The organism is Streptosporangium sp. NPDC023825 (assembly GCF_040639575.1).
Classification (GTDB): Bacteria; Actinomycetota; Actinomycetes; order Streptosporangiales; family Streptosporangiaceae; genus Streptosporangium.
The window spans coordinates 1-57,110 of the sequence record NZ_JBFAAE010000043.1 but is presented as its reverse complement, the minus strand read 5'-3'; the positions used below and the strand labels follow the sequence as shown (position 1 = coordinate 57,110).

Below are 57,110 nucleotides of genomic sequence, written 5' to 3'. Positions count from 1 at the left end.
CTACATCTTCGTCGACGACGTGGTGGACGGCTTCGCCCGCGCCTGCGGCACCGAGGGCGGCGGCGGCCGTTTCAACCTGGGCACCGGCGTCCAGACCACCGACCGGAGGCTGCACTCCCTGATAGCGGAGGCGGCCGGGGTCGCCGACGAGCCGGGCGAGGCTCCCACCCGCCTGGGCGACCTCCCCGCGATGGCCGTCGACCCTGCCCCCGCGTTCGAGGGGATCGGCTGGCGTCCCCAGACGGATCTGGCCGTCGGGCTGAAGAGCACCGTCGACTGGGCGAGGGCCAGGCTCGCGAGCCTGTGAGGCCGCAGGGTCCCTGACCTGTGAGGCCGCGGGTCACGAGCCTGTGAGATCGCAGGTCCACGAGCCTGTGAGGCCGCAGACCTTCGAGGCGATCCCAAGCGACCTGGAGCGGTCCCGGATATCAATGGCGGCCGGTGATTGCTTGATTACGCTTTGCTTGCGATTGGTCGTCTCGCTCTCCTGATCAGGTTCGCTTCGATAGCCTGGGTGCGAAATCGACGTGGAGGCAGCGCATGTTAAAGGAAACGGTCACCCCGGTCTTTCCTGGGATTTCCTGGACCTGAGCACGCGCCCTTTAGGAACACTAGGGTGGCCGCTTTGCGTGGACTGCCATGGTTCGCCAAGGTCTATTTGATCCTTGTCATCGGAGCCGCGTTCGCGCTGCTCGGATACAACGTGGCCGAGGACGGCCGGCTGGATCTGCTCGACTGGTCCAACCTCATGGTGCTGGCCCTGCTGTTCCTGGTGTGCGAGTCGGTGCCCACCCTGCTGCACGTCCGGCAGGCCGCGGTGTCGGTCAGCTTCTCCGCCGTGCTCGCCGCGGTGGTGCTGCTCGGCCCCGAGGGGGCGGCGCTGGTCGGCATGACGGCCATGTTCAGCGTGCGGCCCGGCCTGCCGCTGGTGAAGCGGCTGTTCAACAGCGCCCAGTTCGCCATCTGCGGCTACGTCGCGGGCCGGGCCTACGTGTGGCTCGGCGGCATGTCCGGGGTGCCGACCATCGCCGGGTTCGACGACATCATCGTGCCGTTCGCGGGCGCGGCGGCCGTCTTCGTGCCCCTCAACTTCGTCCTGATCGCGATCGTGCTGAAGCTCACCGGCCAGGCCGACCAGGTGCCGCTGCGGGGCGTGGCGCAGTTCATGGTCTCCTACTTCGGCTACGCCACCTTCGGGTTGCTGATCGCCGGGCTGTGGGCCACGGTCAGCTCGATCTCCGCGGTGCTCGTGCTGCTTCCGCTCTTCGTGGCCCGCTGGGCCTTCGGCCAGTATCTCGCGCAGCAGCGCTCCTACGACGCGACGATCGCCGCGCTCTGCCAGGCCGTGGAGACCAAGGACTACTACACGCGCGGCCACTGCACCCGCGTCTCCCTGGCCGCCGGAATGATCGCCGAGGAGATCGGCATGGGGTCCGAGCGGCTGCGCGCGATTCGCTACGCCGGGATGCTGCACGACGTCGGCAAGCTGGGCGTGCCGACCAAGGTGCTGCAGAAGGACGGTCCGCTCAGCGAGGAGGAGTTCGCGGCCATCCAGCTCCATCCGATGCGCGGGCTGGAGATCGTGCGCGGCATCGACTTCCTGGACGAGGCGTTCGCCGGGATCATGCACCATCACGAGCGGCAGGACGGCAAGGGTTACCCGATGGGGCTGGCGGGCGACGAGATCCCGGAGTTCGCCAGGATCATCGCGGTGGCCGACGCCTTCGACTCGATGACCTCCGACCGCTCCTACCGCAACGCCCGCTCGCGCGAGGTGGCGATGGCCGAGCTGCGCAAGGGCGCCGGCACCCAGTTCGACCCGGTGATGGTGGTCGCGTTCGTCAAGGCCGTCGACCGTGACGGCTGGGAGCCGCCGCGCACGGTCGTCACACCCCCGGTCGACGTGTCGGAGACCACGGCGAAGGACCACGACGACCCGACCATGCCCATCCAGGTGGTGTCCGAGCGATGAACGGCTCCGGCGCCAACCGGGTTTTCCAGACGCTCGACTCGGGCCAGCTCCTGCTGATCTGCGCGGCGGGTCTCCTGGCGGTGGCCGGGGTGGCCCACACGGCCGCGACCGGCCTGCTCGACCCCCAGATCGCCGTCGCCTTCGGCGCGCTGATCGCGATCGGGGAGCTGGCCAGGCTCACCATGCCCGGCAACAGGGAGGTGGCGCCGATCGGCGCGGCGGCCGCGCTCGGTTACACGCTCCTGCTGGACATCGGCGGCGTTCCCGCGCGGCACTCGGCGCTGCAGGTCGTCGCGGTGCTGGCGGCCGGCATGGTCGCGGGGGCTCTGCCGCACCTCGCGGTGGGCCGCCCGCCCCAGCTGGACGGGATGGCGCGCAGGCTCTTCACCGGCGCCCTGCTCGCGCTGGCCTACCGGCCCCTGGCCGGGCCGTTGTACGACCTGGCCAGGGGCGGGGAGAGCGGCTGGTGGCCCGCGCTCGGGGTGATGGCCCTGTTCATCCTGCTCATGGTGGTGGTCGACGTGCTGCTGGCCGCCGTGCTGCGGGCCGAGCAGGTGCGTGCCGCCCTCAAGGTGGCCGTCCACGACGAGCTGTGGATGGCCGCGCCGCTGGGAGCCGCCGTCGCCGCCTCGGGCATCCTGCTCGCGCTCGCCTCGCACAGCATGGGCATGACCGCGCTGCTGGTCTTCGCCGCGCCGCTGCTGGTCACCCAGGTCGCCTTCCGCAAGTACGCCGGGATCAGGGCGACCTACCTGCAGACCGTACGGGCGCTCGCGCGGGTCACCGAGGTGGGCGGATACGTCGAGCCGGGGCACTCCCGCCGGGTGAGCCGCCTGTCGGTGGCGGTCGGGCGGGAGCTCGGCACGGCGGAGCCCGAGCTGCTGGAGCTGGAGTACGCCGCGCTCATGCACGACATCGGCCAGCTGTCGTTGCGCGATCCCATTCCCGGCGGCGCCACGGTCCTCACCGACCCCGAGCAGGCGCGGCGCATCGCCGAGCTGGGCGCGGAGGTGATCAAGCAGACCGGGGTGCTGGACCGGGTGGCCGAGATCGTCCGCCGCCAGTGCGACACCTGCGCGGAGCAGCCTCCGATGGCCAGCCGCATCATCAAGGCGGCCAACGCCTACGACGATCTCGTCGGTGGTTCCAGCGACCGCGACCGGGCGGGTGCTGCCCTCGAACGGCTCCGGCTCGGCGTGGGGCGGGAGTACGACCCGACGGTCGTGGAGGCGATGGCCCGGGTGATCGACAGACTGGCCCCGATCCACCGTCTCTAGGTCTCACGCGGGCCACGAGGGGAAGTCCAAGTGGTTCCCCCGTTCCACGCCGGGTCGCCTGAGCGGCCGGGGTTCGCCGGAGGAAACCGCGACACGGAACTGGCGGCCCGTATACGGACGTGATCGGCTCCGTCTGGCACAGTTGAGGAACGTTGAACGATGGGAGTTTCCGGTGACCGAGATCCGCGCCGAGATGGTGGCGAACGTCTGGAAGATCCTCGTGGCCGAGGGGGACCCCGTCGAGGAAGGCGACCCCGTGGTCATCCTCGAGTCGATGAAGATGGAGATCCCGGTTCTCGCCGAGGACGGCGGCGTGATCACCAAGCTGCAGGTCGCCGAGGGCGACGTCATTCAGGAGGGCGACCTGATCGCCGTCATCGGGTAGTCCCGCCGTCGCGGGCGAGCCGGGCGAGGAAGCGCTCGCGGTCGACGACCACGCGCTCGATCGTTCCCGAGGCGACGACGGCCTTGCGGTCGCGGGCGGTGAAGCCGAAGACCAGGCGGCGCCCGTCGACCTCGGTGAGCTCGACGGCGATCTCGACGTGCGTGCCGATCGGGCTGGCCTCCAGGTGCTCCAGGGAGACCCGGGTGCCCACGGAGGTCTGGCCCGGGGCCAGGGCGCCCGAGATCGCCTGGACGGTGGCCCGCTCGGCGAAGGCGAGCAGACGGGGAGTGGCCAGCACCGGCACGTCGCCACTGCCGACCTTCGTCGCGGTGTCCTCCCTTTCCACCATGATGAGAAGCCGTGCCTGCAGACCGGGAGCGAGCGTCATGCGCGTCAGCATAGGGTCTGGTCCCGTGACCCCGTACTGCGACCACTGCGGGCGCCCGGAGGGCGAGGCCGACCACGCCGGGTGCCTGGCGGCCCGTGCGATGGAGCCGCCCCGTTACTGTTCCCGCTGCCGTCGCCGGATGGTGGTGCAGGTGACCCCCGGCGGCTGGTCCGCGCGCTGCGCCGAGCACGGCACGACGAGCGGTTGACACCGGCCGGTTTCACCCCGGCTTAGGTGTTTTTTGCGTACCCTTGTAGGGTTTTACGGAGTTCGCCGCGGATATCTCGGGGTGACGCCGTGGCACCCGGGTTGACTGTTTCCTGCGTTACTCCTGAGCGGCCCTGGACGCAAGGGCCTGCAAGGTGCACAAGTACGCCCAAAAGTGCCAGGTTTTGTGCGATGCTACGGCACGCGTCTCGTTTGTGAGCCATCCGGCATGCAGGGTTTCGTTACAGCGCTGTGACGGTGCCGCGATACGGGTGCGCTTTGTTGAGAGCTCTGAGGTAGGAGTGGAGAGGGTTACGGGGGAGTCATGGTGGCCCAAGGCACGACGCTGGCGGGGCGGTATCGCCTGAGCACCCGCATCGGCGCCGGCGGTATGGGCGAGGTGTGGAAGGGCGAGGACATCGTCCTGGCCCGCACTGTCGCCGTAAAGGTGCTGCTCCCGGGCCGTACGGACGATCCGGGATTCCTGGTTCGCTTCCAGGGTGAGGCCCGGGCGATGGCGACGATCAACCACCCCGGGGTCGTCGACGTGTACGACTACGGGGTTCACGAGGTGCCCGGCGCGGGGGCGACGGCATACCTGGTGATGAAGTTCGTCGACGGCGAGCCGCTCGACCGCCTGCTCGGGCGGCTGCGACGGGTCGCCCCCGGGGCCGCGATGGACCTCATCGCCCAAGCGGCCTCGGCACTGCAGGCGGTCCACGACCAGGGCATCGTCCACCGGGACATCAAGCCGGGCAACCTGCTGGTGCGCTCGGACGGCACGCTCGTGCTCACCGACTTCGGCATCGCCAGGTCCGACACCGCCAGCCGGCTGACGGACGCGGGCATGGTGCTCGGCACCGCCGCCTACTGCGCGCCCGAGCAGGCCGAGGGCGCGCCCGTCACGCCCGCCGTGGACATCTACGCGCTGGGCGTGGTGGCGTACGAGTGCCTGGCCGGGCAGCGCCCGTTCGACGGCGACACGCCCGTCACCATCGCGCTCAAGCACATCCGCGAGACGCCGCCGCCGCTGCCGCCGGACGTCCCGCCCGCGGTTCGCGCGCTTGTGGAGCGCTCCCTCGCCAAGGATCCGGCCCGTCGCTTCCCCAGCGCCGCGGCCATGAGCGCCGCCGCCAGGCAGGCGGCCTTCGGCGCGGAGGGCGGCGACACGCTGTCGGCGTCCGCGCAGCAGGCCGAGCCGCCGGGGACCGGATGGCAGGCGCAGCTCCCCCAGCCGGGCCCGCAGGGGCAGACCGGCTGGCAGCAGGGCCAGGGGTCGGCCACGCCGCAGACGGGCTGGCAGGGCGCTCAGGCCCCCACCGGCAGCTGGCAGGACGCCCAGGCGCCGACGGGAAACTGGCAGGGATCGCAGGCGCCGACCGGCAACTGGCAGGGGGGCTCGCAGCACTCCACCGCGCCGACGGCGGGAGCCGGGGCGGCCGCCGAGGCGGGCGCGCAGGGCCGTGGTCGCCGTGCCGCGCAGAAGCCGCGGAGCAAGAGCGGGCTGGTCGTGGCGTCGGCGGTCGCGGCCGTGGTGTGCGCGGGCCTCGTGGCGGTGGCGATCAACGGGATGGCGGCCACCGGGCAGACGTCGAACACCGATCCCATGAGGTACCCGGCGGCCACGCCCAGCGCCGGCAAGCCGTCGAAGGTGTCCGGGACGAAGCCGCCCCGCAAGACGCCGACGGCCACTCCGAGAGTGTCGCGCCCGTCACAGAACCGGCCCACCCCGAAGCCCACTCCGGACGAGGGGTCACCGACCCCCACCCCGACGGCGGCGACGAAGACGCCGAAACCGACTCCCACCCCCACGCCGACCCCGACTCCGAAGCCGAAGCCGAAGAAGAGTGTCCCGAACACCATCGGCATGAAGCCGGAGACGGCGAGCGCGACGCTCAAGCAGGCGGGTTTCAAGGTGACGGTCTCCTACAGCGCCGACGTCAAGCCGGAGGACTGCACCCAGATCGTCGAGTCCAACCCGGGCGGAGGCACGATGTGGGATCCGTCCAAGCCGGTGGAGATCATCGCCGCCATCGCCGACTGCCCGCCGACGCCCACCCCGACGCCGACCGGCAAGCCCTGAGTCCCACAAGGTGAGGACCGGCGAGCTCCGGTCCCGCGAGGTGACGACCGGCTCGCGCCGCGGACCTTCCGGTCCCCGTGCGCGAGCCCGGTGGCGCTCTCCTAGATGCCCGTGGTGTGCCGGGGGTAGGCCACCGAGGGGTCGGTGGCGATGTTGACCATGTAGGGGATGCCGGAGTCGAACGCGCGGCGCAGGGCCGGGCCGATCTCCGACGGGTCGGTGACGAGCTCGCCGCCGCCGCCGAGGGCGGTCACCACCTGGTCGTAGCGGCACTGCGGCTGCAGCTCGGCGGCCACGTCGTAGCCGTAGAGCATCTGCATGGGGTGCTTCTCCAGGCCCCACATGCCGTTGTTGCCGCAGATCATCACGACGGGCAGGCGGTGTCGCACGAGCGTGTCGACGTCCATCAGCGAGAAGCCGGCCGCGCCGTCGCCGAGCAACAGCACCACCTGCGAGGAGGGACGGGCGATCCTGGCGGCGATGGCGTACCCCAGGCCGGTGCCCAGGCAGCCGTACGGGCCCGGGTCGAGCCAGTTGCCCGGCTGCCGCGGCTCGACGTACTTGCCCGCGTACGAGACGAAGTCGCCGCCGTCGCCGATCACCACGGCGTCGTCGGCGAGGATCCTGCTCAGCTCCCCGTAGATCCGCATCGGGTGGATCGGGTCGGACGCGGACTCCAGCAGGGCGGTGTCGGCGGCGATGGCGGCCGAGGCGGCCTCGGACAGCTGCGTCACCCAGGGCGCGTAGTTCTTGGGGGAGACGCCCGCGTTGGCGCAGGCCGCGCCGAGGCTCCAGAAGAGCAGCGAGAGGTCGCCGGCGGCGACGGCCGCGGGGTCCATGTGCGTGGTCAGCTGCGACGGCGCGTCGGCCAGGTGCACGACCTTGGCGAGCGGGGCGCCGTCCTTGCCGCCGAACCAGCCGTAGCCGAGGCGGAAGTCGATCGGGGTGCCCGCCACGATCACCAGGTCGGCCTGTGAGAACGCCATCCCCCTGGCCCGGGTGACCAGCAGCTCGTGACCGGCGGGCAGGATGCCGCGGCCCTGGCCGTTGGGGATGACCGGCAGGCGGTACTCCTCGACGAAGCTCCTGGCGACCTCCTCGGCACGATCCATCCACACGTCCGAGCCGAGCACCAGCACCGGGTGCTGGGCCTCGGCGATCAGCTGGGCGATCGCGGCCAGCGCGTCGGGGTCGGGCTCCAGCGGCGACGGGGTCAGCGTCTCGGGGGCCTCCTCGAGCGCGGGCGCGGCCGAGAAGAGGTGGTCCATGTGGAAGTCGAGGAAGACGGGGCCGCGGTGCGGGGCGAGGGCCGTGCGGAAGGCCATCTCCACGTCCTGCGCGACGGAGTCGGCGCCGGAGCCGGTGAAGGCCAGCTTGGTGATGGGCGCGAACAGCGGCGGATGGTCGATCTCCTGCAGCGCGCCCGAGCCCCAGCGCGACTGCGGGGCACGGCCTCCCATGACCACCACGGGGGATCCGTTGAAGTGCGCGGTGGCCACCCCGCTGACGCCGTTGGTGATGCCGGGGCCCGCGGTGAGCACGGCAAGCCCGGGTTTGCGTGTCAGCCGCGCGGTCGCCTCGGCGGCGAAGACGGCACTCTGCTCGTGGCGGACGTCCAGGATGGGCATGCCCTCGTGGACCGCACCGTCGTAGAGCGGGAAGACGTGCCCGCCGGACAGGGTGAACATGGTCTCGATGCCGTATGCCTTGGAGACGGCGACCGCTATGTCACCTGCGTGCTTGGGAGACTCCATATCGCGCAACCTACCAGTCAGTCACTTAGCCGGACAGGGATTGTTCTCCCTGCCCAGATCCCTTCGCCTAATGCGGCCGTCGCATATCGCGTCTATCCGGAAATAGGCCGCGCAACACCTGGTGGCGAGCCCGCGCGGACCGTACGGGACCGGCGGGGGGTCGGGTACGGGCCGGAGCTCGGGCCCGCCGGGACGACCGCCGGCCCGCGAGCCTCCTCGCGTCTCACGAGGAGCCTCGCGCGGGGCTCAGAGGGTGTCGGAGAGCGCCTTGATGGGCATCTTGAGGTCTGCCAGCAGGCCGAGGTCGGCCTCGGCCGTACGGCCCAGGGTGGTCAGGTAGTTGCCCACGATGATCGCGTTGATGCCGCCGAGCATGCCGTCGCGGGTGCCCAGGTCGCCCAGGGTCAGCTCGCGGCCACCCGCGTAGCGCAGGATCGTGCGGGGCAGCGCGAGCCTGAAGGTGGCGATCGTCCGCAGCGCCTCCGGCCCCTCCAGCAGCGGGAAGGACGCGAAGGGGGTGCCGGGACGCGGGTTGAGGAAGTTCAGCGGGACCTCGTCGGGCGCCAGCTCGCCGAGCTGCCCGGCGAACTCGGCGCGCTGCTCCCGCGTCTCGCCCATGCCCACGATGCCGCCGCAGCACAGTTCCATCCCGGCCTCGCGCACCATCAGGCAGGTGTCCCAGCGCTCCTCCCAGGTGTGGGTGGTGACGACCTGCCCGAAGTGCGACCTCGCGGTCTCCAGGTTGTGGTTGTAGCGGTGCACGCCCATCTCGGCCAGCTCGTCCACCTGCTCCCGGGTGAGCATGCCCAGCGAGCACGCGACGTTGATGTCGACCGCCTCGCGGATCGCCTTCACACCCTGGCGGACCTGGTCCATCAGCCGCCGGTCGGGGCCCCGTACGGCGGCCACGATGCAGAACTCGGTGGCTCCCGTCGCCGCGGTCTCCCTGGCGGCCTCGACCAGCGAGGGGATGTCCAGCCAGACGGCGCGGACCGGGGAGGAGAACTGCCCCGACTGCGAGCAGAAGTGGCAGTCCTCCGGGCAGCCGCCGGTCTTGAGGGAGACGATCCCCTCGACCTCCACCTCCGGGCCGCACCACTTCATCCGCACCTCGTGGGCGAGGGCCAGCAGCTCGGCCAGGCGGTCGCCGGGCAGCTCCAGGCAGCGCAGCGCCTGCGCCGCGTCGAGGCCGCGTCCCTCCTCCAGCACCTGGGCCCGGGCGATCTCGAGGATGTCGCTCATCAAATACCTCCAGCGTGGAGAAGGAAGAACTCCGCGGCTCCGGCTACGGGGAAAGCCTAAGGGTGGCGCGGAAGGAAGCGGGGTCGAAGCCGCCACCCAGCGCCGAGCCCAGTCCCGCGCGGGCCGCGCGGACGAAGGCGTCGCGCTCCAGCGACCCGGCCCCCTCCTGGACGGCGCCCGCCAGCGGCCGGGCGGCCAGCATCTCCAGGTCCGCCACGTTGCTCCGCTCGGCGAGGCCGGGCTCGGCCGGCCAGGAGCCGATCACCACTCCGGCGGGCTCCAGCCCCCGGTGGGCCATCGCCTCCAGCGTCAGCGCGGTGTGGTTGAGCGTGCCCAGCCCGGCCCTGGTCACCACGAGCACCTGGGCCGAGAGCGCCCGGGCGAGGTCGGCGAGGGTCGCGCCCTCCTCGTCGAAGCGGACGAGCAGCCCGCCCGCCCCCTCGACGATCACCAGCCGGTGCGAGTCGGCCAGCTCCTCGATCCGGGCCGCCGCCCGCGTGACGGAGACCGGCGGCAGGCCGGACAGGCGAGCCGCCGCGGCCGGGGACAGCGCGGCGGGGTACCTGGCCAGCTCGAAGGTCGTGCGTACCCCGGACAGCCGGATGACGTCGTCCACGTCGCCAGGCTCGACACCGGACACCCCGGTCTGCGCGGGCTTCACCACCGCGACCGAGGAGCCCCGCTCCCTGGCGAGCGCGGCCACCGCCGCGGTGACGACCGTCTTCCCAACCCCGGTGTCGGTCCCGGTGACCACGAGAATGCTCACCCGTCTCACCTTAGGCGGCCGGGCCCGCGCGGGCCCGGCGCCGTCGTGGGTGTCAGGGCCGGGTCAGGGGCGGCGCAGGCGGGTGACGAACTTGTAGCGGTCTCCCCGGTACAGGGACTGGGCCCACTCGACCGGGTTGCCGTCCGCGTCGAAGGCGTGCCGGGTGAGCAGGAGCATCGGCAGGCCGACGTCGACGCCGAGCACCTGCGCGTCGTACGGGGTGGCCAGCACGGTCTCTATGATCTCCTCGGCGTCGGTCAGCCGCACGTTGTACGCGTTGTACAGCGTCTCGTACAGCGAGGAGTGCACCTCGAGCTCCCGCCGCAGGCGGGGGAAGCGCCGGGCCGACAGGTGGGTGGTGTCGATCGACATCGGCTCGCCGTTGGCCAGGCGGAGGCGGTGGATGCGCAGGACGCGGCCACCGGCGTTGATGGCCAGGCGGCGGGCCAGCGGCTCGTCGGCGGTGACGTAACTGGTGTCGAGGATCTTGGTGTCGGGTTCGAGGCCGGCGGTCCTCAGGTTCCCGGTGTAGGAGGTCAGCTGGAGGACCTGGGCGACCTTGGGCTGCGCGACGAACGTTCCCTTGCCCTGGATGCGCACCAGGCGGCCCTCGACCACGAGCTCGGACAGGGCCTGGCGCACGGTCGTGCGCGACGTCTCGAAGCGGACCGCGAGGGCCCGTTCCGGAGGCAGGGCGCTGCCCGCGGGCAGGCTCTTGGTGAGGGCGAGCAGGCTGCGTTTGACGTCGTAGTACTTCGGGATCCTCGGGGAGTCGTCGCTCACATGGTCACCTTCATCTCGGCCACGGCGGTGAGTGCACCCCGGATCACCGTTAGATCATCGGAACTCAGATTGGCCCGTGCCGTCAACCGCAGGCAAGAGCGGCCGACCGGCACCGAGGGCGGCCGGAAGCATCCGGCGCGCACCCGGTGTTCCGCGCAGATGAGGGCGGCCCGAAGCGCGGTCTCGGGTGGGCCGAGCACGATGGGGACGACCGCACCCGCCGGATCGCCGGTCTCCAGGCCGAGATCGCGGGCCGTCGCGGCCAGCTCCCTCGCCCTGGTTCGCACGCGTCCGGGCAGTTCGGGCTGATGGTGAAGGATATCGACGGCGGCGAGTGCCGCCGCAACGCTGCCCGGTGCCAATCCGGTGTCGAAAATGAACGAGCGTCCCGTGTCGACGAGGGTCTGGATCACCTCGGGCGCGCCCAGCACGGCCCCGCCCTGCGATCCCAGGGATTTGGACAGTGTGATCGTTCTCACAACGCCCGGTTCGGCCGCGAGCCCGGCGGCGTGCACCGCGCCCTGCCCGCGAGCGCCGATGACCCCGATCGAGTGGGCCTCGTCGACGACCAGCAGCGCGCCCTGCCGCGCCGCCGCCGCGTGCAGTTCCGGGAGCGGGGCGAGGTCGCCGTCCACGGAGAAGACCGCGTCGGTGACCACGATCGCGTGCTCCTCGTCCCGGCCGGCCAGCGCCTTCTCCACGGCCGCCACGTCCTTGTGCGGGGTGACCACGACCCGCGAGCGCGACAGCCGGCAGGCGTCCACGATCGACGCGTGGTTGCCCGCGTCCGAGACCACCAGGGCGCCCCTGCCCAGGGCCGCGACGGCGGCCAGGTTGGCCAGGTAGCCGGAGGAGAAGACCAGGGCGCCCTGCGCTCCGGCGAAGGCGCGCAGGCGCGTCTCCAAGAGCGCGTGGAGGGCCGTGGAGCCCGTGACCAGGCGGGAACCCGTGGAGCCGGTACCCCAGTCCCGGGTGGCCGCCACGGCCGCCTCGACCAGCCGCTCGTCCCTGGCCAGGCCGAGGTAGTCGTTGGAGGCCAGGTCGATCAGGCCGTCGTCGTCGGGGGTGCGGGCGCGCAGGACCCGCCGCAGCCCTGCCGCCTCCCTCGTGGCCGCCGCCGTGCGGAACCGGGCCAGCGGGTCGGGGGTCTGCTCCATAAGCGGCATCTTTCCAGCCGGACTCACCCGATTCGCGTTCGGGCCTGCAAAGAACGCATGATGCACGGGTGCCGACTCTAAGCGACCTGGCGGTTCGTCACACCGCGCTCGACGATGCGGACCTGGAGTGGATGCACTCGCTGGTCTCCGACTGGCAGCTCCTCGCCGACCTCTCCTTCGCGGACCTGATCCTGTGGATCCCGCTGAAGGAGGGCTCCGGCTGGATCGCGATCGCGCAGATGAGACCCACCACGGGGCCGACGGTCTATCACGACGACATCGTGGGGATGACGGCGGCCAAGGGGGAGCAGCCGCTCCTGGAGACGGCCTGGAACGAGCGGCGCATCTGCCGCGAGGGCGATCCGGACTGGTCGAGCGGGGTGCCGGTCCGCGAGGAGACCATCCCGGTGCGGCGGGCCGATCACTTCCTGGGCGTCATCCAGCGCTCGACGAACCTGTCCTCCGCGCGCACTCCCTCCAGGCTGGAGCTGACCTACCTGCAGAGCGCCTCCGACCTGGCCCAGATGGTGGCCGAGGGCCGCTTCCCGTTCTCCGGCGCCGAGCCGATCCTGGTCCGCTCGCCGAGGGTCGGCGACGGCCTGCTCCGGCTCGACCGGGCGGGCCGCGTCACGTACGCCTCGCCGAACGCCCTGTCGGCCTACCGGCGGCTGGGCCTCAACGCCGACCTGGTCGGCGCGGAGCTGGGCCGTACGACCGCGACGCTCTGCTACTCCGACGAGCCGATCAACGAGAACCTGATGCTCGTCGCGAGCGGGCGGGAGCCCAGGGAGACGGAGGTGGAGTCGGGCGGCACGGTCGTGCAGCTGCGGGCGATCCCGCTGGTCGTCGGTGGCGGGAGGATCGGCGCGCTGGTGCTCATCAGGGACGTGACCGAGCTGCGGCGCCGCGAGCGGGAGCTGATGACCAAGGACGCCACCATCAAGGAGATCCACCACCGGGTGAAGAACAACCTGCAGACGGTGGCCGCGCTGCTGCGGCTCCAGGCCAGGCGGATGCAGCTGCCGGAGGGCAGGGAGGCGCTGGAGGAGGCGGTGCGCAGGGTCGGGTCGATCGCGATCGTGCACGAGACGCTCTCCCACACGCCCGAGGAACAGGTCGACTTCGACGACATCGCCGACCGGGTGATCGCGATGACGGGAGAGGTCGCGGCCCCGGAGACGCAGGTGGTGCCGCTTCGCGTCGGGACGTTCGGGGTGTTGCGCTCGGAGGTCGCGACGCCGCTGGCGATGGTTCTCACCGAGTTGCTGCAGAACGCGGTCCAGCACGGGCTGGCACAGCGCCAGGGCAGGCTGCAGGTGATCGTGTCACGGGGGGCCGAGCGGCTGGACGTGATCGTGTCCGATGACGGGAGCGGGTTGCCCGAGGACTTCGATCTCGACCGGACCACCAGCCTCGGCCTGCAGATCGTCAGGACCCTGGTGGTGAGCGAGCTGTCCGGGCGGCTCGCCATCGAGCCGCGCCAGGGCGGCGGGACCGAGGTGAGCCTGAGCATTCCCCTCCCCGCGATCTGAGCGGGGGAGGGGGAAACGGCGTCAGGTCACGCCCTCGCCGCGGGGCGTGCCCGTCGCCCGGCCCGAGGAGAGAGGGGGCCGGGAAGGAGCGTTCTCGCCGCGATGTCGCGGTGTGGCGGCCGGTTCGAAGGCCCTGCGGAAGCGGGCCTCTTCGAGACGATCAGGTGGGGCTTCGGCTTCAGACGCTCGTGCGGGTGCGGGCACGGGCCGTGCGGCGCTTGAGAGCGCGTCGCTCGTCCTCGCTCAGGCCGCCCCAGACTCCGGCGTCCTGCCCGGACTCCAGCGCCCACTTCAGACACGCTTCGCTGATGCTGCAGGTGTTGCAGACCTGCTTGGCTTCCTCGATCTGCATCAGGGCGGGGCCGGTGTTGCCGATCGGGAAGAACAGCTCGGGGTCCACGTCACGGCAGGCAGCGTTGTGGCGCCAGTCCATGCGTCCACTCCTTCGTATGAGGAGCCCTTGCGTCGGCTCCAGCGGCTCACTTTGTGAAGAGTTTCACTAACCAGCGCGAACGGTTCCCCGGTCCGTGGTTCGGGTCGGGGGTCTGTCCGCTTGATCGCCGGTGACCTGGGAGCGAGGTGGTCGCTCAAAGGTCCTACGTTCCGACGTCAATCCTGAGATTGTCAGCCACGCTTAGTACACGCAAGAGGTTTGGGAGAACGTTTTACCCGAAATGGATGTCGGATGCGTCACACAGGCCGTACGTAACCGATCAGACCAAGACCTGTAACGCGTCGGGGATAGACCGGAACGTTATGCGCTCGACCTCCCCCAGGTAGTCCCCGTCCAGCTGGAACGCCACCGGGCGCCTGGAACTCAGGGTGAACTCCTTCTCGTCGTGCAGCTGCACCAGGTGGCGGCCCGTCGGCAGGGTGTCGCGGGCGCCGAGGATCTGTGGCATCAGCTGGAGCATGGAGGGCAGGCCGAGGCGCTGCAGGCCCAGCAGGTCGAGCCCGGTCTCGAAGCTCGCCCACGGGGTCGGGGAGACCGGCCGCGGGCCGATGAACGACCACGGGGAGGTGTTGGAGACGACGGCCATGAAGATGCCGCCGGTCCGAGGCACCTCCGGGCCCTCCACGGTCATCGGCGGGTGGCGCTTGTCGGTCGACAGGTAGTGGTGCAACGCGGTGTTCACGTAGCGGGTGGGCGTCGCCTTGCGGCCGGTGCCCCGCATCCCCTCGACCGCCCTGATCACCTCGGCGTCGTACCCCAGGCCGCTACAGAACGTGAAATACCTACTGTGGTCATCCCAGATCGCCTGGCCGAGCCCGACGGTCCGCCTCCGGCCGTCGCGGATCGCCTCCAGGATCGCCCCCATCGCCTCGACCGGGTCGTTCGGCAGGCCCAGGGCCCTTGCGAAGACGTTGGCGCTGCCACCGGGGATCGCCAGCAGCGCGGGCCGGTCGGCCGAGCTGCCCTCGTCGCCCGCCTTGCCGTCCACCGGGTCGAGCAGCCCGTTCACCGCCTCGTTGATGGTGCCGTCACCACCCAGCACGGCCACCGCGTCGTAGCCGGAGGCGTGCGCCTTGCGGGAGAGCTGTGTCGCGTGCCCCCGGTACTCGGTCTCCTCGACGGTCAGGTTCATCGTCGCGCTCAGCGCCCTGATGAGAACGTCCCTGGTTCGCTGGTTGGTCGTCGTCGCCTTCGGATTCACCAGGAGCATCGCGCGCATGGCCTCAGCGTATCCGCCGGAAACCGGACCGAGGCGGCGAAGCGGCGGGCGACTGTACCCGGCGATAGGGTTGGCCCCGTGCCGAACCGCCCGCTGACCCTCACCGTCGCCGCCGTCGTCATGGCGCTGGAAGGCGCGACCGCCCTGCTCCTCGGCGGCTACGCCGGCGTGGAGACGGTGATCGGCCGGCCGTCCGACCTGATGAGCTCGATCGCCGTCGCCGCGTTCGGGATCATCGTCGGCGCCGCCCTGCTCTGGGTCGGCTGGGGAATGATCCACTCGGAGCGGTGGGCGCGGAGCCCGGGCGTGCTGACGCAGATCTTCGCCATCCCGGTCTCGGTCACGCTGATCCAGTCCGACCAGCGGGTGATCGGCTTCTCGCTGATCGCCCTCGCTGTGGTCGGACTGGTCGCGCTGCTGTCCCCGCCGACGACGCAAGCCCTCTACGGGGACCAGGACCGGCCGTCCGGCTAGTCGTCGACGGTCAGGCCCTCACGGAGCTGGGCGAGGGTCCTGGCCAGCAACCGGGACACGTGCATCTGCGAGATGCCGAGCTCGGTGGCGATCTGGGACTGCGTCATGTTGCCGAAGAAACGCAGCAGCAGGATCCGCTTCTCGCGCGGAGGCAGCCGCTCCAGCAGGGGCTTGAGCGACTCGCGGTACTCGACGCCCTCCAGGGAGTCGTCCACGATCCCGAGGGAGTCGGCCACCGCCGGCGCGTCGTCGTCGCCGGAGTCGGGCGCGTCGAGGGAGACCGTGGAGTAGGCGTTGGCCGACTCCAGCCCCTCGAGCACCTCCTCCTCGCTCATCTTCAGGAACGCGGCCAGCTCGGCCACGGTCGGCGCGCGTCCCTCCCGCTGGGAGAGCTCGCTGATCGCCTTGGTGAGCGAGAGCTTGAGCTCCTGCAGCCGGCGCGGCACGCGGACCGCCCAGCCCTTGTCGCGGAAGTGGCGTTTGATCTCGCCCACGATCGTCGGGGTCGCGTAGGTGGAGAACTCCACCCCGCGGCCGAGATCGAAGCGGTCGATCGACTTGATCAGTCCGATGGTCGCGACCTGGGTGAGGTCGTCCAGCCACTCGCCCCGGTTGCGGAACCGGCGGGCGAGGTATTCGACGAGGGGGAGGTGGAGCTCGACGAGCTCGTCGCGGATGCGCTGGCGTCGCGGGTCGTCGGCGGTCAACTCCACCAGTTCCGCGAAGAGCAGGCGCGCACGCACCCGGTCGGGCACCGCGTGGTCGCTGGCGGCCATGGCACGAGTCCTTTCCGTCACGCCGGCCTCGCCGCGCCTCGGCGCTTGCGGAGGACGATCGCCATACGGTCGGGGGAGTCGGTTACGGCATCCACATCGTCAGCCAGGGCGGTGAGCACCATCCACGCGAAGTCGTCGCGCTTGGGAGGGGTGCTTCCCACCGTGCTGACCTCGACCCGCACTTTCATCAACTGCCCGGTGAGCTCGAACTCGGCAGTCAGATCGGTGCCGGGAACGGCCTGGGTCAGTAACATCGCACACGCCTCGTCGACCGCGATCCGAAGATCCTCGATCTCGTCCAGCGTGAAGTCCAGCCGTACGGCAAGCGCGGCTGTCGCCGTACGCAGCACGGACAGATAGGCACTCGTCGCCGGCAGCCGGACGCTCACCACGTCACGGATCCCGCCCATGCCGACCGCGGGCGCCTCGGTGTGTTCGGTCACGTTCCTCCTCGCAGAGTCGCTGACTGCAACCTACAGCCCTGGGACGGTGGTTGGCCCGCTTGGACTCGCGATCGAGGCGATTTGCCACCGTCAAGAACCCCTGAAGATACGCAAAAGGGGCACTGTACTTATGGTGGCTCCGGCGCGTCGCAACCTGGCCCCGGGCCGGGGCGGCTCCAGCGCACCGGGATCCGGCCTGTCAGGCGGGGTCGAGACATCGCGGCCCGGGCGACGTGCCGGAGGCGGCACGTCCGCGCGGACCCCGATCCGGATCAAGGAGGCGTCCCGGGGACGTTTCCTTGATCCGGACTACCGGCGCCCCATCACGAGATCGTTGTGAGGGTTTTAGGCGGCCTTGGTCTCCCAGAAGATCTTGGAGATGTCGTCGATCTTGCCGAGGAGCTCGTCGGCCTTGGCGACGTCGACCGTGCCCTTGCCGCCGGCCGCACCCGCGAGCTTGGTGGCCTCCCAGAACAGCTGGTGCAGCTGCGGGTAGGTCTCCAGGTGCGGGGGCTTGAAGTAGTCGGTCCACAGCACCCACAGGTGGTGCTTGACCAGCTCGGCCCGCTCCTCCTTGATGGAGAGCGCACGGGCGCGGAACACCGGGTCCTCGTTTCCGGCGTACTTCTCCATGATGGCCTTGACGGATTCGGCCTCGATGCGGGCCTGGGCCGGGTCGTACACGCCGCAGGGCAGGTCGCAGTGCGCCGAGGCGATGTGCTTGGGGCGCATAAGTCGTGCGAGCATCGGAAATCCTTCCTTGATGCCGGGTTCAGAATGGTCCGGTTAACGACCTTACTCGTCTCCGAATGCCCGCGCGGGAGGGGGTTACGCTCCATGAGAGTCCGTATCGCAGGTGAGTCGATGCTGCCCGCGCTGCGACCCGGCGACTGGCTCTGGGTCCGGCGCGGCGCGGCCGTGCGGCCGGGGGACCTGGTCGTCGCCCGGCTGCCGTCCGATCCCGCCGTGCTCATCGTCAAGCGCGCCGCGTGGGAGACGGACGACGGCTGGTGGCTGGAGAGCGACAACCAGCGCGCCTCCGGCCGGCGCGACAGCTGGGACTTCGGGGCGCTGCCGCCGTCGTCGATCGTCGGCCGGGTGGTGCTGCGCTACTGGCCGGGTCTCTGGCTGGCGTAGGGCCTTGGAGGTCTCCCGCTTACTGGACGACCTTCTGGCGGGCCCGGTAGGCGGCGACGTTGGCCCGGCTGGCGCACCGCTCCGAGCAGTAGCGGCGCGACCGGTTGGAGGAGGTGTCGAGGTAGGCCCTGCGACAGGGCGGCGCCTGGCAGAGGCCGAGCCGGTCGACGCCGAGGTCGGTGATCATGGTGGCGAGTCCCATCACCGCGCCCACCGCGTACTGGTCGGCCATCCGGCCGCCCTCGGTGAGGTGCAGGTGCCAGCGCTCGCCGTCGTGACCGGAGATCTGCGGCTGGACGGGGTGGTGGATCAGCAGCGAGTTGAGCCGGTCGACCACCGCCTCCTCGTCGCCCGCCTCGGCGGTCTCGAACACGATCATCAGCTCCTCGCGCAGGTCGCGCAGGGCCTCCAGGTCGCTCCTGGTGATGCGGCAGCCGGGCCGGTAGCGGCCGCCCTCTTCCAGGAGCAGGCGCAGCCCGTCGAGGCCGGTCAGCCGGTCGGGGCTGTTGATCAGTAGTACGGCCAGCTCCGCGTAGGAGGTCAGGTCCATCTGGGGATCCGTCGATGTAAGAGGCGGCATGGATTTTGAGTATTACACGATGTGGTGAGGTTAACACCGGGACGGCGAAAGTGAGCGACTGTGGGCAACGGTGAGCGACAGCGAGCGACTTCCCTCCACGGGCGGCAGTCTCAACATGTGGCACAATCGAGCAACGGGTGACCCCCGTACCCCCTCCAGGCGACCGTGCTCAGTGGGCAGGTCCCGAGCGGCTACCGAAGCCCGGGACATGCTTCCTCCGGCCGCCTCCGAAGGAAACATCCGTCTGTCTGACTGAACTACAGGGGTCGCTGTGGCTGTCACGCCATCCTCCATCTCCCTCGAAGCCCTCGAAGCCCTCGATCTGGATCCGGCCTTCGCCCTGCACCGCGGGGGCAAGCTGGAGGTCCGCTCCACCGTCCCGGTCCGCGACGCCGACGACCTGGCGCTCGCCTACACGCCGGGGGTGGCCAGGGTCTGCAGCGCGATCGCCGAGGAGCCCGAGCTGGCCCAGGACTACACCTGGATCTCCAACGTGGTCGCCGTCGTCTCCGACGGCACCGCCGTGCTCGGCCTCGGGGACATCGGGCCCGCCGCCGCCATGCCGGTCATGGAGGGCAAGGCCCTGCTGTTCAAGCAGTTCGCCAACGTCGACGCGGTGCCTCTCTGCCTCGACTGCACCGACGTGGACGCGCTGGTCGAGACGGTCGTCCGGCTCGCCCCCTCCTTCGGGGGGATCAACCTCGAGGACATCAGCGCGCCCCGCTGCTTCGAGATCGAGGCGCGCCTTCGCGAGCTTCTCGACATCCCCGTCTTCCACGACGACCAGCACGGCACCGCGATCGTCACGCTGGCCGCGCTGAGGAACGCCGCGCGGCTGACCGGCCGCTCGCTGGGAGAGCTGCGCGTCGTGGTCGCCGGCGCCGGCGCCTCCGGGATCGCGGTCAGCCGGTTCCTGCTCAACGCGGGCATCGGCGACATCGCGGTGGCCGACTCCAAGGGCCTCATCCACGAGGGCCGCGCCGGGCTCAACCCGGTGAAGGAGGCCCTGGCGCGCGACAGCAACAGGGCGGGCCTGCGCGGTTCCACCGAGCAGGCGCTGGCCGGGGCCGACGTGTTCGTCGGGCTGTCGGGTTCGACGGTCTCCGAGGAGGCCATCGCGTCGATGGCCCCGGACTCGATCGTCTTCGCGCTGTCCAACCCGACGCCCGAGGTGCGCCCGGACGTCGCGCGCAAGTACGCGCGCGTGGTCGCGACCGGCCGCTCCGACTTCCCCAACCAGATCAACAACGTGCTGGCCTTCCCCGGCGTCTTCCGCGGGGCGCTCGACGTCCGCGCCACCACGATCACCGAGAACATGAAGGTCGCCGCGGCCGAGGCACTGGCCGCCGTGGTCGGGGACGACGAGCTGTCGGCCGACTGCGTGATCCCCAGCCCGTTCGACGAGCGCGTCGCCCCCGCGGTCGTCGCCGCCGTCTCCGCGCAGGCCCGCGCCGACGGGGTCGCCCGCCTCTAGCGGTCACCTCCCCGGCCCCCGGTCGTCGCGGGGGTGGATGACTCCTCCGTACGGCCGCCAGCGCGATCGTGCATCCCATGCCCACTCCCATGATCATCCCGCGCCCACCCGGCACGTGACCACGGACGCCCCTCGCCCGACCGGCGAGGGGCGTTCGCGCTTTCCGGAAACCCCGATATTCGTCACGGATCGTGCTATAAAAAGAGCTCTCAGTTACCTATGTGCGTAAGGTGTGCATCAGGCAGCGGTGCGCGCACGACCGGACCATGCGCGCTGCCGGCACGCAGATGGTCCTCGCGGTGAGGGGAGCTATGAGACGCGAGCCCAACCGACTACTCCAGAGGCTCATCGCCGAGGCGGGCTTCACCCACAAGGGGCTGGCCCGGCGGCTCAACGATCTCGGCGCGGCTCGCGGCCTGTCCGGTCTGAGGTACGACCACAGTTCCGTGCTGCGCTGGATCGCGGGCCAGCGGCCGAGGGACCCGGTCCCCGGGCTGCTCGCCGAGATCTTCGCGCTCCGGCTCGGCAGGGCCGTGAGTCCCGAGGATCTCGGCCTGCCGGCCGTCCTGACGCCTCTCGACCTCGGGCAGGAGTTCAACCACACGTGGCAGGAGGGAATCTCGACCGTGACAGCACTGTGGCGCGGGGACGTGGAGAGAAGAAGGTTCTTGCTCGACTCCACCTTCGCGATCGGGGCCGGGTCCGCCGGGGCGGTGCGCTGGCTGACCCTTCCGCTGGAGGGCCGCCCCGAGGGGCGGGGCACCCGGCGCGTCGGCATGGACGACATCGCGGCGATCCGGGAGGTCACCCGGTCCTTCGGCGAGCTGGACAACAGGTTCGGCGGCGGGAGGGTCCGCCCCGCTGTCGTGAAATATCTGGACACGGCGGTGGCGCCCCTCCTCAGGGACGGCTCGTACGCCGAGAACGCCGGCAAGGCGCTGGCGTCGGCCGCCGCCGAGCTGACCCGGCTGGCCGGCTGGATGGCCTACGACCTGGAGCAGCACGGCCTGGCCCAGCGCTACCTGATCCAGGCGCTGCGCCTGGCGCGCGGGGCGGGCGACCACGGGCTCGGCGGCGAGATCCTCGCCGGGATGAGCCACCAGGCCATATATATAGGACAACCCGCCCACGCGCTCGACCTGGCCAGGGCCGCCCAGCTCTCCGCCCGCCGGGCCGGGATCTTCGCCCTGCTGGCCGAGACCCACGTGCTGGAGGCCCACGCGCACGCGGCGCTGGACGACAGGGAGGCGTGCGCGAGCTCCCTGCACGAGGCCGAGCTGTCCTTCGACCGGCGCCGGGTCGGCGACGAGCCCGACTGGATCTCCTACTTCGACGAGGCCTACCTGTCGGCGAAGTTCGCGCACTGCTTCCGCGACCTGGGCGACGGGCCGGGGACGGTACGGCACGCCAGACGCTCGCTGGAGATGGACGGGCGCTACGTGCGCGGGCGGATGTTCAACCTGTCGCTGCTCTCGGCCGGGCTGCTCGCCTCGGAGGAGTTGGAGGAGGCCTGCTCCGTCGCGGTGGAGGCGCTGGAGCTGGCGAAGGGCCTGGAATCGGCCAGGACCCGGTCGTATGTCGCCGATCTGCGGCGGCGGCTCGATCCCCACGCCGCCGAGCGGCCGGTGGTGGAGCTGAACGAGCGGGTCGGGGAGCTCAATCCCGCCTGAGCGGCCGGGAGATCTCACCGGAGGCCTTCCGGCAGGGGCCGAGGCTTTCCGCAGGGGGACGGACGAGCGTTTCCGGTGGGGAATGGCCGAAGGGGCCCGGCTGGTGCCGGGCCCCTTCGGGTGGAGCTAAGTGTTGCTGGTGGTGCTGTGAGTCTGAGGTTTGGACGCTCAGGCTCGGGTGATCGTCAGGGAGCTACTACTACTTGACGATCGAGCCGGACCACACCGCGGCGGCCTTGGTGTAGATGGCCGCGGTCTCACCGTCGAAGTACGGCGAGGTGATGAGGTCGTAGCGGCCGTTCTTGTCCTGGTCACCGAAGAGGCTGGTGACACCGTTGACGTAGCCCAGACGCTTGGCGTTGCTGTACTTGGCGAGCCAGGGGCCACCGTCGGCGCCGGGGGTGAAGGAGCTCTTGAGGCCGATGTGCTCTTCGACCTTCGAGGACGCCTGCACGTAGGTCTTGCCGGTGGTCTTGCCGTAGGTCCACTTCGGCGTGACGCCGGTGTAGGCCTTGTTGCCGTCGGGGTGCGCGTCGGCCGGGTAGCCGAACGCGAACACCGTCTGCTCGGGCTTCTGGTTCCAGGTGAAGCCCTGGCCACCGACGTTGTCACCGAGCTTGCCGGTGTCCTTGATGAAGCCGTCGACGATGAAGTAGGACTCCACCCAGTACCTGATCTGCTCGGTCGCCTTGACCCACTTGGCGACGAAGAACTGCTGCTTGAACCAAGCCGTCGCGTTGCCGTTGACGTCCTTGGTCTCGGTCAGCTCACCGAGGAACTTGCCCTCGGACTTGGCCGCCTTGAGCTGGTTGTACTCCTCGAGGCTGATGCTGATCTTCTCGCTCAGCCACCACGCCTTGGAGTTGTTGTCCAGGTTGTTGGGGGCAGCGTCGTAGACCGACTTGACGACCTCGGAACCAACCAGCTTGATGCCGTTGCGGCCGGTGGTGGCGTACTCAACGGCGTGCTGGTGAGCGTCGGCCGGCTTGGCGACGGTCTCGACCTTGGGGTCAACCAGCTTCGACTTGAAGGGGCCGTCCTGGCCGTACTTCTCGACGCCGGCCTTGTACTCGGCCTCGGTGATGGTCTTCTCGTCGACGTACTTGGCGCCCTTGTGCTCCGCGAACTCCTTCGCGGTCACCTGGACGGACTTGCCGCCGCCGATCTGGACACCGTTGTACACGGTCACGAACGCGTAGTCGCGGTCGTAGTCCTCGTAGTTGGCGAAGTCGTAGTGGGTGTAAGCGGTCTTACCCACGTAGATGCCCCACGGGGTCTTGCCCTGGTAGTAGCCGGGGACGAAGACCCAGTTGTCGGCGACGCTGGCGTTGGCCTTGTCGTCGTACACGCAGTGACCGGCCGTGGCGACCAGGTTGCGGTACTTGGACTGGATCGAGGTGGCCGAGCACCACTTCAGCTTGCCCTGGTCGTCGACGAAGAACACCTTGCCGATGGACTTCGGCAGGTTGATGTTCTTGACCTTGGAGGCGGTCTTCTTCTCTTCGCCGATCGGGGCGACGATGCCGGGCTTGCCGTCGGGGGTGTAGCCACCGCCCACGTTCAGCGTCGGCGTGGCCTTGGTCTCCCAGGTGTAGGGAGTGGCCTTGGCCAGGTTGTTGGTCTCACCGTTGGCCGCGAGCCAGAACTCGGCGACGTCGACCGCGGACGGAGCGTCCTTGGCCATCGTGTCGTAGGCCCAGTCCGGAACAGCGTTGGCGGTACCGGCCAGGCCGGCGGCCAGCAGCCCGGTGGCCAGAATGGCGCCACCGGCGGGGAGGAGGATGCGCTTCAAGGGGAGCTCCTTGGTCTGATGTGGAACGCTTCTTGCGTCCCATGCGTCAGTAAAGGGAATGCCAGAAACATACAGCGCCGATCTTGAGCATCGGAAGCCGCTTCGGGGATCAAAGACCCCCATGATCACGTCGATGCCATTCCGTGATGTTTGAAGACCCCTGATACCGATGTTGCGATTGAGGGGACGCTGCCATGTTTGTGCAGATAGGCATATGCTTGTGATTGAAGTGACGGATGTGTTGTGACTGAACCAGTACATTCCGTTACCGACCACATGTGATGCAGATCACATCGATTTGATGGCACCGATTTCGCCGGAGCCACGTCTAAAGAGCCGTCGATCCGGGATCCGGGTTCACGGTGGGGCCGGACAGCACGCGAGACACACGCCGAACGGGTACGGAACGGACGCGGAAAACCGGCGTGAGCGCCCTCTCCCTCTCCTCGTGCTTCCTGCGGAAGCTTGATCCTTTCGCTGGCGGGCGCCGGCCACAGGAGCGGTGCTCCCCGGCCTGGAAGATCTGATCCCGTCTGAGGGCGCGACGTGGCGGCACGGAAGCGAGGACGGGTCGCTGCCCGCGGATGCGCGAGACGCCGCGGGCAACATGTCCGTGATCTCCTCAGGCGTGGCGCCGCCGAGACCCCGGTGGGTGCTATCGCCACAACGTCGAAGGGCCCGGCACATGCCGGGCCCTTCGACGTACGCGCAAAGCCGGTCGCCGCTCGCGCGACGATTCCGGTGGGGAATGGCCGAAGGGGCCCGGCTGGTGCCGGGCCCCTTCGGGTGGAGCTAAGTGTTGCTGGTGGTGCTGTGAGTCTGAGGTTTGGACGCTCAGGCTCGGGTGATCGTCAGGGAGCTACTACTACTTGACGATCGAGCCGGACCACACCGCGGCGGCCTTGGTGTAGATGGCCGCGGTCTCACCGTCGAAGTACGGCGAGGTGATGAGGTCGTAGCGGCCGTTCTTGTCCTGGTCACCGAAGAGGCTGGTGACACCGTTGACGTAGCCCAGACGCTTGGCGTTGCTGTACTTGGCGAGCCAGGGGCCACCGTCGGCGCCGGGGGTGAAGGAGCTCTTGAGGCCGATGTGCTCTTCGACCTTCGAGGACGCCTGCACGTAGGTCTTGCCGGTGGTCTTGCCGTAGGTCCACTTCGGCGTGACGCCGGTGTAGGCCTTGTTGCCGTCGGGGTGCGCGTCGGCCGGGTAGCCGAACGCGAACACCGTCTGCTCGGGCTTCTGGTTCCAGGTGAAGCCCTGGCCACCGACGTTGTCACCGAGCTTGCCGGTGTCCTTGATGAAGCCGTCGACGATGAAGTAGGACTCCACCCAGTACCTGATCTGCTCGGTCGCCTTGACCCACTTGGCGACGAAGAACTGCTGCTTGAACCAAGCCGTCGCGTTGCCGTTGACGTCCTTGGTCTCGGTCAGCTCACCGAGGAACTTGCCCTCGGACTTGGCCGCCTTGAGCTGGTTGTACTCCTCGAGGCTGATGCTGATCTTCTCGCTCAGCCACCACGCCTTGGAGTTGTTGTCCAGGTTGTTGGGGGCAGCGTCGTAGACCGACTTGACGACCTCGGAACCAACCAGCTTGATGCCGTTGCGGCCGGTGGTGGCGTACTCAACGGCGTGCTGGTGAGCGTCGGCCGGCTTGGCGACGGTCTCGACCTTGGGGTCAACCAGCTTCGACTTGAAGGGGCCGTCCTGGCCGTACTTCTCGACGCCGGCCTTGTACTCGGCCTCGGTGATGGTCTTCTCGTCGACGTACTTGGCGCCCTTGTGCTCCGCGAACTCCTTCGCGGTCACCTGGACGGACTTGCCGCCGCCGATCTGGACACCGTTGTACACGGTCACGAACGCGTAGTCGCGGTCGTAGTCCTCGTAGTTGGCGAAGTCGTAGTGGGTGTAAGCGGTCTTACCCACGTAGATGCCCCACGGGGTCTTGCCCTGGTAGTAGCCGGGGACGAAGACCCAGTTGTCGGCGACGCTGGCGTTGGCCTTGTCGTCGTACACGCAGTGACCGGCCGTGGCGACCAGGTTGCGGTACTTGGACTGGATCGAGGTGGCCGAGCACCACTTCAGCTTGCCCTGGTCGTCGACGAAGAACACCTTGCCGATGGACTTCGGCAGGTTGATGTTCTTGACCTTGGAGGCGGTCTTCTTCTCTTCGCCGATCGGGGCGACGATGCCGGGCTTGCCGTCGGGGGTGTAGCCACCGCCCACGTTCAGCGTCGGCGTGGCCTTGGTCTCCCAGGTGTAGGGAGTGGCCTTGGCCAGGTTGTTGGTCTCACCGTTGGCCGCGAGCCAGAACTCGGCGACGTCGACCGCGGACGGAGCGTCCTTGGCCATCGTGTCGTAGGCCCAGTCCGGAACAGCGTTGGCGGTACCGGCCAGGCCGGCGGCCAGCAGCCCGGTGGCCAGAATGGCGCCACCGGCGGGGAGGAGGATGCGCTTCAAGGGGAGCTCCTTGGTCTGATGTGGAACGCTTCTTGCGTCCCATGCGTCAGTAAAGGGAATGCCAGAAACATACAGCGCCGATCTTGAGCATCGGAAGCCGCTTCGGGGATCAAAGACCCCCATGATCACGTCGATGCCATTCCGTGATGTTTGAAGACCCCTGATACCGATGTTGCGATTGAGGTGGGCTCGGGCTGTTTCCGCAGATAGGTGGAAGCCTGTGGCGAAAGTGGCTGATGTGACGTGTTCGTTGGGTCACCATGAGCTACAACCATCATGTGACGCAGATCACATCGACTTGATGGCACCGATTTCGCGGCAGGCACGTCTAACGCGCCCGTCCGCGACCGGGAAGGCCCTCCGCGCCACCCCGTGACACGCCTTCCCGGCCCCGGAAACCGGCCTCTTCGCCGCGGAAACGCCCGGAAACAGGCGCGGGACCCGGCGCCGCGCGCCGGGTCCCGCCTATGGTGCGAGGGCCGAGGGGGTCCCTCGGCCCTCGATGTACGAGTTACCTGTAGAGCTCGCCGTTCGGGCCGACGATCCTGCCGGACCACACGTTGGCGGCCTTGCGGTAGACCTCGGCGGTCTCGCCGTCGAAGTACGGCGAGGTGATGAGGTCGTAGCGGTCGTTCTGGTCCTGGTCGCCGAACAGGCTGGTGACGCCGTTGACGAGGCCCAGGCGCCGGGAGCTGCTGTACTGCGAGATCCAGGGGCCGCCGTCGGCGCCCGGGGTGAAGGCGCCCTTGAGGCCGACGTGCTCCTCGACCTTCTCCGCGGCCGAGACGTACTCCTTGCCGGAGGTCTTGCCGTACACGTACTTGGGCGTCACGCCGCTGTAGGGCTTGTCGCCGTCGGGGTGCGGGGCCTGGGGGTAGCCGAAGACGTAGACGGTCTTGCCGGTGCTCTGGTTCCAGGTGAAGCCCTGGCCGCCGACGTTGTCGCCGAGACGGCCGACGTCCTTGGAGAGCAGGATGTAGTAGTGCGAGCCACGTGACCACTTGGGCCCGGTGAACCCGTTGTACTCGCGCCTGGTGACCTGCTTGACCCCGTTGAAGGCGACGCCGTTGTAGACCGTGACGAAGGCGTAGTCCTTGTCGTAGTCCTCGTAGTTGGCGAAGTCGTAGTGCGTCCACGCCGACTTGCCGACGTAGATGCCCCACGGGGCCTTGCCCTGGTAGTAGCCGGGGACGAAGACCCACTTGTCGAGGGTGTCGCTGTTGCTGCCCGGGTCGTAGACGCAGTGCCCGGCCGTGGCGACCACGTTGCGGTACTTGCCCTGGATCGAGGTGGCCGAGCACCACCGGTACTGGCCGTTGACGACGAAGAACACCTTGCCGATGGTCCTGGGCAGGTTGACGTTCTTGACGCTGCCGGACGGGGCCTTCCCCGAGCCGGTCGGGCCGACGCTGCCGGGCCTGCCGTCGGGGGAGAAGCCGCCGCCGACCTTCATCTTCGGCGCCCCGGGGTCGGGGTTGTAGACCGTCGCCTTCTTGAGGGCGGCGAAGTTGGAGGCCGCCCAGAAGTCGATGACCGAGACCGCCGAGGAGTTGTTCCTCGCCATCGGGTCGGTCGCCCAGTCGGGGGCGGCCTGGGCGGTGCCGGCCAGGGTGGTGGCCAGCAGGGCGGTGGCGGCTGCGGCGCCACCGAGGGGGATGAGAGAGTGCTTCACTACAGGAGCTCCTTGCGCTGCAACGTTCCCGGGCATCCGGGAACTGCGGGACGACAAGCTACGAACCTATGCACGGATCGTCGGAGCAAACACCGCATAAGAGTCCCTTAAGGATCTCTTAAGACGGCTTTATGATCGGGGCGCCTGCTGGGTCGCGGCCCAGTGATAGACGACGTAGGTCGACGCGATGAAGTACGGGGAGGAGATCCTGTCGTACTTGCGGTCGGTGTTGACGTCCCAGGCGAAGCTGTTGACACCGTTGAGATAGCCGACGGAGTTCTTGTTGTCGTAGAAGACCAGCCAGGGGCCGCCGCTCGCGCCGTTGGTGAACGTGCAGGCCAGGGCGACGCCCTGCTCGACCAGGCGGGTGGGGGCCTTCACCCTGATGGTGAGCCCGCGGCACGACTTCAGCTGCTGGCCGTTGTACGGCCTGCTGCCGTCGGGGTGCGGGGCCGCGGGGTAGCCGAAGGCGAGGGCGGACAGGCCGGCGCCGCGGTTGGTCGTCAGGCCCTGCCCGCCGACGTTGTCCTCCAGGCTTCCGACGCTCTCCATCTCGTAGCTGCCGGACGTCTTGCCGGCCTTCCATTTGAAGCCGTCGTGCACGGTGACGAACGCGTAGTCGTAGTCGTAGTCGCCCCTGCCGACGAAGTCCTCGTGCAGGTTGAGCGAGTGACCGACGTAGATGCCGTACGGGGTGTTGCCCTTGTCGTAACCGGGGATGAAGATCCAGTATTCGGCCGGGCTGCCCGTCTTGGCGTCGTAGGCGCAGTGCCCGGCCGTGGCGACCAGGTTGCGGTTGGCCGCCGCCACGGAGGAGGCGGAGCACCAGTAGTCCTTGGCGCCGATCCGGAAGAACACCTTGCCCACGGTCACCGGCGAGCTGCCGGAGGCCGGGGCCCGCTTCTTCGGCAGGGTGGGCTTGACGACCGGCGCGGAGTTCCTCGACGTGGTGGCACCCTTCGCGCCGGAGGCCGTGCCCGTCTCCGCGGCGAGGGCCGTCGTGGCGGCGGACGCCGAGGTGGCGGACGCTGCGGCGGCCGTGGCGCTCCCGGCCGTCGCGCCTCCCGGGGTGGCCGTCGCGGCGGGCGACGCCGAGGCCGGGGGGCCGTCGTTCTTCATCTCGGGCGCGGCGGGGACGTTGTCCATGGCCTGCTTGAGCCTCGCCGGACTCCAGTACTCGGCGACCTGCCGCATGTCGGCGCTGTTCTTGGTCAGAGTGATCGAGGTGATCCCGTTGGGCACCCCGTCCAGCGGGGTGGCCGCGGCGCTCCCGGCGAACGCGGACGTCATGGTCACACAGGCGGCGACCAGCCCGCCGAGTGTGGCCGTGATCCGCCGAGCGCGGGAGGACATGGGGTTCCTTTCGGGGACCGTGACGTTCAGGTGACTATTGGAGGCTCAAGGGATGATTTTTCCAGATCAACTTAGTTTTGGGCAGTTCGTTGGACCGATCCGCTCATACTCTGTTATCTGATCAGTGTGGCCGAAGGTGTATAAGCACCCCGTGAAGCCAAGAAGGGGCCCGGTGCGCACCGGGCCCCTCCTCGTTCACGAAGCCCGTGTCTAGGCCGGGAGCTTCCCGGTCCAGAGGTTGGCGGCGTGCTTGTAGATGCCGTACGTGTCACCGTTGAAGTACGGGGTGGTGACGCGGTCGTAGCGCTTGTTGTCGTCGCTGTCGATCGTCAGGCTCACGACACCGTTGAGGTAGCCGGTCCGCGTGCTGTTCTTGTACTGCAGCAGGAAGGGGCCACCGCTGGCACCCGGGGTGAAGGCGCACTTGATCGCCTGGTGCTCCTCGGCCTTGTAGGCCGACACGACGGGCGCGGCGCCGGTCGTGCCGTAGCACCACTTCTGGGTGTGACCGGAGTACGGCTTGTCGCCGTCGAGGTGGGCCGAGGTCGGGTAGCCGAACGTGAAGACCTTCTTGCCCAGCTTCTGGTTCCAGCTGAATCCCTGGCCGCCGACGTTGTCGCCCAGGCGGCCGGCATCGGCGAGGAGCACCACGAAGAACCGGGTGTAGAAGTAGACCTCCTTGACGCTGGTCTTCACCCACTTCTTGATGAAATACCGCGTCTTGAACCAGGCGATCTCGTTGCCGTTGGCGTCCTTTGGCGCCTCCAGCTTGCCGAGGAACTTGCCTTCGGCCTTCTCCTTGAGGAGCTGCTTGTACTCCTCCTGGCTGATCGCGACCTTGCCCTTGTCGTCGCTGAAGCGGGTGAACTTGGCGTTGTTCTCCAGGTTGTCAGGGGCGGCCTTGTAGACGCTCTCGACGACCTCGACCGCGGTCAGCTTGACGCCGTTGCGGCCGTCCTTGACGTACTGCTCGATGTACTGCTGGGCGTCGGCGGGCTTGGCGACGGTCTCGACCTTGGGGTCGAGGGTCTTCTTCCAATACGGCCCGTTCTCGCCGTACTTCTCGATCCCCAGCTCGTACTCGGACTTGGAGATCTCCTTGTCCTCGGTGTACTTGTGCCCCTTGGTCGCCGCGTACGTGGGCGCGGTCACTTCCTTGACACCGGCCTGCTTGATGCCGTTGTAGACGTTGACGAAGGCATAGTCGTAGTCGTAGTCCTCGTAGACCGTGAAGTCGTCGTGGGTGTTGACCTTGGCGCCGACGTAGATGCCCCAGGGGGCCTTGCCCTGGTAATAGCCGGGGATGAACACGAAGTTGCTGAAGGGCTTGTTCGTGTCGGTGTCGTAGACACAGTGGCCGGCGGTGGCGACCAGGTTGCGGAACTTCGACTGCACGGAGGTGCCGGAGCACCAACGCTCCTTGCCCTTGTCGTCGACGAAGAAGACCTTGCCGACGGTGATCGGGAGGTTCACGTTCCGCGACTTGCCGGCGGTCTTGCCGCCCTCGCCGGTCGGGGCGACGACGCCGGGCTTGCCGTCGGCGGCGGCCCTGGCGGCACCGGTCTTGTTCAGCTTGGCGGAGACGGTGGAGTCGGCGAGGTAGGTCGTCGCCGACTTCAGCTTCGAGGCGGTCCAGTAGCCCGCGATGGCCTTCGCGTTACCGGAGGGGGTGAGCGCCGACGACTTGACGTCGGGATCGGCCGTGCTCGCCTGGGCGGTGGCGGGGAGGGAGGCGCCGACCACGGTGGCGGCGGCGAGGACGCCGCCGAGGGGAAGGACGAGGCGCTTGGCTCGGGAGTTCAATGGAGCTCCTTCTTTGTCATGGGTCACTCGGGACGCAACCCACGCATGCGTAAAGAGACAAGAGGTGACCGTACTCGGCAAAGATGGGTTAAAAAGCTATAAATCGGGCAAGCGGTCGGACCGTTATATTTTTGTTACTAAATCCGTGGAACCGGGAATCCTCGAGCTCCGTCTGATCTACCTGAACTTGATCGAGAAGTCCCCTGCGGGTCATGTGACCGTATGAACTGCGGAAACACCCAGGCTTGTCGGTGTCCCGCGAGAGCGTCCGGGGGCAGGCTGAGCCGGCATCCGCGTCACACGTCATCGGGGGATCTCATGCGGCGTCTTCTCTGCCTGGCCGTTGTCGGCCTCTTCCAGCTCTCAGGTACGGCCGTGGCGTCCACGGTGCCGCCTCGCGACCCCGGCCCGGGGTGGCAGGAGACGAGACCGTACCCCCGCCCCGGCGACTCGGGACCGCAGGTGACGAGGCCGCTCCCGCCCCATCCGGGCGGGCCCGCCCACGTCATGACCGGGCCGATCGAACCGTTTCCCGGCGCCAGGCCGCCGCGCAGTGCCAGGGCGCTCGTGCTGAGCCTCGCGCGCGGAGACAAGCCCCTGCCCGTGGCGGGCCACGCCCTGCTGCTGTGCGACCGGCCCGGCGGCACCCACCCCGACGCGGTCCGCGCCTGCGAGGCGCTGGGCGAGGTGCGGGGCGATCCCGCCAGGTTCAGGCCGAGGACGGGCGTGGCGTGCACGCTGCAGTACGACCCGGTCACGGTGACCGCCGTCGGGATCTGGAACAACCGTTTCATCCGGTTCGAACGCACCTACGGCAGCCCCTGCGCGCTGCGGGCCGCCACCGGCACGGTCTTCGCCCTGGGAGGCGATCCCCGGAGGCCGGGATGGAACGTCCCGGACACGGTGACGGCCCTTCCCGGGCCGCTGCCCGGAACGCTGCCCGGAACGCTCCCCGGGCCGATCCGGCGGCCGGGTTCGTAGCCGTCCCCGCCCTCTTCGGGAAAGGGCCCGGTCCCAGGACCGGGCCCTTCCTCGCTCACTGCTCGCTCACCGCTCTTTCGCCGTGGCCGGCCGAATGGCCTTACGGCCGGCCCGTGGCGCGGGTCAGCTGGTCCAGCGGTTGGCCGCGGCCTTGTAGACCTTGTAGGTGTCGCCGTTGAAGTACGGCGAGGAGATCTTGTCGTACCGGTCGTTCTTGTCGGTGTCCCAGGCGATGCTGTTGACGCCGATCAGGTAGCCGGTCCGGCTGGAGCTCTTGTACTTGTAGAGCCAGGGGCCGCCGCTCGCGCCCGAGGTGAAGGCGCACTTGAAGCCGATGTGCTCCTGGACGTTGTACTTCGGCGCGGCCGGCATGGCGCCGGTCTTGCCGTAGCACCACTTCATCGTGCGGCCGGAGAAGGGCTTGTCGCCGTCGGGGTGCAGGCCGGCCGGGTAGCCGAAGGAGAAGACCGTGTTCTTGACCTTCTGGTTCCAGGCGAAGCCCTGGCCGCCGACGTTGTCGCCGAGACGGCCGACGTTCTTGATGACCGGCTTCCACTTGTTGTCCTTGTCCTTCTCCCAGCTCACCTTGAACCCGGAGTGGACGTTGACGAAGGCGTAGTCGTAGTCGTAGTCCTCCTTCACCACGAAGTCGTCGTGCGCGTTGAACCACTTGGCCGCGTAGATGCCGTAGGGGTTCTTGCCGTCCCACGCCTGGTTGCCGTCCCAGTAGGACGGGATGAAGATCCAGTTGTCGTAGAACTGGTTGGTCTTCACGTCGTAGACGCAGTGCGCGGAGGTGGCGACCACGTTGCGGTACTTGCCCTGGACCGAACTGCCGGAGCAGTACTTCCAGCTCTTCGGGTCCGACGGGTTGGCGCCGGGCAGGGTGAAGAAGACGCGCCCGACGGTGTTGGGCAGGTTCACCTGCTTGCTCTTGGAGGACTTGGTGCCCTCCGCGCCGATCGGCGGGACCGACCCGCCGGGGCCGTCGGGGCCCGCCGCGCTGGAGGCCTTGCCGCCCTTGACGCTCAGGTCGAGGTCGCCGGTGGCGTCCGTGGCCTTGCGCATCCGCTCGGGCGACCAGAAGGAGGTGGCCTGGCCGGCCGTCTCCGAGGCCTGGGAACTGACCACGTCCTTGGGGGCCGTACCGGCGTTGGCACCGGTGGTGGCGCCGATCACTCCGGCGATCATGAGAACGCCGGTGAGGGGGATCGTGAGGCGCCGTGCTCGGGAATTCATGAAGCTCCTTTCGTTCTCAGCGCGGAGACGGGACTTCTCCTCGCCGGGAAAACGATCGGAACGTTACTGACTGGATCGAGCGGCGGGCAGGAATTGACGGGAAAAAGTCTGAGACGGTTCCATCCGATGCTGTCTTGTTATTTAAATAGCTATTTGTTATAGCTTAACGAATAGGCATTTCCGCAGCTCATCGCGGTTGTGGTGCGATCTCAGAGGCATCGCCGTCATCACTGGTAACAGCGATTACCGAGGGTTCCTCGAGCAACTCCGACACCTTTGGAATGCCGGGTGGAGTGTCGGGTGCGATGACGTTCTCGACGCTGTTCCACGGCGCCCCATGGTCGTTTTCCACGAGGCGGTCACGGGTGCGGGCAGCCGGGACCCGGGTGCAGGGATCGAGGCGCCGCGACGCGGACGTCGCGATGTGAAGGCGCCCCCTCCCCGGGGCATCGATTCTGATTCGTGACGGTACTGACGCGGACGCCGAGACCGCCGGACCCCGAAGATGGGGCCGAGAACCGTACCTTCTGCCGGGAGGCGGCCGAAGACGTGGCCGGTGGTCAGCACGACATCATCGAGGTGAGCTCCCGGAAGGGGCCGTGGCTCTGGATCGGCGTCGCCGCGCTGGTGGCGCTCGTGGCATGGAACCTGACGACGGGCAGGGAGCGGCCGGACACGATCTCGCCGTCGTTCCCGCCGCCGGGGCCCACCCGGGCGGGAACCGTCGCGGAGCAGGTCCCGAACGTGCTCCACCCGGGATTTCGCCAGAAGGGCGGCCGGGAGATCCTCGACGTGGTCTTCCCCGACGGCTCGGCGGCGGAGGTGGGCTACCCGGCGGAGCTGGACCTGGCCGGACTGGGGGTCCGGCCCGCGATGTCGGGCCGGCTCGACGGCGGCACCGGCCCGCACCGGCAGCTGACCGTGCCGTCGGGAGGCCCGGCGGGGGTCGCCCAGGGACAGCCGATGATCAGAAAACTGACCAAGCGGGTCACCCTCTGGCCTCCGATGAGCCCCGCCGAGGGCGAGGTGCTGCTGTTCGCGTTCGACCCGTGGTTCGTGGCGCTGCGCGATCTCAAGGACGGCATGCCCTTCGAGCAGCGCATGCTCTGGGCGCGCAACCTGCGCGGCAAGGTGACCAAGGGCGGCTACCTCGTGCTCGACGCCACACCCCCGGTGCGGCTGGCCACGCAGGGGGAGATCCTTGACGGTGAGCCGCTGGGACCGCAGCTGTGGTTCGGCGGGGCCAGGGAGACGCTGCTGGTGCTGGCTCCGGTGCCGGGCTGCGACGTCGCGTCGATCGAGCTCTCCGTCATCGAGCAGCGGCGCCGCTTCTCCGCGGAGACCTGCCAGGACGGCGTGTACGTCGCGGCCTCGGGAGAGCGGGGACACGTCGAGAGGACCATGGCGGGCATAACCGTCAGGCGGACGACGTAGCGGCGGCCCGTCCACCGTGATCGCCGCGTGGGGGGCGTGAGGCGCGGCCCTGCTCGCCGCGTGGAGAGCGTGGGATGCGGCCCCGTTCGCCGCGCGGAGGGCGTGAGGCGCGACCCCGTTCGCGGTGATCGTCGCGCGGACGGCGTAGGGTGCGGCCATGTTCGCTGTAACCGCCACGCGGATCGATCCCGACAACCCCCTCGCCGGACTCACGCTCGGTGAGCGCCCGGAACCCGAGGTCCCCGACGGGTGGACCACCGTCACGGTGAGGGCCGCCTCGCTCAACCACCACGACCTGTTCAGCCTGCGGGGGACGGGCCTTCGCCAGGAGCAGCTCCCGATGGTGCTCGGCACCGACGCCGCCGGACTCGACGAGGACGGGAACGAGGTCGTCGTGCACTCGGTGATCGGCAGCGGTGCCGACGAGACGCTCGACCCGAAGCGCTCGCTGCTCTCGGAGAAACACGACGGCACCTTCGCCGAGCGGGTCGTCGTGCCCCGTCGCAACCTCGTGCCCAAGCCCGCCGCGCTCAGCTTCGAGGAGGCCGCCTGCCTGCCGACGGCCTGGCTGACCGCCTACCGCATGCTGTTCGACAAGGCCGGGCTCGAGCCGGGCTCGACCGTGCTGGTCCAGGGGGCGGGCGGGGGCGTGGCCACCGCGCTGATCCTGCTGGGCAGGGCCGGGGGATACCGGGTCTGGGCGACCAGCCGCTCGGAGAAGAAGCGGGCGCGGGCCCTGGAACTGGGCGCCGACCAGGTCTTCGAGAGCGGTGCCCGGCTGCCCGAGCGGGTCGACGCGGTGATGGAGACCGTCGGTCAGGCCACCTGGGGGCACTCGCTGAAGGCGCTGCGCCCCGGCGGCCGGATCGTGATCTCCGGCGCGACCAGCGGTGCCGTCCCGCCGGCCGACCTGAACCGCGTCTTCTTCCTGCAGCTGTCGGTGATCGGCTCCACCATGGGCACCCGCGACCAGCTGGGCAGGCTGACCCGCTTCCTGGAGCAGACCGGCACTCGCCCGCTGATCGACCGCTCCCTCCCGCTGGCCGAGGCCCGCGAGGGCTTCGCGGCCATGCACGAGGGTGAGCTCTTCGGAAAGGTCGTCTTCACCCTGCCGGGATGAGCCCGGCGGGCGCCTTACGAGGCGTCGCCGGAATCACCGGAGCGCGTCGCGGATGCGGCGGGCCGCGTCGTACAGGGCGTCCTGGGCGGTCGCCAGGGTCTCCTCGCTGACCTGCGCGGCCGCCGCGTCCCTGCGGACCTCCTCGACGAACTCGGCCAGCATCTGCCCGAGCCGGGCGTCTCCGGCGCGTGATCCCTCGCCGGTGAAGCCGTCGGCCCAGACGCGCTTCCACTCGTCCTTCCACTCGCCGGTCTGGCGCTGCCACTCGCGCTTCTGGCGCTGCCACTCCGTCTTCTGCTCGCGCCAGGCCCTGCGCGGGTCCTGCTCGGGGCTCTGGCGCACCTCGCGCGCCATCTGGGTGAGCTCCTCGCGCAGCGACTTGACCGTGTCGCGCACGTCCTCCTTGACCTCGCGGGCGATGTCGCGGACGGAGTCGGAGATCTCCTGCTCCAGGTCGGCGAGCTCGTCGAGCCGCTCGTTGAGCTCCTCGCGGCCCCGGTCGCTGATGGTGAAGACCTTCTTGCCGTCCACCACCTCGTGGGTGACCAGGCCCTCCTCCTCCAGGCGGGCCAGGCGCGGGTAGATCGTGCCGGGGGACGGGGAGTAGACGCCGAGGAAGCGATCCTGGAGCAGCCGGATCACCTCGTAGCCGTGGCGCGGGCTCTCCTCCAGCAGCTTCAGGAGATAGAGCCGGAGCCTTCCGTGGCCGAAGACCGGGCTCATGCCTGGGCTCCCTTCAGAAGAGTGACGTCGGCGGAAATGGTGTTGGCCGTCAAGGACGCCATGCCGCCGCCGATCCGGCCGCCCAGCGTCTTCGCGCCGGGCTGGGCGGAGTGGTCGAGTTCGGGGAAGGCGGCGTCGAGCCTGCCGGAGGTGGAACGGAACTTGACATCGGTCTGGACCGTGTGCGGGAGCCGCAGCACGATGTCGCCGGAGACGCTGTTCATCGTGACGTGGCCGGTCGGCGGGAGCTCCAGGTCGGCGGTGATCCGGCCGGACACGGTGGTGACGCTCAACCGCCGGGGCGTGCCCTGGGCGACGGTGAGATCGCCGGAGACGCTCTTGAACGACAGGTCGCCCACCAGACCGCGGCTCTCCACGTCGCCGGAGGCGGTGTCGGCGTTGATCTCGCCGCTCACCCCGTCGAGCACGATCCCGCCCGAGACGCTCCTGACCGAGGTGCGGCCCTCGAACCCGGCGACGACCGCGGACGCGGAGACGACCCCCACGTTGATCGGGCAGTCCTTCGGCACGGTCAGCGCCAGCGTGGCCCGGCGGCGGCCGGGGCGCAGCCAGCCCAGCAGGCCGTCCCAGGTGAGGTCCTTGTAGGTGACGGTGAGCGTGCCGTCGTCGTCGTGGGTGACGAGCAGAGGGGGGTCGTCGACCTCGGTGACCTCGAGCCTGGGAGGGCCGTCGCTGGCCAGCACCGCCAGCTTCCCCGCCACGATGCGCACGTTGAGTTTCCTGACGGAGTCGAAGGTGAGCTGCTCCGGCTTGTCGATCGTCCATTGCCGCATGTGTATGACCTCCTTGTCCTGAACACGATATGTCGCGTTAGCCGGAGGGTCAAGATATATCGCGTTTTTCTCAGTCGTCCTCGTCGTCCAGCCGGGCCAGCCAGGTGGCCAGCCGTTCCACCGGCGTCTCGAAGTCGGGGTTCAGGTCGACGAACTCGCGCAGCCGCTCGGCCAGCCACACGACGGTGACCTCCTCCTCGCCCCGGCGGGCGACGAGCTCCTCGATGCCCCGGTCGGTGAAGTACATCGCGTTCTCCCTTGATAACGCCGACGACGCTGTGGTCGTGCCCGCGATGTCGTGACGACGCTCGCGGCAAACGGGGAAGTCCCCCGCAGAGGCTCCTGCGGGGGACTTCCGTGGTGACGCCTGCGCGGACCGGCCGAGGCCGGTCGCCTAGTTGAAGATCTCGCCCAGCATCTGCTGCAGCTCCGCATCGTGGGTGGAGTGCGAGCCGGTCGCCGGCGAGGAGTTGGCCTTGCGGGAGACCCGCTTGATCGAACGCCCGCCGAAGACCCCAGGGTTCTCGGCCATCTTGAGCGCCAGGAACGGCCACGGACCCATGTTGAGCGGCTCGTCCTGCGCCCACACCAGCTCGATGTCGGCGGAGTAGCGGCTCAGCTCGGCCTCCAGCGGATCGGCGGGGAACGGGTAGAGCCGCTCGAGGCGGACGATCGCCACGTCGTTGCGGCCCTGCTTGTCGCGGGCCGCCGCCAGGTCGTAGTAGAGCTTGCCGGAGACCAGCACGACCTTGCGGACGCCGGCCGGGGGAGCCGTGATGTCGCCCAGCACCGGCTGGAACGACCCCGAGGTGAAGTCGCTGACCGCCGAGATCGCCGCCTTGTGCCGCAGCAGCGACTTGGGCGTGAACACCACCAGCGGGCGGTGCCGGTTCGACAGCGTCTGCCAGCGCAGCAGGTGGAAGTAGTTGGCCGGCAGCGTGGGCTGCGCCACGGTCATGTTGTCCTGGGCGCACATCTGCAGGAAGCGCTCGATGCGGGCCGAGGAGTGGTCGGGCCCCTGCCCCTCGTAGCCGTGCGGCAGCAGCAGGGTGACGCCGGAGCGCTGGCCCCACTTCTGCTCGCCCGACGTGAGGTACTCGTCGATGATCGACTGGGCGCCGTTGACGAAGTCGCCGAACTGCGCCTCCCAGGCGACCAGCGCCTCGGGCCGCTCCACGCTGTAGCCGTACTCGAAGCCGAGCGCGGCGTACTCGCTCAGCAGGGAGTCGTAGACGTAGAACTTCGTGGTGCCCTGGTTGAACGTCTTGAGCGGGGTGTGCTCCTCGCCCGTGACGCGGTCGACCAGCACGGCGTGCCGCTGGGTGAACGTGCCGCGCCGCGAGTCCTGGCCGACGAGGCGGACCGGGTGGCCGTCGATCAGCAGCGACCCGAAGGCCAGGGTCTCGCCCATGCCCCAGTCGATGCGGTCCTCGGCGACCATCTGCCCGCGGCGCTGCAGCACCGGCAGCAGGCGCGGGTGGACGGTGAAGCCCTCGGGCATGTTGAGCTGGGTCTCCACGATCCGCTTGACGGTCTCCTCGGAGACGGCCGTCTTGACGTCCTCGTGCGACCAGGGGACGGTCTCCATGTCCACCGGCCGGGAGAACTCGCCCGTCGGGTCCTTGGCCGCCGCGCGGGTCTCGGCGAAGGCGTTCTCCAGCTTGGCCTGGTAGTCGCGAAGCGCGCCCTCGGCCTCCTCCACCGTGATGTCGCCCCGGCCGATCAGCGCCTCGGTGTAGAGCTTGCGGGTGGAGCGCTTGGCGTCGATCAGGTCGTACATCAGCGGCTGGGTGAAGCCCGGGTTGTCGGACTCGTTGTGCCCCCGGCGCCGGTAGCAGATGAGGTCGATCACCACGTCCTTGCGGAACGCCTGGCGGTACTCGAACGCCAGCCTGCCGACCCGGACCACGGCCTCGGGGTCGTCCCCGTTGACGTGGAAGATCGGGGCCTGGATCATCCGGGCCACGTCGGTGGCGTACACGCTGGAGCGCGAGCTGGCCGGGCTGGTGGTGAAGCCGACCTGGTTGTTGACCACGATGTGCACGGTGCCGCCGGTGCGGTAACCCCGCAGCTGCGACAGGTTGAGCGTCTCGGCCACCACGCCCTGGCCCGCGAAGGCCGCGTCGCCGTGCACGAGCACCGGCAGGACGGTGAAGCCCTCCTCGCCGCGCTCCAGGAGGTCCTGCTTGGCGCGGACCACACCCTCCAGGACCGGGTCGACCGTCTCCAGGTGGGAGGGGTTGGCCACGACCGAGGTCTTGAGCTTGGAGCCGTCGGGCGAGACGAAGTCGCCGCTGGCGCCCAGGTGGTACTTCACGTCGCCGGAGCCGTGGGCGCTGCGCGGGTCGATGTTGCCCTCGAACTCGCCGAAGATCTGCCCGTACGACTTGCCGACGATGTTGGCCAGCACGTTGAGGCGGCCGCGGTGGGCCATGCCGACCACGGCCTCGTCGAGCCGCTCCTCGGCCGCGGAGCTCAGCACCGAGTCGAGCAGCGGGATCAGCGACTCGCCGCCCTCCAGCGAGAAGCGCTTCTGCCCGACGAACTTCGTCTGCAGGAACGTCTCGAACGCCTCGGCGGTGTTCAGCCGCTCCAGGACGCGCAGCTGCTCCTCGCGGTCGGGCTTGGCGTGCGGCCGCTCGATGCGCGCCTGGATCCAGGCCCGCTCCTCGGGGTTCTGCATGTGCATGTACTCGACGCCGATGGTGCGGCAGTAGGAGTCACGCAGCACGCCGAGGATGTCGCGCAGCTTCATCAGGGGCCGGCCGCCGAAGCCGCCGGTGGCGAACTCGCGCTCCAGGTCCCACAGGGTGAGGCCGTGCGACTTGATGTCGAGGTCGGGGTGCTTGCGCTGCTTGTACTCCAGCGGGTCGGTGTCGGCCATGAGGTGGCCGCGGACCCGGAAGGCGTGGATCAGCTCGATGACGCGGGCCGACTTCGCCACGTCGTCGTCGTGGGTGGTGGAGATGTCCTGGACCCAGCGGATCGGCTCGTACGGGATCCGGAGGGCCTCGAAGATCTCGTCGTAGAAGCCGTCCTCGCCGAGCAGCAGCCGGTGGACCTGCCGCAGGAAGTCACCCGACTGGGCGCCCTGGATGATGCGGTGGTCGTAGGTGCTGGTGATCGTCATCACCTTGCTCACCGCGAGGCGGGAGAGCGTGTCGGGGGAGGCCCCCTGGTACTCGGCGGGGTACTCCATCGCGCCGACGCCGATGATCGTGCCCTGTCCCGGCATCAGGCGCGGCACCGAGTGCACGGTGCCGATGGTGCCCGGGTTGGTCAGCGAGATCGTCGTGCCGCTGAAGTCGTCGACTCCCAGCTTGCCCGCCCTGGCCTTGCGCACGACCTCTTCGTACGCGACCCAGAACTGGCGGAAGTCCATCCCCTCGGTCGCCTTGATCGACGGGACCAGGAGCTGGCGGGTGCCGTCGCTCTTGGCGACGTCGATGGCCAGGCCCAGGTTGACGTGCTCGGGCTTGACCAGCACCGGCTTGCCGTCGACCTCGGCGTAGGAGTGGTTCATCTCCGGCAGGACCTTGAGGGCCTTGATCACGGCGTAGCCGATGAGATGCGTGAACGACACCTTGCCGCCGCGACCGCGCGACAGGTGGTTGTTGATCACGATCCGGTTGTCGATGAGCAGCTTCGCCGGGACCGCGCGCACGCTGGTCGCCGTCGGCACGACGAGGCTGGCCTCCATGTTGGCCGCGGTCCTGGCGGCGGCGCCGCGTAGTCGGACTTCCTCGGCACCGGCGGCGGCGGGCAACTGCGTCTCCTGCTTGGGTTGGGCCGCCGGGGCGGGCTTTGCCGCCGCCGGCGCTGGGGTCGTCGCCGCGGGGGCCGGGGTGGCCTGAGCCGCAGCCGGGGTGGCCGAGGGCGCAGCGGGGGTCGGTGGAGCGGGCGCGGCGGCAGCCGCCCCCGGGGGTGCGGCGGCACGGCCGGACCCCGAATCAGGGCTGTAGTCGGCAAAGAAGTTCCACCAGGCCCGGTCGACCGACTCGGGGTCCTGGAGGTACTTCTGGTACAGCTCGTCGACAAGCCATTCGTTCTGACCAAAGGCTGCCAGCGGGTTTGTCCGCGACGACTCAGACGACACGGCGGAAATCGCCCTCTTCCGCAGATCGGCGTTGATGATAGAGAACCTGTCCAAGGCTACTCGCCTCGGCTCGGACCTGCGCCAGTCTGACGACAGCTTCCTTGCCGATCCTCTCAGCAAGGGTTAAAACGGTCAGTCACCGGGTAACTGTTTACTCGCTCAGGCCCTGGTCAGCCTGATGTGGCGGGCCCGATCAGCCCGGCCAGACCAGCCGGGACTCCACCCGTATCCCCGGGGTGACATCTTCGAGCAGCCCGACCAGCTCGTCCCCGGCCGCGCGCAGCTCCTCCAAGGACAGGGGGGCGAGCCGTTCCAGCAGGAACAGCGCGTCCGTCGTCTCCTCGGTGATGCGGGTGCGGACGCACTGCCGCCAGTTCCAGCGGCGGCAGGTGACGCCCACGTCGTCGCGCCAGACGACCTCGCCGGCCTCCGGGTGGTCGATCGCGGGCTCGCCCTTCTCGATCACCTCGAACGGCTCGTCGCCGCTCGCGCGCACCAGCCTCGCCGTCCCCTCGTAGCGGGCCAGGTCCTCCCCGCCGATCGGCAGGCCGTGCCTGATGCTGATCGCGTTGTAGGCGTCGACCGCCCGGTTGATCTCCGGCGGCGGCATCCGCCTGACCAGCGCGTCCACCGACGGCCTGGTCCGCTGCGGCTTGGCCCCGAACCCCCGGTAGGCCTCCCGCCACGCCTCGATCCTCGGGTCGTCGACCGCCACGGCCTTCTCCGCCGCCTCCGCCAGCCAGGCCCGCGACCTGTCGTCGGTGGGCCCGTTGCGCAGCCCGTACACCTCCATCAGCAGCACCCCGAAGTCCGGCCTGAGCGTGCTGACGGCGGGGTCCACCCGGATGTCCTCGATCACGGCCCCAGTTTAGGGCGCCCGCCGCCCTCGTCCCCCGGGAGCGGCGTCAGGCGGCCGCGTGGGGGGTGAAGGTGACGTTCAAGTCGGCGTCCAGCGCTTTCGCCAGGCGCCGGAGCAGTGCCAGCGTCGGGGTGACCCCCCCTGTTTCCAGGCGGGACACCTGCGGTTGGGTCATCCCGGCCCGCTCGGCCAACTCGGCTTGCGAGAGGCCGAGTTCCGTCCGGCGGTTGTAGACCTGCTGCCCCAGAAGCAATGCCTCGCGGGCCTCCTGGTAGGCGTCGGCCCGGCGCTCGGCGCCCGTCCGCTCCCACGTGCTGTGAGCCATGCCCCACTCAGTCCTTCCAGACGCGGTCGTAGACCTCCGAGGCGACCACATGAAGATTCTCACATTCGACCTGTGCTCGACGAGCGCGTTCAACCTGACCGGTCTCCTTGCGGCGTGTCTTGGTGAAGACGGTGAGAAGGACGACGCGTCGGCGGGGAGCGAGCCAGTAGGTGATCCTGACCTGACGGCGCGTGAGCGAGAGGCGCAGCTCACGCACTTTGCCGCCAAGGTGCTTGGAGTACGGCTCGTCGAGCGTCTCGGCCTGTTCGGAGAGGAGATCGGCCAAGGCTTCGACCTTCACGTAGTCGCGCTCGGACAGCGACTCAAGCCAAGATCGGATCTCAGACTCGATCTCGATGACATATGGCCTCACGCTCCGTGAGGCCATATGTCATCGATTATATAGTCCGCAGTACGCTGAGATCGGTAACCGCAGGTCACCGGCTCGCGCCTCCGATTGTGGACGTACGGGGTCAAGCCGCGCCGGTCACGTGCAGAGGGTGCCGTTGAGGAGGAAACGTTCCGGCCGGGGGTTGGGTCCGGGGGCGTCGGCGCCGAGGAAGCCGAAGGTGACCGAGCCGCCGGGCTTGATGGTCTTGTTCCAGGAGAGGTTCCTGGCCGTCACGGTCGCGCCGTCCTGGCCGAGGTCCGCGCTCCAGTGCCTCTGGACGGACTGGCCGCCGAGGAAGGACCAGCTGAGGGTCCAGCCGTCGATCGCCTTGGTGCCGGTGTTGGTGAGGGTGACCTGGGTGGTGAACCCCCCGGTCCACTGGCCGTGGTTGGTGTAGGCGACCTTGCACGGGCCGGGGGCGGCGGCGGGGGTGTCGAGATAGGAGGCGATCCAGGAGAGCGGGGAGTTCCAGTTGATCGTCAGCTCGTTGGTGGCCCACGACTCGATGTCGTCGATGTAGCAGAACTGGGGCTTGCAGCCCTGGAGCTTGGCCTGGGCCACCGGGTCCTGGATGGCGGAGTTGGGGCCTCCGGCCAGGGTGCCGCGCGGCGGGTTGGGCAGGGACGGGTCGAGCTGGTGGGCGTACCAGCGGCTGTGCTGGTTCTTCGAGGCGACCTCGCCGTAGCCGGTCACGTACGACTGGTTGAGGGCGTTGCGCCCGAAGATGTAGTCGAGCCCCTCCAGCACCCCGTCGCGGTATTTCGCCTCGCCGCTCAGGTCGTGGGCGACGGCCATCACGACCATGTTGTTGAGCACCAGGTTGTTGGAGCCCCAGTCATAGTCCGGCGGGTTGTACGGAACGCCGTACGGGTGGGCCTTCTGGACGGCGAGATACTTGTCCGCACCTTCCAGGACGGATTGGCGCACCCGCGCCCGGTCGGGGAGCGCGCTGGGCACGGAGGCCAGCTGCAGGCGGCCGAGCTGGGCGGTGTTGCCCCAGTCGAAGCCGCGCTCGCGCCAGATGTCGCCGGTGTGGTGCGGCGAGGCGAGCACGTAGTCCTTGAACTCCTTCTCGCCGGTGGCGAGATAGAGCTCGGCGGCGGCCCAGTAGAACTCGTCGGTCACGTTGTCGTCGTTGTAGGCGCCACCGCCCACACCGTCCGCCGGGTCCGCGTACCGCGCGGGATTCGCCTTCGCGGCCGCCCACGCCTTCTTGGCCGCCGCGAGGTTGCGCGCGGCGAACGCGGCGTCGTACGGGGCGAAGAGGCGGGCCGCCTGGGCCGCGGTGGCGGCCAGGTTGAGGGTGGCGGCGGTGGAGACCGGGTGCAGCTCGCGTGGCTGGGGGTCCAGGTGGGGCAGCAGGGGCAGGCCGGTCCACGCGGCGTCGTGGATCTTGTGGTGGGCCATCCCCTCGTACGGCTTGCCCTCGGGGACCTGCATGCTGAGCAGGAACTCCTGTTCCCAGCGGGCCTCGTCGAGGATGTCGGGCACCCCGTTGCCGCTCTCGGGGATGTCGAGGTCGCCGTCCTTGTGGACGCCGTCGGCCTTGGCGCGCTCGAAGGCGGACATCAGCTGGTGAACGGAGATGCCACCGTTGACGACGTACTTGCCGTGGTCGCCCGCGTCGTACCAGCCGCCCTTGACGTTCAGCGTGTAGTCGCAGACGCCCGGCTGGCAGGGCACCTCGACGTCGCCCCGGTTGGGGGCGACCCCGACGTGGCCGGCGGGCCTTCCGTAGCCCGGGCGGAGCTCGTCGAGGATCGGGATGCCGCTGCGCTGGGTGTAGTAGAACTTCAGCGCGTCGGTCCTGAGCTCGCCGTAGACGTCCGCGCCGATGTCGAAGGGGCGGCTGGTCTCGCCGTCGGCCTCCAGCGTGTAGCCGGTGCCGGGGGCGGTGACCGCGCCGAAGTCGATCGAGTGCACGTTCTGGCCGGAGCTCCCGTCGACGCCGCGCGGGACGGTGTCGCCCTCGGCGACGACCTCCCCACCCTCACCGCCACGCCTGAGCTTCCAGGCGACCGGCTCCGTCCCCTCGGTGACGAGGGTGGCGTTCTTCGGCCCCGCGGGCAGGTAGCCGACCATGTTCACCCGGACGCGGGGCCCGGTGTCCGGTTCGTAGACGTCGGGTTCGGCCCCGCCCTTGAGGGAGACGTTGTCCACGCAGAACCTCCACGGGGTGGCGCTGCCCCCGAGCTGGAACGCCACCTGCGCGCCCGGCAGGTCCACGGGCGAGGTGAAGGTGTAGCGGTAGTCGTTACCGGACACGCTCAGCTCGGGGTTGGCCGACAGGTACTGCGTGTAGGGGTCCACCGGCAGCTGGACGAGGGCCTTGGCCACCCGGCCGGGCGTCGCGATCCCGAAGAAGGAGAACTCGTACGTCTCGTCCTTGACCAGGGGGATGTCGTTCTGGCCGATGATGACGTCCCAGGGGTTGGCGGTGCCGCCGGGGATGTCGGCGCACAGGCGGCCGTCCTCGACCTCCAGCGCGGTGTTGCCGGTACTCCACCAGGGAGCCGTGCCGGTGTCGAAGGTGCCGTTGACGATCTGTTCCGGGCCGTCCGCGGCGGCGGGCAGCGGGGTCAGGGTCACCAGGGCGGCGGCCGTGGCGAGGGCGAGCCAGGCAGGTGGTCTGATCACGGGAGGTCCTTTGGGCGGGGGAGGTGCCAGGTTGCGGGAGCTTGGGTCCGAGGATCCCGGTCGGAGGAATCCAAGTGGGAGCGCTCCCACAACCTGGGTGCCCGATGTTTCCAGCGCGTTTCGCCCACCGTCAACCGGCCGCTCTCCCCGACCACTCGCCCACCGGGTCAATGACCGATTTGTCGGATGAAACTTTCACGCACTCTCCGAGTTCGTCTCAAGGGGCGGAGTCCGTCCCGGGAACCAGGGAGTGGAGTCCGTCCCGGAAAGCACGGCGCGGAGTTCGTCTCAGGGGGCGGTCCAGTCGATCTCCGGCCCCCGGGGCACGATCCCGCTCGGGTTGACGTTCGTCTGCGTCACGAAGTAGTGCCGCTTGATCTGGTCGAAGTCGGTCGTGTCGCGGAACGCGGGAACGGCGTACAGCCGGCGGGCGTAGGCCCACAGGACCGGATAGTCGGTCAGCCGCCGCACCGCGCACTTGAAGTGCGAGTTGTAGACGGCGTCGAACCTGGCGAGCGTCGGGTAGAGCCGTACGTCGCTCTCGGTGAGCGCGTCGCCGTGCAGGTGGCGGCGGGTGGACAGCCGCTCCTCCAGCAGGTCGAGCGTGGCGAACACCTCGGTGACCGCCTCGTCGTACGCCTCCTGCGAGCGGGCGAACCCGGCCCGGTAGACGCCGTTGTTGAGGCCGCGGAAGATCACCTCGTTGAGGGCGTCGATCTCCTCGCGAAGCTCCTCGGGGTAGAGGCCGGGGGCGCCCTCGGCGTGCCAGGGCGCGAAGGCCGTCTCCAGGGTGAGGGTGATCTGGGGGTAGTCGTTGGTGACCAGGCGCCCGGCGGTGACGTCCCAGACGCAGGGCACCGTGTAGCGGCCCTCGTAGCCGGGGTCGGTCGCCAGGTAGAGCTCGGAGAGGTACTCCACCCCGGTCACCGGGTCGCCCCCGGGGATCCGCCAGCCCTTCTCGTCCCTGATCGGGTCGACGATCGTCACCCCGACCACCTCCCGCAGGCCCAGCAGCTCGCGGACGATGAGCGAGCGGTGCGCCCACGGGCAGGCGTAGGAGGCGTAGATCTGGTAGCGGCCGGGCTCCGGCGGGTGCTCGCCGCCCGCCTCGATCCGCGTCGTGAACCGGTTCGGCTGCCTCTCGAAGCGACCGCCGCCGGAGATCTCCTTTTCCAGCTTCATGCTTCGACGGTACGGGACCTTCGGCCGGGGGGCGCCCGCTCCGCCGAGGTATTTCATGTACAACCAGTAGGAAATATTGACTTACCGGGAAGTGGTGCGTAGTTTCTCCGGTATGGGCATCCATCTGACTCGGTGCGCGCACGTCGACCTCTGCCGCGTGTTCAGCGCACAGTGTCCGTGATCATGAATCCACCCGCCGTCCCCTCCCACACCTCACAGGACGCATAGGACGCATCTCATGATCATGATCAGACATGTCCCCATCCCTTGCCCCGCCGGTCCCGTCACCCCCGCCCTCGCCCTTCCGGGAGGTGCCCGGTGAGGCTCAGGATCCAGGGGGTCGGCAAGGAGTTCACCGGCCGCGACACCCGCCGTTCCTTCGCCGCCCTCGACGACGTCAACCTCGACGTACGGGAGGGGGAGCTCCTCACCCTGGTCGGGCCGAGCGGCTGCGGCAAGTCCACCCTCCTCGACCTGATCGCCGGGCTGGCCGCGCCGACCACCGGCCGGATCCTGCTGGACGGCGTCCCCCTCGACGGCCCCGGCCTCGGCCGGGGGATCGTCCTGCAGCAGTACGCGTTGTTCCCCTGGCGCACGGCGCTGTCCAACATCGAGTTCGCGCTGGAGGGCAGGGCCGCCACGAGGCGGGAGCGCGCCGAGCTGGCCGGGAGGTATCTGGACCTGGTGGGGCTCGGCGAGTTCGGTGATCGTTATCCCCACGAGCTCTCCCTCGGGATGCCCCAGCGCGTGGCCATCGCCAGGAGCCTGGCCGCGGATCCGGCCGTGCTGCTGCTGGACGAGCCGTTCGCCGCGCTGGACGCCGGGACCCGGGAGTCGCTCCAGGAGGAAGTGGTGCGGATCTGGGAGAAGACCGGTACGACGATCCTGTTCACCACCCGGAGCGTCGACGAGGCCGTCTACCTCGGCCGGAGGGTCGCGGTCATGACGTCCCGGCCCGGCCGGATCGGGCGGACCGTCGAGGTGGATCTCGGTTCTCGCGAGGGGGACCCGAGGGACGGTTCCCGCTTCGGGGAGTACCGCCACGAGGTGTGGAAACTTCTCCGTTCCGACGTCGACCAGAAAGCGCCGGTGGCCTCATGAGCATCGTGACCGTGGTGGGAAACCCGCGGCCCGGATCGCGCACCCACGGGGTGGCCGTCCGGGCGGCGGAGGCCGTCGCCCGGCGGATCGGGGACGCAGAGGCTCCCGAGGTCGTCGACCTGGCGGCCCTGGCCCCGCTGCTGCTCGCCCCGGAGACGGCGCCGGAGGTGAGGGCCGCGCTGGAACTGGTGGCCGGAGCCGACGTGCTGGTGGTGGCGAGCCCGACCTACAAGGCCACGTACACCGGCCTGCTCAAGGTGTTCCTCGACCGGCTGCCGGGCGGCGCGCTCGCCTCGGCCGTCGCGCTGCCGCTGCTGGTGATGGGGGACGCCGGGCACTCGCTGGCGGTGGAGGTCCATTTCCGCCCGCTGCTGGTGGAGCTGGGGGCGACGGTGCCCACCCCGGGCCTCGCGCTGCAGGAGTCGCAGATTCCCGACCTCGACGCCGCCCTCGGCCCCTGGGCCGACCGGGTCGGCCCGCAGGTGATCGCGGCACTCGGGAAAAGGGCTCCCGCGTGACGCGGGAAGAGATAGAGACCCCTACGGGTTTTGAGTAGTGTCCTTTTGTTCCTTAAAGGGGAAAAAGTGACGAAGTGGATCATCTTCACAGTAACCCACACAGTCCTAAGCGAGGCGGCATGACCGAGACACTGTCCGGCAGGGCAGTCGACGCGGAGCGTTTCCGGCAGGCGCTGGCCGTCCACGCGGCGGGAGTCGTCGTCGTCACCGCCCAGGTCGAGGGCATGCCGGTCGGCCTCACGGCGACCTCGTTCTCATCCGTCAGCCTCACACCCCCGCTGGTCTCCTTCTACGTGGACCAGTCCTCGACCACCTGGCCCTGGCTCAGGCAGGCGGACCACTTCGCGGTGAACGTGCTGGCCAGCGACCAGGCCGAGGTGGCCTCGCGCTTCGCCAGGAAGGGCGTCGACCGCTTCGCCGCCCCCACCTCCTGGACCCCCGGCCACCTGGGCGTCCCGCTGCTGGACGGTGTCTCGGCCCACCTGGTCTGCGCTCCCCACTCCACCGTCGACATCGGCGACCACGTCCTGGTCGTCGGACTCGTGATCGAGACCAGCCTCGAACCCGGCGGACGCCCGCTCCTGTATCACCAGGGCCGCTTCGGGCGCTTCACCCCGCACCCCTGATCCCTCTCGATCCCTCCTGGCCCTGCGGGAACCCTCCGGCCGATCTCGCGGGAAACGTCCGTGCCGGAACGTTCCTCGCGGGTGCCGCGGCCCGCGCGGGAACCGTGGGTGTCGCGGGCGGCCGGCGCATCGGCCCACGCCCGGAAGCCTGCGGATCCGTTTGTTGAATAAAATGCCGAATGGCGCAATTTCTCACTTATGGCATTGAAAATGCTACTTGTCGTGAATGAAGCTTCTCCCTGTCGTGTCCGGGCTCATCATGCGGCTCGTCCGGCCCGCCCGCGGGGGCGGAGCCGTGGGGTGTCCACGCACGGGATGCCTCGGACGGGGGCCTAAGTGTCCACGCGCGGGATGCCTCGGAGGGGGGCCGAGGAGGATCCTCAGGCGAGGCGGACGGTGCCCCGGCCGGTGGCCAGGGGGAGCTCCACCGCGGTGCGGATGCCCGGCGGGGCGGCGCAGAGGGCGGCGACGGAGTTCACGGCGTGGGCGGCGGCACCGGCCAGACCGTGCGAGATCTCACCCACGGTGAGCATCAGCTGGGGCACGCCCTCGATGTGGACGCTGAAGCCCGGATCGGCCCAGCGTTCCACCTGGGTGGCGTCGGCCTTGTAGACGCACTCCACGGTCATGAAGGGACGGCCGCGGACCAGCCCGCTGAACATCCAGCGGGACGCGCACACGGTGCCCGCCCTGACCAGTCCCGCGCTGATCTCGAACTCCTCGGACGCGAGCTCGAACTCGTCGCTCTCCTCGACCTCGTCGAGGGCCACGCCGAGGTTGTCGGCCACGAACTGGACGCTCTCGGCGAACAGCGAGCGCTGGAAGGCGCGGAAGGGGCGTACGGCGGCGACGTAGTCCTTGGCCGAACGCGTGAAGCCGAACAGGTCCACCACGATCTGCCGGGACGGGTGCCCCCGGAAGTCGGACGACTCCCGGACGTAGATGTGGTCGACGCGGCTGGACAGGCCGGTCAGCGTGAGCGGCAGGATGTCGCTCATGAAACCGGGGTTGACGCCGGTGCCGTGCAGGGACGTGCCCCCCGCGCGGCAGGCGGCCTCCAGGCGCTCCACCACTCCCGGGCCGTAGCACTTGGGATACACGAACCCGGTGGTGGTGATGACGTTCTTGCCGGCGGCGAGCAGTGCGCAGATGGTCTCCACGTCGCTCGGATACTCCCCGCCGAAGTAGGACGCCGGCAGCGGCATGTGCAGCACGCAGTCGGCCTCCGTGGCGAGGATCTCCTCGACGTCGTCGGTGCAGGTGACACCGGCCTCGGGGAGCCCCACGAGGGTCCCCGCGTCCTGTCCTACCTTGTCCGGGTCGTAGACCAGGACTCCGGCCAGCTCGAACTCCGGCCGGGTGATCACGCTGCGCAGGGAGTATCTGCCGACGGCGCCCGTGGCCCACTGGACCACGCGCAGGGGCGGCGATAAGGACATACAGGGCCTCCAGCCCAAAATATTGGGCGGGGCCGTACAAGGAAAAAGTGAGGGGTGTCGTCGTTGACCCTCGCCCGTGTGGGGCAAAAACTTTAGCAGAAATTAACACGCGTGCTTACTATCCGCAATGATCCCACACGTTTTTGGTTACCACTCCGCGCCTTTCTTTCCGGGGCCGGTCCGGCGCCGGGAAGGTCCCGTCGGCGGCTCGTCACGGTTTGGCGGACATCGTCCTGGCGATTTCGCAGGTGACGTCCCGAGGATCCCCATGGCATCACGAGGGCCGGGCGAGCTATTGTTCAGACGACTAGAATTATGTTCTCGTGGGAGGGTTGCGGATGTCAGAGCTGCGGTTTGACGGCAGGGTCGCGGTCATCACCGGCGCCGGGCACGGACTCGGCCGCTCGCACGCGCTGTCGCTCGCCGAGCGCGGCGCCAAGGTCGTGGTCAACGACCTGGGCGGGGCACTGGACGGCACCGGCGCCTCCGCGGGCCCGGCCGCCGAGGTGGTCGAGACGATCAGGAAGAACGGCGGGGAGGCGACCGCCAGCACCGACGACGTCGCGACCCCCGAGGGGGCCCAGGCGATCGTGCGGACCGCGATCGACACCTACGGGCGGCTGGACATCGTCGTCAACAACGCCGGCATCCTGCGGGACAAGTCCTTCGGCAAGATCAGCGTCGAGGAGTTCGACCAGGTCCTCGCCGTCCACGTCCGCGGCTCGTTCCTGGTCAGCCGGGCGGCGTTCCCGTACCTCAAGGAGCAGGGCTACGGCCGGATCATCAACACCTCCTCGCCCGCCGGGCTGTTCGGCAACTTCGGCCAGGCCAACTACTCCACCGCCAAGATGGGCCTGGTCGGCCTCACCAAGACGCTCGGCATCGAGGGCGCCAGGGCCGGGATCAAGGCCAACGCGATCGCGCCGATCGCCTGGACCCGGATGACCGAGGAGATCCTGCCCGCCGAGTTCGAGGCCAAATTCACCGCGGAGCGGGTCAGCGCCCTGGTGACCTTCCTGGCGCACGAGGCCTGCGAGACCAGCGGCGAGGTGTTCAGTGTCGGCGGCGGCCGGATCGCCCGGGTGTTCGTGGCCGAGGGGCCCGGCTGGCGGCAGGACGACCACACGGTGGAGGACATCCGGGACAACTGGGAGGCGATCCTCGCCGAGCAGCCGTACCTGACCCCGACCACCCTCGGCCGGCAGGCGACCGCCTCGATGAAGGCCATGCTCTGACGGCCGGGCACCGGCCGGGGTGACCGCCGTGGCCGCGACGGCGGGCCGGCCCCCGGCCGGACGTTCGAGGGCGCTCTCGTTTCGAGAGCGCCCTTTTGGTCGTTTCATGGGATTTCCAGCGATTTCCGGCGGCCTTCCAGCGGTCGTGGAACGGTCCGAGAGAGGCGGCGGGGATACGGGAGTCAGGTGAATACCCCGGTGGGGCGGGCAGGGGGTCCGTGCGGACGGGGTCCGCTTTCGCGGGGCGGGGGCCGGAGGTTCTGCTTGACCCGACCAATCTTTTGCTTGACGGTGGACAGAACCGGTCCTTACCATCCTGAAATAAGGAAGAAATAAGCCAGAAACCGGCAGATTTCGGGATTTACTGCTACTCGTCCAGATGTCAACGCCGATTCGCGCATCCTCTTCCCCGCACCACCACTGGCCCGCTCGCTCCCCGGGTTATCACCACCGGTCCGCCGACCCAGGCCGCCCGGTTAGTTTCGCATGTCCTTGTCCCCCCAGGAGATTCCATGCGCCGCCAGATCACCGCCTTAATGGTCCCGATCCTGCTCTTGTTATCCGTGTTCTCCGGGTCGACGCTGTCACCGGCGAACGCGGGAACCGCGAAGGCGGCCGCCTTCCGGGTGCTGCTGTTCACCGAGGCCGCCGGCTACGTGCACGCCTCGATCGCCTCCGGCATCACGATGGTCCAGCAGCTCGCCGCCGCCAACGACTTCGAGGTCGTCCAGTCCGCGAACTCGACCGTGTTCAACGACGCGAACCTGGCCACCTTCGACGCGATCATCATGCTGCAGAACTCCGGCATGGTCTGGGACAACGACGCCCAGCGTCAGGCCACCCAGAAGTTCGTCAACAACGGCGGTGGGATCGTGGCGATCCACAACACCACCGACATGGACATCGAGACCCAGTTCCCCTGGTGGGACCAGCTCATCCAGGGCGGCGCGCACATGACCGCGCACTCGGCCATCCTGCAGGGCACCGCCAAGGTCCTGGACAAGAAGCACCCCTCCACCGTGGGTCTGCCCGACCGCTGGGTCCGTACCGAGGAGTGGTACAACTTCAGCAAGAACATGCGCGGCGACGTCCACGTCCTGGTCGCCGCCGACGAGAGCACCTACAACGCCGGCAACAACAAGATGGGCCCCGACCACCCGATCTCCTGGTGCCGCACCACCGAGGGCGGGCGCGTGTGGGCGACCGCGATGGGCCACGAGAGCGCCTCCTACAGCGAGGCCAACTTCCGCCAGCACGTGCTCGGCGGCGTCAAGTGGGCGGCCGGCAACGCCGCGGGCGACTGCGGCGGCACCGTGTGGAACCGGTACCAGAAGGTGACGCTCGACGGCGCGCCCGACCAGCCGATGGGCCTGGACATCGCCCCCAACGGCGACGTCTACTACATCGCCCGCTCCGGCAAGCTCATGCTGGTCCGCAAGAGCAACGGCCAGATCGTGACCGCCGGCACGCTGAGCGTCTACACCGGCGGTGAGGACGGGCTGATCGGCATCGCCCTGGACCCGAACTTCGCGACCAACCGCTGGGTCTACCTCAACTACTCGCCCACCGGTTCCGCGGCGATCAACCAGGTCTCCCGGTTCACCCTCAACAGCGCCGGTGACAGCCTCGACCTGTCCAGCGAGAAGAAGCTTCTCAGCATCCCGGCCACCAGGGTCGACGAGCCGGGGCACACCGGCGGGTATCTCACCTTCGGGCCCGGCGGGAACCTCTACATCGGCGTCGGCGACGACATCAACCCCTTCGCCTCCGACGGGTACACGCCGATCGACGAGCGTTCGGGCCGCGCCAACTTCGACGCGCAGAAGACCAGCGCCAACACCAACGACCTGCGCGGCAAGATCCTGCGGATCCACCCCGAGACCAACGGCACCTACACGATCCCCTCGGGCAACATGTTCGCGCAGGGCACCGCGCAGACCCGCCCGGAGATCTACGCCATGGGCTTCCGTAACCCGTTCCGGTTCTCGGTGGACTCCGAGACCGGCTGGATCTCGGCGGCCGACTACGGCCCCGACGCGGGATCGGCCAACGCCAACCGCGGGCCCGAGGGCACCGTGGAGTGGAACCTGATCAAGTCGCCCGGCTTCTACGGCTGGCCGTACTGCGTGGGCAACAACATCCCGTACAACGACTACAACTTCTCCACCTCCACCTCGGGGGCGAAGTTCAACTGCTCGGCGCCGGTGAACACCTCGCCCAACAACACGGGCATGACGAACCTGCCCGCGGTCAAGCCCGCCAACGTCTGGTACAACTACCACCTCGTGAACGAGTGGCCGGAGATGGGCAACGGCGGCGGCGCGGCCCCGATGGGCGGCCCGTTCTACCACTACGACGCGGCCAACCCCTCGGAGACGAAGTTCCCCGCGTACTTCGACGACACCCCGTTCTTCTACGAGTGGAGCCGCAACTACCTGATGGAGATGCGGCTGGACGGCAGCGGCAACGTCCTGAAGACCAACCGCTTCCTGTCCAACCTCGGGTTCAGGTCGCCGCTGGACATGAAGTTCGGCCCCGACGGCGCGATGTACCTGATCGAGTGGGGCGTCGGCTACGGCGGCACCAACCCCGACGACGGCGTCTACCGCATCGACTACATCAACGGCGGCTCGCGCTCCCCGATCGCCAAGGCGGGCGGGACGCCCACCTCCGGCCAGGCCCCGCTCACCGTCCAGTTCTCCTCGGCCGGTTCCTCCGACCCCGACGGCGACGCCTTCACCTACGCGTGGGACTTCACCAGCAACGGCTCGACCGACTCCACCGCGGCGAACCCCTCGTTCACCTACACCTCCAACGGCACCTACACCGCCAAGCTCACGATCACCGACCCGTCGGGCAAGAGCGGCTCGGCGACGGTGCCCATCACGGTCGGCAACACCGCGCCGGTCGTGCGGTTCGGCTCGCCGCCCGACGGCACGACGATCAACTTCGGCGACTCGGTCCCGTACACGGTGACCGTCACCGACCCCGAGGACGGCACGATCGACTGCTCCAAGGTCAGGGTGGTCACGGCGCTGGGCCACGACACCCACAGCCATGACACGGGCCAGTTCACCGGGTGCTCGGGGACCGTCGTGACCACGAACTCCGGACACGACGCCGACGCCAACACCTTCTACGTGCTGACCGCGACCTACACCGACGCGGGCGGCCTGTCCAACACCGCCAACCTGATCCTGCAGCCCCGCCAGAAGCAGGCCGAGTACTTCACCGGCTCCTCCGGGGTCCGGGTCATCGACCAGGCCGGCGCGCAGGCCGGCAAGCGCGTCGGGGACATCTCCAGCAACGACTGGATCTCCTTCTCGCCGATGAGCGTCCAGGGGATCACGTCGGTCTCCTACCGGCTGTCCTCGCCGTCGGGCGGCGGCACCATCGAGCTGCGCGCGGACTCGCCCACCGGGCAGCTGCTGTCCACCACGACCGTGCCGAGCACCGGAGGCTGGGACACCTACCAGCAGACGGCCGCCACATCCGTGACGGCGCTGTCCGGCAGCCACCCGCTGTTCCTGGTGTTCAAGCCCTCCGCGACGAACCAGTTCGACCTCGACTCCTTCACCCTGAACACGACAGGAGGACCGACCGGGCCGGTGGCCGGCGGCGTCTACACCCTGGTCGCCGCGCACAGCTCCAAGGCGGCCGACGTCGAGGCTCAGTCCACGGCCGACGGGGCCAGGGTGGTCCAGTGGACGGCCGGCACGGGCAACAACCAGCGGTGGAGGTTCGGCGCGGCGGCCGGCGGCGCCTTCACCCTCACCGGAGTCCAGAGCAGCAAGTGCCTGGACGTGAACGGCGGCTCCACCTCACCGGGTGGGCTGATCATCCAGTGGACCTGCCACAACGCCGCCAACCAGCAGTGGAAGTTCACCGCCAACTCCAACGGCACCTACAGGATCGCCTCGGCCGCCAGCAACCTCTGCCTCGAGGTGCCCGGCGCCTCGACGGCCAACGGCACGCAACTGACCCAGGCCACCTGCGGGACCGCCACCAACCAGCAGTGGAGGCTCACCCGGATTAGCTGACCGAGCATGGTCAAGTTCGCCGACTTTTGCCGATTGAGGCAAAAGTCGGCGAACTGTTAGGTAAAAGTGATTCACAAACCGGTCTAAAGAGGGTTAGCTTCTGCACACCTACTCGGAACAGGGAGGGTGTAGTGAAGCGGACCGTCGTCCGGCCGGAGAACGCGTACCAGGCCGCGTTGCTCCGACTGCTGCGCGAGGGGGCGCGGTCGCGCGCCGAACTCGGCGACGTGACCGCCCTGTCGCGCTCCCGGCTCAACCTGGAACTCGACCGGCTCGTCGAGCTGCGCCTGGCCGAGCAGGCCGGGCTGGCGGCCTCGCGCGGCGGGCGCAGGTCCGGCCTGGTGCGGATCTCCGGAGATCTCCGCTTCGCCGGGATCGACATCGGCGCGACCTCCATCGACGTGGCCGTCACCGACGGCGAGATGGAGATCCTCGGCCACCTGAGCGAGCGGTGCGACGTGCGCGACGGCCCGGCGGCCGTGCTCGACCAGGCCATGGGGATGATCGCCAAGCTGGGCGAGCAGAACCTGTTCACCCAGCTGTACGGCGCGGGGATCGGCCTCCCCGGGCCGGTCAGCTTCCGCGAGGGGGTGCCGGTGGCGCCCCCGATCATGCCCGGCTGGGACCGCTTTCCCGTCAGGGAGGCGGTCGGCCAGGCCCTCGGCTGCCCCGCCGTGGTCGACAACGACGTCAACATCATGGCCCTCGGCGAGCTCCACTCGGGGCTGGCCAGGCAGGTGGACGACTTCCTGCTCGTCAAGATCGGCACCGGCATCGGCTGCGGCATCGTGGTGGACGGCAAGATCTACCGGGGTGTCTCCGGCAGCGCCGGCGACATCGGCCACATCCGCGTCGACGACCAGGGCCCGATCTGCGCCTGCGGCAACGTCGGCTGCCTGGAGGCCTACTTCGGCGGGACCGCCCTCGCCAGGGAGGCCACCGCCATCGCCGGGCGCTCGGCCTACCTGAGCCGGCGCCTCGACCTGACGGGCACCCTCACCGCCGAGGACGTCGCCAAGGCCGCCGAGATGGGCGACGCCGAGGCGGTACGGCTCATCCGCGACGGCGGGCGCAGGGTCGGCACGGTGCTGGCCGGGCTCGTCAGCTTCTTCAACCCCGGCCTCGTGATCATCGCGGGAGGTGTGGCCCAGCTGGGTCACGTCCTCCTGGCGGAGATCAGAAGTGTCGTCTACCGCCGGTCGCTGCCCCTGGCGACCGGCAACCTGCCCATCGTGCTCTCGGAGCTCGGACCCGACGCCGGCGTGGTCGGCGCGGCCAGGCTCAGCAGCGACCACGTCCTCTCGGCCCCATGATGAACCAGCGAGGCCCCATGTCAGAAGCCAACCCCCTGCTCCTCATGCGCGGGATCGTCAAGCAGTTCCCGGGAGTGCGCGCCCTCGACGGCGTCGACCTGGAAGTGCTGCCCGGAGAGGTGCACTGTCTGCTCGGCCAGAACGGTGCCGGGAAGTCCACCCTGATCAAGACCCTGGCGGGCGCTCACCAGCCCGACGAGGGGACG

The 57,110-nt window shown here is 69.2% G+C and carries 49 protein-coding genes (1 of these 49 running past the window's edge); 21 read left to right on the top strand and 28 right to left on the bottom strand.

Annotated elements, in window-relative coordinates:
* The 4 genes from AB0G15_RS29845 to AB0G15_RS29830 all read left to right on the top strand — a co-directional run.
* On the top strand, positions 1-307 hold the 3' end of the coding sequence (locus AB0G15_RS29845) for an NAD-dependent epimerase/dehydratase family protein (RefSeq protein WP_362846132.1). 638 nt of this gene lie to the left of the window's left edge; only the last 307 of its 945 coding nucleotides appear in the window; the start codon falls outside the window, past its left edge; it ends in the stop codon at positions 305-307.
* A 318-nt stretch (positions 308-625) separates the two neighbouring features.
* On the top strand, positions 626-1,972 hold the full coding sequence (locus tag AB0G15_RS29840) for an HD-GYP domain-containing protein (RefSeq protein ID WP_362846130.1): 1,347 nt from the start codon (positions 626-628) through the stop codon (positions 1,970-1,972).
* Entirely contained in the window at positions 1,969-3,249 is a 1,281-nt protein-coding gene (locus AB0G15_RS29835; RefSeq protein ID WP_362697727.1) for an HD domain-containing phosphohydrolase, read from the top strand. Before AB0G15_RS29840 ends, AB0G15_RS29835 begins: the two co-directional genes overlap by 4 nt.
* A 172-nt stretch (positions 3,250-3,421) precedes the next feature.
* Complete coding sequence (locus AB0G15_RS29830; protein WP_362846129.1) at positions 3,422-3,634, top strand: biotin/lipoyl-binding carrier protein; 213 nt, start codon at positions 3,422-3,424, stop codon at positions 3,632-3,634.
* Here AB0G15_RS29830 and AB0G15_RS29825 read toward each other — a convergent pair.
* On the bottom strand, positions 3,624-4,022 hold the full coding sequence (locus AB0G15_RS29825) for a hotdog domain-containing protein (protein ID WP_362846127.1): 399 nt from the start codon (positions 4,020-4,022) through the stop codon (positions 3,624-3,626). The genes AB0G15_RS29830 and AB0G15_RS29825 overlap by 11 nt on opposite strands.
* Here AB0G15_RS29825 and AB0G15_RS29820 point away from each other — a divergent pair.
* Together AB0G15_RS29820 and AB0G15_RS29815 are read left to right on the top strand one after the other, a co-directional pair.
* Complete coding sequence (locus AB0G15_RS29820; protein WP_362846125.1) at positions 4,021-4,230, top strand: hypothetical protein; 210 nt, start codon at positions 4,021-4,023, stop codon at positions 4,228-4,230. The two genes, AB0G15_RS29825 and AB0G15_RS29820, sit on opposite strands and share 2 nt — an antisense overlap.
* A 324-nt stretch (positions 4,231-4,554) precedes the next feature.
* On the top strand, positions 4,555-6,312 hold the full coding sequence (locus tag AB0G15_RS29815; RefSeq protein WP_362846123.1) for a serine/threonine protein kinase: 1,758 nt from the start codon (positions 4,555-4,557) through the stop codon (positions 6,310-6,312).
* Positions 6,313-6,413: 101 nt separating this feature from the next.
* On the opposite strand, the gene AB0G15_RS29810 is transcribed toward AB0G15_RS29815, so the two are convergent.
* The 5 genes from AB0G15_RS29810 to AB0G15_RS29790 all read right to left on the bottom strand — a co-directional run bounded on the left by AB0G15_RS29810 (position 6,414) and on the right by AB0G15_RS29790 (position 12,014).
* Complete coding sequence (locus AB0G15_RS29810) at positions 6,414-8,066, bottom strand: acetolactate synthase (protein ID WP_362846121.1); 1,653 nt, start codon at positions 8,064-8,066, stop codon at positions 6,414-6,416.
* A 246-nt stretch (positions 8,067-8,312) separates the two neighbouring features.
* The gene (gene bioB / locus AB0G15_RS29805) at positions 8,313-9,308 is read right to left on the bottom strand and encodes a biotin synthase BioB (RefSeq protein WP_362846119.1); all 996 of its coding nucleotides are present in this window, start codon (positions 9,306-9,308) and stop codon (positions 8,313-8,315) included.
* A gap of 43 nt (positions 9,309-9,351) precedes the next feature.
* Positions 9,352-10,074, bottom strand: a complete 723-nt coding sequence (bioD, locus tag AB0G15_RS29800; RefSeq protein WP_362846117.1) for a dethiobiotin synthase — start codon at positions 10,072-10,074, stop codon at positions 9,352-9,354.
* Positions 10,075-10,137: 63 nt separating this feature from the next.
* Positions 10,138-10,857: a GntR family transcriptional regulator gene (locus AB0G15_RS29795; RefSeq protein ID WP_362697751.1), complete on the bottom strand. Its 720-nt coding sequence runs from the start codon at positions 10,855-10,857 to the stop codon at positions 10,138-10,140.
* Complete coding sequence (locus AB0G15_RS29790; protein WP_362846115.1) at positions 10,854-12,014, bottom strand: 8-amino-7-oxononanoate synthase; 1,161 nt, start codon at positions 12,012-12,014, stop codon at positions 10,854-10,856. The genes AB0G15_RS29795 and AB0G15_RS29790 overlap by 4 nt, the downstream gene beginning before the upstream one ends.
* A 68-nt stretch (positions 12,015-12,082) precedes the next feature.
* Between AB0G15_RS29790 and AB0G15_RS29785 the strand changes: the two genes are divergently transcribed.
* Positions 12,083-13,546: a histidine kinase N-terminal domain-containing protein gene (locus AB0G15_RS29785; RefSeq protein ID WP_362846113.1), complete on the top strand. Its 1,464-nt coding sequence runs from the start codon at positions 12,083-12,085 to the stop codon at positions 13,544-13,546.
* A gap of 178 nt (positions 13,547-13,724) precedes the next feature.
* Here AB0G15_RS29785 and AB0G15_RS29780 read toward each other — a convergent pair whose 3' ends face one another.
* Both AB0G15_RS29780 and AB0G15_RS29775 read right to left on the bottom strand, forming a co-directional pair.
* On the bottom strand, positions 13,725-13,979 hold the full coding sequence (locus tag AB0G15_RS29780) for a WhiB family transcriptional regulator (RefSeq protein ID WP_362697760.1): 255 nt from the start codon (positions 13,977-13,979) through the stop codon (positions 13,725-13,727).
* Positions 13,980-14,259: 280 nt separating this feature from the next.
* Complete coding sequence (locus tag AB0G15_RS29775; protein ID WP_362846111.1) at positions 14,260-15,219, bottom strand: diacylglycerol kinase family protein; 960 nt, start codon at positions 15,217-15,219, stop codon at positions 14,260-14,262.
* Between the two features lie 78 nt (positions 15,220-15,297).
* Between AB0G15_RS29775 and AB0G15_RS29770 the strand changes: the two genes are divergently transcribed.
* Positions 15,298-15,693, top strand: a complete 396-nt coding sequence (locus AB0G15_RS29770; protein WP_362846109.1) for a hypothetical protein — start codon at positions 15,298-15,300, stop codon at positions 15,691-15,693.
* Here the strand turns inward: AB0G15_RS29770 and AB0G15_RS29765 are convergent.
* The 3 genes from AB0G15_RS29765 to sodN all read right to left on the bottom strand — a co-directional run bounded on the left by AB0G15_RS29765 (position 15,690) and on the right by sodN (position 17,659).
* A complete protein-coding gene (locus tag AB0G15_RS29765; RefSeq protein ID WP_362697768.1) occupies positions 15,690-16,469 on the bottom strand; it encodes an RNA polymerase sigma factor SigF in 780 nt (259 codons plus the stop codon). The two genes, AB0G15_RS29770 and AB0G15_RS29765, sit on opposite strands and share 4 nt — an antisense overlap.
* Positions 16,470-16,486: 17 nt before the next feature.
* Entirely contained in the window at positions 16,487-16,879 is a 393-nt protein-coding gene (locus AB0G15_RS29760; protein WP_037972535.1) for an anti-sigma factor, read from the bottom strand.
* A gap of 378 nt (positions 16,880-17,257) precedes the next feature.
* Complete coding sequence (gene sodN, locus AB0G15_RS29755) at positions 17,258-17,659, bottom strand: superoxide dismutase, Ni (RefSeq protein WP_362697771.1); 402 nt, start codon at positions 17,657-17,659, stop codon at positions 17,258-17,260.
* Positions 17,660-17,749: 90 nt separating this feature from the next.
* On the opposite strand from sodN, the gene sodX reads away from it, so the two are divergent.
* Positions 17,750-18,049, top strand: coding sequence for a nickel-type superoxide dismutase maturation protease (gene sodX, locus AB0G15_RS29750; protein ID WP_362846107.1), 300 nt, complete (start codon positions 17,750-17,752; stop codon positions 18,047-18,049).
* A 19-nt stretch (positions 18,050-18,068) separates the two neighbouring features.
* On the opposite strand, the gene AB0G15_RS29745 is transcribed toward sodX, so the two are convergent.
* Complete coding sequence (locus AB0G15_RS29745; protein WP_362697777.1) at positions 18,069-18,599, bottom strand: CGNR zinc finger domain-containing protein; 531 nt, start codon at positions 18,597-18,599, stop codon at positions 18,069-18,071.
* A gap of 301 nt (positions 18,600-18,900) precedes the next feature.
* Between AB0G15_RS29745 and AB0G15_RS29740 the strand changes: the two genes are divergently transcribed.
* Together AB0G15_RS29740 and AB0G15_RS29735 are read left to right on the top strand one after the other, a co-directional pair.
* The gene (locus AB0G15_RS29740; protein ID WP_362846105.1) at positions 18,901-20,103 is read left to right on the top strand and encodes an NADP-dependent malic enzyme; all 1,203 of its coding nucleotides are present in this window, start codon (positions 18,901-18,903) and stop codon (positions 20,101-20,103) included.
* A 311-nt stretch (positions 20,104-20,414) separates the two neighbouring features.
* Entirely contained in the window at positions 20,415-21,773 is a 1,359-nt protein-coding gene (locus tag AB0G15_RS29735) for a hypothetical protein (RefSeq protein WP_362846103.1), read from the top strand.
* 199 nt (positions 21,774-21,972) lie between these two features.
* Here the strand turns inward: AB0G15_RS29735 and AB0G15_RS29730 are convergent, their stop codons facing one another.
* The 5 genes from AB0G15_RS29730 to AB0G15_RS29710 all read right to left on the bottom strand — a co-directional run bounded on the left by AB0G15_RS29730 (position 21,973) and on the right by AB0G15_RS29710 (position 30,851).
* Positions 21,973-23,565 (bottom strand): hypothetical protein, encoded by a 1,593-nt coding sequence (locus AB0G15_RS29730; protein ID WP_362846101.1) that lies wholly within the window; start codon positions 23,563-23,565, stop codon positions 21,973-21,975.
* An 865-nt stretch (positions 23,566-24,430) separates the two neighbouring features.
* Positions 24,431-26,023: a hypothetical protein gene (locus AB0G15_RS29725; RefSeq protein ID WP_362846101.1), complete on the bottom strand. Its 1,593-nt coding sequence runs from the start codon at positions 26,021-26,023 to the stop codon at positions 24,431-24,433.
* A 511-nt stretch (positions 26,024-26,534) separates the two neighbouring features.
* Entirely contained in the window at positions 26,535-27,695 is a 1,161-nt protein-coding gene (locus tag AB0G15_RS29720) for a hypothetical protein (protein ID WP_362846099.1), read from the bottom strand.
* Positions 27,696-27,824: 129 nt separating this feature from the next.
* The gene (locus AB0G15_RS29715) at positions 27,825-29,048 is read right to left on the bottom strand and encodes a serine protease (protein WP_362846097.1); all 1,224 of its coding nucleotides are present in this window, start codon (positions 29,046-29,048) and stop codon (positions 27,825-27,827) included.
* A 210-nt stretch (positions 29,049-29,258) separates the two neighbouring features.
* Positions 29,259-30,851: a hypothetical protein gene (locus AB0G15_RS29710; protein ID WP_362846095.1), complete on the bottom strand. Its 1,593-nt coding sequence runs from the start codon at positions 30,849-30,851 to the stop codon at positions 29,259-29,261.
* Between the two features lie 318 nt (positions 30,852-31,169).
* Between AB0G15_RS29710 and AB0G15_RS29705 the strand changes: the two genes are divergently transcribed.
* Positions 31,170-31,832, top strand: a complete 663-nt coding sequence (locus tag AB0G15_RS29705; RefSeq protein WP_362846093.1) for an SSI family serine proteinase inhibitor — start codon at positions 31,170-31,172, stop codon at positions 31,830-31,832.
* Positions 31,833-31,955: 123 nt separating this feature from the next.
* Here AB0G15_RS29705 and AB0G15_RS29700 read toward each other — a convergent pair whose 3' ends face one another.
* Positions 31,956-33,071, bottom strand: coding sequence for a serine protease (locus AB0G15_RS29700; RefSeq protein WP_362846091.1), 1,116 nt, complete (start codon positions 33,069-33,071; stop codon positions 31,956-31,958).
* Between the two features lie 462 nt (positions 33,072-33,533).
* Between AB0G15_RS29700 and AB0G15_RS29695 the strand changes: the two genes are divergently transcribed.
* Together AB0G15_RS29695 and AB0G15_RS29690 are read left to right on the top strand one after the other, a co-directional pair.
* A complete protein-coding gene (locus AB0G15_RS29695) occupies positions 33,534-34,505 on the top strand; it encodes a hypothetical protein (RefSeq protein WP_362846089.1) in 972 nt (323 codons plus the stop codon).
* Between the two features lie 157 nt (positions 34,506-34,662).
* The gene (locus AB0G15_RS29690) at positions 34,663-35,625 is read left to right on the top strand and encodes a zinc-binding dehydrogenase (RefSeq protein WP_362846087.1); all 963 of its coding nucleotides are present in this window, start codon (positions 34,663-34,665) and stop codon (positions 35,623-35,625) included.
* A 33-nt stretch (positions 35,626-35,658) separates the two neighbouring features.
* Here the strand turns inward: AB0G15_RS29690 and AB0G15_RS29685 are convergent, their stop codons facing one another.
* From AB0G15_RS29685 to AB0G15_RS29645, 9 genes are all read right to left on the bottom strand, one after another.
* Positions 35,659-36,348: a helix-turn-helix transcriptional regulator gene (locus AB0G15_RS29685; protein WP_362697810.1), complete on the bottom strand. Its 690-nt coding sequence runs from the start codon at positions 36,346-36,348 to the stop codon at positions 35,659-35,661.
* Entirely contained in the window at positions 36,345-37,142 is a 798-nt protein-coding gene (locus AB0G15_RS29680; RefSeq protein ID WP_362846085.1) for a DUF4097 family beta strand repeat-containing protein, read from the bottom strand. Before AB0G15_RS29680 ends, AB0G15_RS29685 begins: the two co-directional genes overlap by 4 nt.
* 70 nt (positions 37,143-37,212) lie before the next feature.
* Entirely contained in the window at positions 37,213-37,389 is a 177-nt protein-coding gene (locus tag AB0G15_RS29675; protein WP_329094229.1) for a DUF6104 family protein, read from the bottom strand.
* Between the two features lie 147 nt (positions 37,390-37,536).
* Positions 37,537-41,238: a multifunctional oxoglutarate decarboxylase/oxoglutarate dehydrogenase thiamine pyrophosphate-binding subunit/dihydrolipoyllysine-residue succinyltransferase subunit gene (locus AB0G15_RS29670; RefSeq protein ID WP_362846082.1), complete on the bottom strand. Its 3,702-nt coding sequence runs from the start codon at positions 41,236-41,238 to the stop codon at positions 37,537-37,539.
* A gap of 193 nt (positions 41,239-41,431) precedes the next feature.
* Positions 41,432-42,097: a phenylalanine--tRNA ligase beta subunit-related protein gene (locus AB0G15_RS29665; protein ID WP_362846080.1), complete on the bottom strand. Its 666-nt coding sequence runs from the start codon at positions 42,095-42,097 to the stop codon at positions 41,432-41,434.
* A 46-nt stretch (positions 42,098-42,143) separates the two neighbouring features.
* The gene (locus AB0G15_RS29660; RefSeq protein WP_362846078.1) at positions 42,144-42,422 is read right to left on the bottom strand and encodes a helix-turn-helix transcriptional regulator; all 279 of its coding nucleotides are present in this window, start codon (positions 42,420-42,422) and stop codon (positions 42,144-42,146) included.
* A 7-nt stretch (positions 42,423-42,429) separates the two neighbouring features.
* Positions 42,430-42,795 (bottom strand): type II toxin-antitoxin system RelE/ParE family toxin, encoded by a 366-nt coding sequence (locus AB0G15_RS29655; protein ID WP_362846076.1) that lies wholly within the window; start codon positions 42,793-42,795, stop codon positions 42,430-42,432.
* A gap of 114 nt (positions 42,796-42,909) precedes the next feature.
* Positions 42,910-45,450, bottom strand: coding sequence for a glycoside hydrolase family 9 protein (locus AB0G15_RS29650; RefSeq protein WP_362846074.1), 2,541 nt, complete (start codon positions 45,448-45,450; stop codon positions 42,910-42,912).
* Between the two features lie 288 nt (positions 45,451-45,738).
* Positions 45,739-46,632 (bottom strand): glutathione S-transferase C-terminal domain-containing protein, encoded by an 894-nt coding sequence (locus AB0G15_RS29645; protein WP_362846072.1) that lies wholly within the window; start codon positions 46,630-46,632, stop codon positions 45,739-45,741.
* A gap of 318 nt (positions 46,633-46,950) precedes the next feature.
* Here AB0G15_RS29645 and AB0G15_RS29640 point away from each other — a divergent pair, with 318 nt between their 5' ends.
* The 3 genes from AB0G15_RS29640 to AB0G15_RS29630 all read left to right on the top strand — a co-directional run bounded on the left by AB0G15_RS29640 (position 46,951) and on the right by AB0G15_RS29630 (position 48,877).
* Positions 46,951-47,733 (top strand): ABC transporter ATP-binding protein, encoded by a 783-nt coding sequence (locus AB0G15_RS29640; protein WP_362846070.1) that lies wholly within the window; start codon positions 46,951-46,953, stop codon positions 47,731-47,733.
* Positions 47,730-48,251: an NADPH-dependent FMN reductase gene (locus AB0G15_RS29635; RefSeq protein ID WP_362846068.1), complete on the top strand. Its 522-nt coding sequence runs from the start codon at positions 47,730-47,732 to the stop codon at positions 48,249-48,251. The genes AB0G15_RS29640 and AB0G15_RS29635 overlap by 4 nt, the downstream gene beginning before the upstream one ends.
* A gap of 119 nt (positions 48,252-48,370) precedes the next feature.
* Positions 48,371-48,877 carry a flavin reductase family protein gene (locus AB0G15_RS29630; protein WP_362846066.1) on the top strand — a complete coding sequence of 169 codons (507 nt, stop codon included), beginning with the start codon at positions 48,371-48,373 and terminating at the stop codon, positions 48,875-48,877.
* A gap of 380 nt (positions 48,878-49,257) precedes the next feature.
* On the opposite strand, the gene AB0G15_RS29625 is transcribed toward AB0G15_RS29630, so the two are convergent.
* A complete protein-coding gene (locus tag AB0G15_RS29625; RefSeq protein WP_362846064.1) occupies positions 49,258-50,316 on the bottom strand; it encodes a dihydrodipicolinate reductase in 1,059 nt (352 codons plus the stop codon).
* A gap of 338 nt (positions 50,317-50,654) precedes the next feature.
* Here AB0G15_RS29625 and AB0G15_RS29620 point away from each other — a divergent pair, with 338 nt between their 5' ends.
* The 4 genes from AB0G15_RS29620 to AB0G15_RS29605 all read left to right on the top strand — a co-directional run.
* Entirely contained in the window at positions 50,655-51,551 is an 897-nt protein-coding gene (locus tag AB0G15_RS29620) for an SDR family oxidoreductase (RefSeq protein ID WP_362846062.1), read from the top strand.
* Positions 51,552-52,063: 512 nt separating this feature from the next.
* The gene (locus tag AB0G15_RS29615; RefSeq protein WP_362846060.1) at positions 52,064-55,591 is read left to right on the top strand and encodes a ThuA domain-containing protein; all 3,528 of its coding nucleotides are present in this window, start codon (positions 52,064-52,066) and stop codon (positions 55,589-55,591) included.
* A 131-nt stretch (positions 55,592-55,722) separates the two neighbouring features.
* On the top strand, positions 55,723-56,904 hold the full coding sequence (locus AB0G15_RS29610) for an ROK family protein (protein ID WP_362846058.1): 1,182 nt from the start codon (positions 55,723-55,725) through the stop codon (positions 56,902-56,904).
* 17 nt (positions 56,905-56,921) lie between these two features.
* Positions 56,922-57,110, top strand: a 189-nt coding sequence (locus tag AB0G15_RS29605) for an ATP-binding cassette domain-containing protein (protein WP_362846056.1), incomplete at its 3' end; no start/stop codon positions are given.

What these genes read in the sequence shown, in the direction of transcription:
- AB0G15_RS29835 (WP_362697727.1), top strand. Translation starts at nt 1,969, where the DNA reads ATGAACGGCTCCGGCGCCAACCGGGTTTTCCAGACGCTCGACTCGGGC.
- AB0G15_RS29820 (WP_362846125.1), top strand. Translation starts at nt 4,021, where the DNA reads ATGCGCGTCAGCATAGGGTCTGGTCCCGTGACCCCGTACTGCGACCAC.
- AB0G15_RS29825 (WP_362846127.1), bottom strand. Translation starts at nt 4,022, where the DNA reads ATGACGCTCGCTCCCGGTCTGCAGGCACGGCTTCTCATCATGGTGGAA.
- AB0G15_RS29815 (WP_362846123.1), top strand. Translation starts at nt 4,555, where the DNA reads ATGGTGGCCCAAGGCACGACGCTGGCGGGGCGGTATCGCCTGAGCACC.
- AB0G15_RS29810 (WP_362846121.1), bottom strand. Translation starts at nt 8,066, where the DNA reads ATGGAGTCTCCCAAGCACGCAGGTGACATAGCGGTCGCCGTCTCCAAG.
- bioB (WP_362846119.1), bottom strand. Translation starts at nt 9,308, where the DNA reads ATGAGCGACATCCTCGAGATCGCCCGGGCCCAGGTGCTGGAGGAGGGA.
- AB0G15_RS29790 (WP_362846115.1), bottom strand. Translation starts at nt 12,014, where the DNA reads ATGGAGCAGACCCCCGACCCGCTGGCCCGGTTCCGCACGGCGGCGGCC.
- AB0G15_RS29780 (WP_362697760.1), bottom strand. Translation starts at nt 13,979, where the DNA reads ATGGACTGGCGCCACAACGCTGCCTGCCGTGACGTGGACCCCGAGCTG.
- AB0G15_RS29775 (WP_362846111.1), bottom strand. Translation starts at nt 15,219, where the DNA reads ATGCGCGCGATGCTCCTGGTGAATCCGAAGGCGACGACGACCAACCAG.
- AB0G15_RS29765 (WP_362697768.1), bottom strand. Translation starts at nt 16,469, where the DNA reads ATGGCCGCCAGCGACCACGCGGTGCCCGACCGGGTGCGTGCGCGCCTG.
- AB0G15_RS29760 (WP_037972535.1), bottom strand. Translation starts at nt 16,879, where the DNA reads ATGGGCGGGATCCGTGACGTGGTGAGCGTCCGGCTGCCGGCGACGAGT.
- sodN (WP_362697771.1), bottom strand. Translation starts at nt 17,659, where the DNA reads ATGCTCGCACGACTTATGCGCCCCAAGCACATCGCCTCGGCGCACTGC.
- sodX (WP_362846107.1), top strand. Translation starts at nt 17,750, where the DNA reads ATGAGAGTCCGTATCGCAGGTGAGTCGATGCTGCCCGCGCTGCGACCC.
- AB0G15_RS29745 (WP_362697777.1), bottom strand. Translation starts at nt 18,599, where the DNA reads ATGGACCTGACCTCCTACGCGGAGCTGGCCGTACTACTGATCAACAGC.
- AB0G15_RS29735 (WP_362846103.1), top strand. Translation starts at nt 20,415, where the DNA reads ATGAGACGCGAGCCCAACCGACTACTCCAGAGGCTCATCGCCGAGGCG.
- AB0G15_RS29715 (WP_362846097.1), bottom strand. Translation starts at nt 29,048, where the DNA reads ATGTCCTCCCGCGCTCGGCGGATCACGGCCACACTCGGCGGGCTGGTC.
- AB0G15_RS29705 (WP_362846093.1), top strand. Translation starts at nt 31,170, where the DNA reads ATGCGGCGTCTTCTCTGCCTGGCCGTTGTCGGCCTCTTCCAGCTCTCA.
- AB0G15_RS29700 (WP_362846091.1), bottom strand. Translation starts at nt 33,071, where the DNA reads ATGAATTCCCGAGCACGGCGCCTCACGATCCCCCTCACCGGCGTTCTC.
- AB0G15_RS29690 (WP_362846087.1), top strand. Translation starts at nt 34,663, where the DNA reads ATGTTCGCTGTAACCGCCACGCGGATCGATCCCGACAACCCCCTCGCC.
- AB0G15_RS29685 (WP_362697810.1), bottom strand. Translation starts at nt 36,348, where the DNA reads ATGAGCCCGGTCTTCGGCCACGGAAGGCTCCGGCTCTATCTCCTGAAG.
- AB0G15_RS29680 (WP_362846085.1), bottom strand. Translation starts at nt 37,142, where the DNA reads ATGCGGCAATGGACGATCGACAAGCCGGAGCAGCTCACCTTCGACTCC.
- AB0G15_RS29675 (WP_329094229.1), bottom strand. Translation starts at nt 37,389, where the DNA reads ATGTACTTCACCGACCGGGGCATCGAGGAGCTCGTCGCCCGCCGGGGC.
- AB0G15_RS29660 (WP_362846078.1), bottom strand. Translation starts at nt 42,422, where the DNA reads ATGGCTCACAGCACGTGGGAGCGGACGGGCGCCGAGCGCCGGGCCGAC.
- AB0G15_RS29645 (WP_362846072.1), bottom strand. Translation starts at nt 46,632, where the DNA reads ATGAAGCTGGAAAAGGAGATCTCCGGCGGCGGTCGCTTCGAGAGGCAG.
- AB0G15_RS29635 (WP_362846068.1), top strand. Translation starts at nt 47,730, where the DNA reads ATGAGCATCGTGACCGTGGTGGGAAACCCGCGGCCCGGATCGCGCACC.
- AB0G15_RS29630 (WP_362846066.1), top strand. Translation starts at nt 48,371, where the DNA reads ATGACCGAGACACTGTCCGGCAGGGCAGTCGACGCGGAGCGTTTCCGG.
- AB0G15_RS29625 (WP_362846064.1), bottom strand. Translation starts at nt 50,316, where the DNA reads ATGTCCTTATCGCCGCCCCTGCGCGTGGTCCAGTGGGCCACGGGCGCC.
- AB0G15_RS29620 (WP_362846062.1), top strand. Translation starts at nt 50,655, where the DNA reads ATGTCAGAGCTGCGGTTTGACGGCAGGGTCGCGGTCATCACCGGCGCC.
- AB0G15_RS29615 (WP_362846060.1), top strand. Translation starts at nt 52,064, where the DNA reads ATGCGCCGCCAGATCACCGCCTTAATGGTCCCGATCCTGCTCTTGTTA.